Genomic DNA, 56671 nt, shown 5'->3' on the forward strand with positions numbered 1-56671 from the left:
AAGGACGGCGACAAGGCCGACTGGTATTTCGCGAATGCATGCCAGCAAGGCATGCACTGGAAGTGGGCGTCGGCCGAACCGGCCGTGGACCGCTGGGGCAACCTGCAGTAACGGCGCGCTGCGCAGCGCAGCGCGCGCGGATGCCGGGCCTCGCGGCCCGGCGCATCGATCAGGACTCGACGTCCTCGAGGCTGAAGATCTCGGTCTGGTCGTTGTACGAGAAGATCTCGCCGTAACGGCCCCAGTCGATCACCGCGTCGAGCGTTTCCTCGGCCGCGCCGTCCGACAGCGAATCCTCCAGCTCCTGCTCGAAGCGCACGCGCGGCGCGCGGTGCCCCGGGCGCTCGTTCAGCACCTTCTTGATCCGCGCGGCGAGCGGCACGTGCTTCAGCAGGTGATCCGCGAACATCAGCTTGCGCTCCTGCGTGCCGAACTCGGCGAACACGCGCCCCGGCGGCGTCAGGAACACGTCGCCTTCCCGCACGTCCGCGAAACCGAGGTACTGCAGCACTTCGGCGATCGGGAACAGGTCGTCGACCTCGAGGTGCAGCGTGCGCGCGATTTCCGGCATGTCCGCGCGGCCATGGTACGGCGCCATCGCGAGCGTCTCGATCAGGCCGGCCATCAGGTTGGTCGACACCTGCGGCAGCCAGCTGCCGAGTTCGAGCCCCTTCTTCGTCGCCTCGTTGGTCTGGCGCGCGGTCATCTTCGCGTAGATGTCGTCGACCAGCTTGCGGAACGCCGGGTCGAGCCGGTTGCGCGGGTGCTTGAACGGCACCTTGATCTCGGCGATCACGCGGCCCGGGTTCGACGACAGCACGAGGATCCGGTCGCACATGAATACGGCTTCCTCGATGTTGTGCGTGACGATCAGCACCGACTTGATCGGCATCCGGCCCTGCGTCCACAGGTCGAGCAGGTCGGTACGCAGCGTCTCGGCCGTCAGCACGTCGAGCGCCGAGAACGGCTCGTCCATCAGCAGGATCGTCGGGTCGACGACCAGCGCGCGCGCAAAGCCCACGCGCTGGCGCATGCCGCCCGACAGCTCGCGCGGGTAAGCGTTTTCGAAACCGTCGAGACCGATCAGGTCGATGGCCGCGAGCGCACGCTCGCGCCGCTCGCGTGCGCCGACGCCGAGCGCCTCGAGGCCGGCTTCCACGTTCTGCAGCACGGTGAGCCACGGGAACAGCGCGAAGGTCTGGAACACCATCGCGACGCCTTCGGCCGGGCCGCTCAGCGGCTTGCCGAGATAGCTCACTTCACCGCCGGTCGGCTCGATCAGGCCGGCGATGATCCGCAGCAGCGTGGATTTGCCCGAGCCGGAACGGCCGAGCAGCCCGACGATCTCGCCTTCGCGCAGCGACAGGTTCGCGTCGTCGAGCACGAGCAGCTCGCCTTGCGTCTTGTTGAAGCCGCGGCAGACGTGATCGACGCGCAGGATTTCCTCGCCGAGGCGCGGTGGCTGGGACGTCTGGATGGGGGCGTTTACAGCATTCGGATTGTGCATCGCGTTTCGCTCTCAATCGGTCTCAGTCGAGCCGCAGCTTCGCTTCGGCAAAGGCATACAGCGGGCGCCACAGCAGGCGGTTGAACAGGGTGACGAACAGGGACATCACGGCGATGCCCAGGATGATCTTCGGAAAATCGCCGGCGGCGGTCGTCTGTGCGATGTAGGCGCCGAGGCCGTGCGCCTCGATCTTGGTGTTGCCCCACTGCACGGCTTCCGACACGATGCTCGCGTTCCATGCGCCGCCCGATGCGGTGATCGCGCCGGTCACGTAGTACGGGAAGATGCCGGGCAGGATCGCCTGCCGCCACCACTGCCAGCCACGGATGCGGAAGTTCGTCGCCGCTTCGCGATAGTCGTTCGGGTAGGACGTTGCACCGGCGATCACGTTGAACAGGATATACCACTGCGTGCCGAGCACGATCAGCGGCGACAGCCAGATATCGGCGTTCAGGTGGAAGCGCGCGATCACGATCACGAACACCGGGAACAGCAGGTTGGCCGGGAACGCGGCAAGGAACTGCGCGAGCGGCTGCAGCTTCTCGGCCAGCCTCGGGCGCAGCCCGACCCACACGCCGATCGGCACCCAGATCACCGACGCGATCGCGATCAGCACGACCACGCGCAGCAGCGTGATGAGCCCGAGCACGAACACGTGGCCGACTTCGGCCATCGTCACGCCGGACGACACGAAGGTGACGACGCGCCACACGATATAGGCCGTGCCGATCAGCACGAGGATCGCCCACGCGATGTCGACGGTGCGCGACGCCTTCTTCTCGACACGCGGCAGCGCGAAGCGCATCGCGCCCGACAGCGGCAGGCGCAGCGGAATCCGCGCGGCCTTCGCGAAGAACCAGCCGGCCGGCACGAGCAGCTGATGGATCAGGCGCGTGCGGCGCACGAGGTCGAGCAGCCACGACTCCGGCGCGTTGCCCGAGCTCGTGTTCTCCATCCGGAATTTGTCGGCCCACGCGACGAGCGGGCGGAACAGGAACTGGTCGTACGCGAGGATCACGACCGTCATCGTGACGATCACCCAGCCGATCGCGCCGAGGTTCTTGTCCGAGATCGCCTGCGCGAGATACGCACCGATCCCCGGCAGCGTGATCGTCTGGTTGCCGACGGTGATGGCCTCCGACGCGACGACGAAGAACCAGCCGCCCGACATCGACATCATCATGTTCCAGATCAGGCCCGGCATCGAGAACGGCACCTCGAGCTTCCAGAAGCGCTGCCAGGACGTCAGATGGAAGCTCCGCGACACCTCGTCGAGATCGCGCGGCACCGTGCGCAGCGACTGGTAGAAGCTGAACGTCATGTTCCACGCCTGGCTCGTGAAGATCGCGAAGATCGCCGCGAGCTCGGCGCCGAGCACGCGGCTCGGGAACAGCGCGAGGAAGAACGTGACGGTGAACGAGATGAAGCCGAGCACCGGCACCGACTGCAGGATGTCGAGGATCGGGATCAGCACCATGCCCGCGCGGCGGCTCTTGGCCGCGAGCGTGCCGTAGACGAGCGTGAACACGAGCGACGCGACCATCGCGGCGAGCATCCGCAGCGTGGTGCGCAACGCGTATTCGGGCAGGTTCGACGGGTCGAGCGAGATCTTCTGCGTCTGCAGGACACCGATCGGCGCCATCGTTTCGTGGAAACCGACGATTGCCATCGCCAGCAGGCAGATGATCAGCGGAAACGCGATGAAGTCCCACCGGTTCGGCAAAACGCGCCATGCGGACGCGTTGGCGGTCCGGTTCGGATTGAAGAATCCGACGTCCATCAGGCGCCCTCCCCGGTAAGGCCGAACGAAGCCGGCAGTCGATGTTGATTCATGGCAAAGCGCACGGGCGCGGTAATTCGATTGACTGACGATCTCGCGCAGGCGCGATGCGCCGTGCGTGCAAGCTGCCTCCCGCGCGGTCCCGGTCGAGTCGGCCCGCGACGGCACGACACTACACCAACCTGTATTTCAGGTACAACCGTCCGGGGACGGCCAGCCGGCGCACGGATCGTGCCCGGCGCGCGGGCGGACGGCGGGTGCGCGGTAGGAGCAGCCCGGCCGCAGTCCTTCGGCCGGCATGCAGGCCCGAATTATGCCGTGATCCGGCCCGGCCGTGAACCCGCCAGCCGCACGCGGGCGCAAACCGTGTCGGGCGTCAGCAGCCGGAAACGGCGAAGCGGGTATGATCGGGGCTAGCCCCTTGGGGATCGATCGACGAGCGGGAGGAAGGGAATGGCAGGAAACTTGGTGATCGTCTGCCGCGATCAGGATGCCGACGCGTTCTACGAACTGATGCAGGAGTATGGATCGTTCCAGACGCGGCTGTCGTCGACTGCGTGGTACCTGAACATGAACGTCGTGCCGGAATCGCTGCAGGAGGAAATCCTGGAGCGCCTCGGCCGATATACGACCGTGTACATCTTCGAGGCCACCACCGTGACCTACAACACGATCGACAGCAACGCGGCCGAGACGCTCGGCACGCTGTTCGGCGAATGATGCCGCGCGGCGCCCGCCCGGCCGGGCAGGCGCCGCATGCAACCCTTACGCAGCCTGTGCGTGGGGTTCGTCCTTCGGCACGACCTCGAACGGGAACGTCATCGCGACGCGCAGGCCGCCTTCCGGGCGGTTGCCGATGTCGCACGCCCCGCCCAGCCTGAGCACGAGCCGCTCGACGATCGCGAGCCCGAGCCCGCTGTGGCCATTGCCGCCGCGGGCCGGGTCGAGCCGCACGAACGGCCGCGTGGCGGCCGCGAGGTCGCGCGGCGCAATCCCGCCGCCGCTGTCGCTGACCGACAGCACATAGCCGGTCGGCGTGCGCTCCGTCTCGATCAGCACGGGCGGCGCGCCGTACGCATGCGCGTTGTCCAGCAGGTTCGACAGGATCCGGTCGAGCGTCGCCGTCGGCAGCCGGAAGCCCGGATCGGCATCGAGCCGCGTCTGGACCGTCGGCGCGTTCGGCGCGACCGCACGATAGCTGCGCGCGATCCGCTCGCACGCCTGGTCGACCGGCACCGGCTCGCTGCGGTCGGACCCGCCGTGCGCAAACACCAGAAACTGGTCGACGATGTGCGACATCGAGTCGACGTCGCGCACGACGCCGTCGCGCAACCGCGCGTCGTCCATCATTTCCGCACGCAGCCGCATCCGCGCAAGCGGCGTGCGCAGGTCGTGCGCGACGCCCGCCAGCATCACCGCGCGGTCGCTCTCGGCCTGCGACACCTGTTCCACCATCTGGTTGAAACCATGCGTGAGCTGGCGCAGCTCGCGCGGGCCGCGCTCGCGCAGCGGCGGCACCGGCTGCCCGCGGCCGAAGCGCGCGACCGCGCGCGCCAGCGAGCGCAACGGCTGCTGCAGCTGCCACGCCGCGAACAGCGCGGCGATCACGCCGGCCGAGAAGATCGTGCCGAGCCACAGCAGCATCCGGTCCAGCGAGCGCGGCGGCCGCAGCGGCTGCACGGGCACCACGATCCAGTTGCGGTCGGCCGGCTCCTTGACCCACAGCACGGGCGGATGGCCGGGCGCGCCGATCTCGACGCGCGTGCCGGGCGGCATCCGCTCGCTCACGTCGTCGCGGAACCGCTTGAGCGCCGCCGGCAGGTTCGACACGTCGTTCTTCGGCACGTCGGCGCTGTCCGGCGTCACGAGCCGCACGCGGGACGGCAAAGGCTGGTCGGGCGTGCGCTCGACGTGCTGGCGCACCGCATCGACCAGGAACGCGGCCTCTTCGACCGCGTAACGCGTCTGCATCTGGTTGCGCTCGAGCCGCATCGCGAAAAACCACGCGAAGTGCGACAGGAGCAGCACACCGACGACGAGCAGCGCGAGCCGCCCGAACAGTGAATCAATGGGTTTGCGCATGGGCCTCGCCGTCGGGCACGAATACGTAGCCGCGCCCGCGCACCGTCTGGATGAAGCGTGGCGTCGACGGATCCGTTTCGAGGATGCGGCGCAGGCGCCACACCTGGACGTCGATGCCGCGGTCGGTGCCGTCGTACTCGGGCCCGTGCAGCAGCTCGAGCAGCCGCTCGCGCGTGAGCGTGCGCAGCGCATGGTTCACGAAGATCTTCAGCAGCGCGAATTCGCTGCTCGACAGCGTGGCCGGCTTGCCGTCGACCGACAGCGTGCGCGCCTGGAAGTCGAGCACGAAGCGGCCGAACGCAAACGGCTCGCGCTGTTCGGGCGCGGCTGCCGACGGGGTCGCGCGGCGGCGGCGCAGCACGGCCTGCACGCGCGCGAGCAACTCGCGCGGGTTGAACGGCTTGCCGAGGTAATCGTCCGCGCCGAGCTCGAGCCCGACGATCCGGTCGACGTCATCCGCCCGCGCGGTCAGCATGATCACGGGAATGTCGTCGCCGGCCGCGCGCAACTGGCGCAGCGCGGTCAGGCCGTCCACGCCCGGCATCATCAGGTCCAGCACGATCAGGTCGGGGCGCTCGCGCTCGAGGCGCTTCTCGAGCGTCGCCGCGTCGTGCAGCACGGACACTTCCATCCCCTGGCGCACGAGATAGTCGCGCAGCAGGTCTCGGAGTTCTTGGTCGTCGTCGACGATGAGGATCTGGGTAGTCATGGCTTGAAGTTTACCGCGCGAGGGCGGGGTCAAAGAACGAAACAAAGGGACGAAAGGGTTACTGCGGGTTACCGCGCAAGGGAACTGTAATGCACCGTAACCGGGCCACCTCCCCGCGTAACACCGACCGGGGCCTGCATCGCTAACCTCCGTCTTACCGGATGCGGTACGCGGCTTGCCAAATACCGCATCGCCGGACCCTTTGGATACAAGGAGTTTCTGAAATGTATAAGAAGACTTCCCGCGTGGCCATCGCGGCCGCCACTGTGCTCGCTCTCGCATTCGGCACCGCGCATGCCGCGCAGCCCAACGACATGCCGCCGCCGGGCGGCCCCGGCGCCCACCAGATGCACGGGCACGACGGCGGCCCGTTCGGCGTGATCATGAAGCTGCACGACCAGCTGAAGCTCAACGCGTCGCAGGAACAGCAATGGCAGACGGCCATCAACACGATGAAGCAGAACCGTGAAGCGATGCGCAAGAGCCACGAGCAGATGGGCGAACAGTTCAAGGCGCAGCAGAACCAGCCGATTCTCGACCTGAACGCGATGCACGCCGCACGCCAGCAGGCCGAGCAGCAGAACGCGCAACTGCGCGAGCAGACGTCCACCGCGTGGCTCGCGTTCTACAACGGGCTGAACGACCAGCAGAAGACCACGGTCAGCACGGCGCTCAAGCAGCAGTTCGCGAAGATGGAACAGCGTCACGAGAAGATGAAGGAACGCTGGGAGCAGCATCGCGCGGCCAAGGCCGCGTCGGCGCCGGCGCAGTAAGCCGGCGGGCCGCTCCCCGGAGCGGTGCCGAAGGGGACGCGGGCGGGTGCTCGCGTCCCTTTTTTTATTTCAGGCGACGTCGAACAGCAGCACCTCGGCCGCACGGCCGCGCGCGAACGCAACCGCGTCCACGCCGCCGATCCGCGCGCCGTCGCCGGCGGCCAGAGCGTAGCCATTGACCTCGACGTCGCCGCGCACCACATGCACATAGGCGCTGCGCCCGGCCGGCAGGTCGAACGCCGCCGCCTCGCCGCCGTCGATCAGCCCCGCGAAAATGCGTGCGTCAGCACGCATCGACAGCGCGCAGTCGCCGCCGTCCGGCGCCGCGACCAGCCGCAGCCGGCCGCGTTTCTCGTCGTCGGCGAAGCGCCGTTCCTCATAGCCGGGCCGCCCGCCCCGCTCGGCCGGCTGCAGCCAGATCTGCAGCAGATGCAGCGGCCGGTCGCGCGATGCATTGGTTTCGCTGTGCATGAGCCCCGTGCCGGCGCTCATCCGCTGGATGCCGCCGGCACGGACGATCGCGCCGCAGCCAAGGCTGTCGCGGTGCGCGAGCGTGCCGTCCAGCACATAGGTGACGATCTCCACGTCGCGGCGCGGCTGCATCCCGAAGCCGCGCGTCGGCGCGATCAGGTCCTCGCTCAGCACGTGCAGCGCGCCGACTGGCGGATGCGCATTCGCGGCGCGGCCGGCGGGCGCAAAGCTGTGACGCGACTCGAGCCAGCCGTGGCGCGTGTGGCAGCGGTCTTCGGCGCGGCGGATCTGGAACATGGGGCGGGCACTCCGGGAGGCGGGTTCTCTTTGCGGGTTTACCTCCACTGTAGGGGGGCGCCGATGGCGCCACAATCCGCCACCGGCGCACCGCATCGTTGCAATCACGCGCCCAATTACCGGAATACTCGTTGCGAATACCACGATTGCCGCAACAGCCGAATCGAAGAGTCGAAGAATCGATCGATCGCGCCGGATTGCCGTTTTCCGGGTATCGCGTTCGGGTAAAATACCGCCCTTTTGGCGATCGCCCTTTCGGCGGCCGCCATCGCCAGAGCGCCGATCGGCGAATTTTGGCCGTCTAGAATACGCCGCGGTGCCCGGTCCGACCGGCCGCGCGCGCCCCGGAAAGTCAGCAACAGAAGGATGGAAATGAAGAAGGCCGCCCTGTGCGCCGCCCTCGCCCTCGTGGCGGGCAGCGCCTTCGCGAAGGAGTGGAAGACCGTGCGGATCGGCGTCGATGCCAGCTACCCGCCGTTCGAGTCGACCGCACCGAGCGGCGAGATCGTCGGTTTCGACGTCGATCTCACCAAGGAGATCTGCAAGCGGATCAACGTGAAATGCGTGTGGGTGGCGCAGGATCTCGACGGAATCATCCCGGCGCTGAAGGCGAAGAAGTACGACGTCATCGTGTCGTCGCTGACCGTCACGGACAAGCGCCGCGAGCAGATCGACTTCTCCGACAAGGTGTACGACGCACCGGCGCGGATGATCGCGAAGACCGGCTCGCCGCTGCTGCCGACGGTCGCGTCGCTGAAGGGCAAGCGCGTCGGCGTCGAGCAGGGCTCGACGCAGGAAACCTACGCGAAGGCGTACTGGGAACCGCAGGGCGTGACGATCATTCCTTACCAGAACCAGGACCAGGTCTATGCCGATCTCGGCTCGGGCCGTCTCGACGCGACGCTGCAGGACGAGTTGCAGGCCGACTACGGCTTCCTGCGCACGCCGCGCGGCAAGGGTTTCGCGTTCGCCGGGCCGGAAGTGAAGGATCCGAAGACGATCGGCGACGGCACCGCGATCGGCGTGCGCAAGGACGATACGGACCTGAAGCTCAAGATCAACCAGGCGCTGGCCGACATGCACAAGGACGGCACGTACGACCGGCTGTCGCACAAGTATTTCTCGTTCAGCGTCTATTCGGCCCGCTGAGCGCCGACCTTGAGAAGCAACGGATGCGGGGGCGGCCCCGCGTCCGGGCAGTAAAAGCAGTCAACCACGCGCCGCCCGCCCCCTTGCCCGCCGCTCGCGCGACGGGCGGGCCCGGCATCGTTGCCGGGGCGGACGGTCATGATACGCACGGGGCGTTCCGCGCAGCTTGGCGGGCGCGTCTTTCGCGGCGCACCGCGTGCGCCGTCAAGGACCACATATGTTTCTACAAGGTTACGGCCCGCTGATCCTCGCAGGCACCTGGCAAACCGTCAAACTGGCGGTGCTTTCGCTTGCGCTGTCGTTCCTGCTGGGTCTGCTCGGCGCCGGTGCGAAGCTGTCGCGCAACCGCGTGACGCACGGCATCGGCACCGTCTACACGACGCTGATCCGCGGCGTACCCGACCTCGTGCTGATGCTGCTGCTGTTCTACAGCCTGCAGATCTGGCTGAACATGGCGACCGACGCACTCGGCTGGGACCAGATCGACATCGACCCGTTCCTCGCCGGCGTGCTCGTGCTCGGCTTCATCTACGGCGCGTACTTCACCGAGACGTTCCGCGGCGCGTTCCTGTCGGTACCGCGCGGCCAGCTCGAGGCCGGCAGTGCATACGGGATGACGAACTGGCAGGTGTTCACGCGGATCATGTTCCCGCAGATGATGCGCTTCGCGCTGCCGGGCATCGGCAACAACTGGCAGGTGCTCGTGAAGTCGACCGCACTCGTGTCGATCATCGGCCTGGCCGACGTCGTGAAAGCGTCGCAGGATGCCGGCAAGGGCACGCTGCGGTTCTTCTTCTTCACGCTGATCGCGGGAGCGGTCTACCTCGCCATCACGACGATCTCGAACTTCGTGCTGATGTGGCTCGAAAAGCGCTACTCGACCGGTGTCCGCAAGGCTGACCTATGATCGAACTCATCCAAGAATACTGGCGCAACTATCTCTTCACCGACGGCTACCGCATCACCGGCGTCGCGATCACGCTGTGGCTGCTCGTCGTGTCGATCGGCCTCGGCTTCTGCCTGTCGGTGCCGCTCGCGGTCGCGCGCGTGTCGAAGAGGAAGTGGCTGTCGAGCGCCGTGTGGCTCTACACGTACGTGTTCCGCGGCACGCCGCTCTACGTGCAACTGCTGCTCTGCTACACGGGCCTCTACAGCCTGCAGGTCGTGCGCGGCACGCCGCTGCTCGATGCGTTCTTCCGCGACGGGATGCACTGCACGCTGCTCGCGTTCACGCTGAACACCTGCGCGTACACCACCGAGATCTTCGCGGGCGCGATCAAGGCGACGTCGTACGGCGAGATCGAAGCTGCGCGCGCGTACGGGATGACGCCGTTCACGATGTATCGCCGCGTGATCCTGCCGTCGGCGCTGCGCCGCGCGCTGCCGCTGTACAGCAACGAGGTGATCCTGATGCTGCACGCGACGACGGTGGCCTTCACCGCGACCGTGCCGGACATCCTGAAGATCGCCCGCGACGTGAACTCGGCGACCTACATGTCGTTCCACGCGTTCGGCATCGCCGCCCTGCTCTACCTCGTGATCTCGTTCACGCTCGTGTGGCTGTTCCGCCAGGCCGAGCGCCGCTGGCTCGCGTATCTGCGCCCGCAAGGCAAGTAAGTTTTCGCAGGACTATTGATGAATTCCCAGACTCAAAAGCTTTTCGTCGACGATCTGCACAAGCGGTACGGCGACAACGAGGTGCTCAAGGGCGTGTCGCTGAAGGCGAACTCGGGCGACGTGATCAGCGTGATCGGCTCGTCCGGCTCCGGCAAGAGCACGATGCTGCGTTGTATCAACTTCCTCGAGCAGCCGAACGCCGGCCGCATCGTCGTCGACGGCGAGGAAGTGCACACGAAAGCCGACAAGACCGGCGCGCTGCGCGCGGCCGATCCGAAACAGCTTCAGCGTGTGCGCACCAAGCTCTCGATGGTGTTCCAGCACTTCAACCTCTGGTCGCACATGAACGTGCTCGAGAACGTGATGGAAGCGCCCGTGAACGTGCTCGGCATCCCGAAGAAGGAAGCCGAGGATCGCGCGCGCGAGTATCTCGAGAAAGTCGGCCTCGCACCGCGCGTCGAAAAGCAGTATCCGTCGCACCTGTCCGGCGGCCAGCAGCAGCGCGTGGCGATTGCGCGCGCGCTCGCGATGCATCCGGACGTGATGCTGTTCGACGAGCCGACGTCGGCACTCGACCCGGAACTCGTGGGCGAAGTGCTGAAGGTGATGCAGAAGCTCGCCGAGGAAGGCCGCACGATGATCGTCGTCACGCACGAGATGGGTTTCGCGCGCAACGTGTCGAACCACGTGATGTTCCTGCACCAGGGGCGCGTCGAGGAAGAAGGCGTGCCGGCCGAGGTGTTTGCCAACCCGAAGAGCGAACGCCTGCGCGGGTTCCTGTCGGGCAGCCTCAAGTAACGCACGACTTGCACGACGTGCGAACGGGCGCCCCGCGGCGCCCGTTTTGCGTTTACGCGGCGCTCACCGGCGCGCTGTCGGCGAACGCGCGCAACGCGTCGCCCGCGAGCCGGTAACGCACCCACTCGCTCTGCGGCGCGGCGCCAACGCTCTCGTAGAAACGGATCGCCGGCTCGTTCCAGTCGAGCACGCTCCATTCGAACCGCCCGCAACCCGATTCGACCGCGATCCGAGCAAGCGCTTTCAACAGCCGCAGCCCGGCCCCCGCGCCACGAAAGCGCGGCGACACGTACAGATCCTCGAGATACAGCCCCTGCCGGGCGAGCCAGGTCGAATACGAGAAGAAATACACGGCGAAGCCGGCCGGCTCGCCGTCGACCTCGCACACCAGCGCACGTGCCGGCGATCCCTCGCCGAACAGGCTGCGCTCGAGCGACGCGGGCGTCGCGACCACTTCATGCTCCGCCTTCTCGTAGACGGCCAGCTCGGTAATGAAACGCAGGATCAGCGGCACGTCGGCGACGGTGGCGGAACGGATGTCGATTTGCACGGGTTGAGCCCTCCTCCGGCCCGGATTCGAAACGGCAGGCGCCGCCGCGCAACCGCGCTGGCGCCCATCAGACCGTCATGCTACGTTCACGCAGTGCCTGCAGGAAGTGCAGTTTCTTCATCCGGACCTGAACATGATGCATCCCGACCTGCGCCGTCTCGACCTGAACCTGCTGCTCGTGTTCGACGCGCTGTACCGCCACCGGTCGGTCGCCGCGGCCGCGCACGAGCTCGCAATGAGCCCGTCCGCGCTGAGCCACGCGCTTGCGCGGCTGCGCGACGCGATCGGCGACGCGCTGTTCGTGCGGCTCGGCAACGAGATGCAGCCGACCGTGCGCGCCAACGATATCGCCACGTGGGCCGGCGACGCGCTCGACGCGATGTCGAAGGGGCTCGCCCGCGCGCGGCGTTTCGATCCCGCGCAAAGCGACCGCACGTTCGTGTTCGCCGCGACCGACTACACGGCGTTCGCCGTGCTGCCGGCGTTTGTTGCGCGCATTCAGCACGTCGCGCCGCGGCTGCGGATTCGCGTCGTCCATTCCGACCGGAAGATTTCCGTCGACGAGCTCGCGGCCGGCCGCATCGATTTCGCGCTCGGCTACCACGAGGAATCGGCAGCCGACGCGCCGGGGATCGAGGATTTCGACTGGTTCTCCGACGACTACGTCGTGATCGCGAGCGCCGCGCATCCGGACATCCGCCGACGACTGACGCTCGACCAGTACCTGGCGGCACGCCACGTGGTCGTCACGCCATGGAACGAGTCGCGCGGCGTCGTCGACTACGTGCTCGACCGGCTCGGCCTCGCGCGGCAGGTCGCCGTGCAGCTGCCGACCGTGCTCGCCGCGCCGTTCGTGATCGCGGAATCCGCACTCCTGATGACCGTACCGAACCGTGCCGCGCAGGCGCTGCGGTACGCGGCGCCGATCCGCATCTTCCCCGCGCCGTTCGAGATTCCGCGCTACACGGTGAAGGTCTACTCGCACGCGAAGCATGCGCGCACCGATGCGCACCGCTGGATTCGCGCGCAGTTGCTCGACGCACGGCCGGGCCCCGGCTGATACCCGGCGCGCGTTGCAGGACGGGCGTTGCAGGCCTTGGAAAGCGGCCGTAGCCGGCCGCCGATTCATTACGAATTACTTACCAATTTCGCATCTTTCGCGCTTACGCCCACGCTTTTGCAACGTCAATAGTGGCAATCCTTGACCCATGCTCGAAAAATTCGTGTCTCCCTTATGGGACAAGGGTTTTCCGGTAGTTGCGAACCCTAGGCGCACCGGTTGCGCACTGTGTTGCATGGCAATTTGGCGACAGGTGTTAGTCAAACAACGATTTCCGTCGCCACAAAATTGTATTTTTGCTAAATTAGTAACCAAAGTAGCAAAACGAAGTTCGTGAAATGTAGTTTAGCTTCACGACACTACAAGGAGACCCCGCAGGCCGACCCGGCTGTGCGCGGGACCGCTCAACGGCATTTCCGTCCGCTTGCCCGCGTGCTGCGCTTACCGGCCCTGCACGAGGTCTCCCTGGTTATCCCGCTTTTGCCCGGCGCTCGTCGCTCCGGGCATCTCGTGCAGTTCTGGGTTGACTTTTTGACAGGGTATGGAGGAGACGATGAAGAAAGCTTTGGTCGCGGCCGCGCTGATGGCTGCTGGGGTAGTGACGGCGCACGCGCAGAGCAGCGTCACGCTGTATGGCCGTCTGGATGCCGGCATCGAGTACTTGAACGGCCTGCAGAACGGCCACCAAGTGCGCGCGGAAAGCGGCGACTGGGGCACCAGCCTGTGGGGCTTGAAGGGTAGCGAAGATATCGGTGGCGGCAACAAGGTCCTGTTCCACCTCGAAGGTGCGTTCAACACGATGACGGGCGGCTTCAGCGGCTCGATCTGGGATCGTTTTGCGACGGTCGGTATCTCGAACGACCGCTACGGTACGCTGCTGTTGGGTCGTGAGCTCGCGATCGCCAACGGCGTGTGGGACTTCGACCCGTTCGGCCAGTCGGCCTGGTCGACCGCATCGCTCGTCCGCGGCCGCAACTGGAACAAGACCAGCAACAACGTGTCGTACCAGTCGCCGCAGTTCTACGGCCTCGACTTCTACGGCCAGTTCTCGTTCTCGAACTCGACCAGCTTCAACGGCAACACGACGGCCGGCCAACCGGGCCGCGCAATGGGCGGTCAGGTCACCTATACGAACTCGCTGTTCCAGTTGCGCGGCATCTACGACGAAACGCGCGACAGCAACGGCCGCTTCTCGGACGTGTTCAACTACTCGCGTGAATACTTCGCGGGCGTGAACGTGTTCCTGGGCCAGTTCAAGGTGCAGGCGGCCTACCAGGCATCGCGCGCGGACGGCAGCGGCGGCCCGGCAGTGAACGCCGGTGTCACCGGCACCCAGCAGGTCTGGGGCGGCGTGACGTGGCAAGCAACGCCGGCAGCGGCGCTGATCGCGGCCGCTTATCACGTGAACGCGAACCACGGTGGCGGCAACGCGAACATCTATACGGTCGGCGGTTCGTACAACATCTCGAAGCGCACGCTGTTCGATCTGCAGGTCGCGACGGTGCGCAACAGCAAGAACGCGAACTTCGGCCTGAACGCCAACGGCGCAGGTACGGCCGTGTCGACCGGCAACCCGAACCCGGGCGGCAGCCAGACCGGCGTCTACGCCGGCATCCAGCACCTGTTCTGATCGGGCGCTGCCGGACAACGATTCGACAACACTTTCCACGCTGCTGCGAGAGGCGCGTATCGGTGCGGTACCCAACCGGGTATCGCACCGTTTTTTATTGGCGGGCGGGCTTGGTACTCAGGGCCCGCTGCCGAATGCGGCGCTCAGACGGCCGCTTCGTTCTCTTCGCCGGTGCGGATGCGGATCACGCGCTCGACGTCCGACACGAAGATCTTGCCGTCGCCGATCTTGCCGGTGCGTGCCGCGCCGATCACCGCGTCGATCACCTGGTCGACCTGCGCTTCCGCGACAACGACCTCGATCTTCATCTTCGGCAGGAAGTCGACGACATACTCGGCGCCGCGATACAGCTCGGTATGCCCCTTCTGGCGGCCAAAGCCCTTCACTTCCGTCACGGTCAGGCCCGTGAGACCCACTTCGGCGAGCGCTTCGCGGACTTCGTCCAGCTTGAACGGCTTGATGATGGCGGTGATGCGTTTCATGGTGGTTGTCCCCCAATGCTCGTATGGATGAAAAATCGCGATCCCGATTGTAAGCCTGCGAGCCGCGTACGGCTCGACACGGCTCAATCGAGACGCTCGGTAAAACGTGACGTGATCGGGTAGCGCCAGTCGCGCCCGAATGCGCGATGCGTGACGCGAATGCCGATCGGCGCCTGGCGGCGCTTGTATTCGTTGATCTTGATGAGTCGCGTCACGCGTTCGACGTCGGCTTGCGCATAACCGGCCGCGACGATCTCGGCGAGCGGCCGGTCTTCTTCCATGTACATCCGCATGATCGCGTCGAGCACGTCGTACGGCGGCAGGCTGTCCTGGTCGGTCTGGTTCTCGCGCAGCTCGGCCGACGGCGCGCGCGTCAGGATCCGCTCGGGAATCACGTCGCGCAGCGCGTAGTCGGCCGTTTCGTTGCGATAGCGGCAGAGCCGGTACACGAGCGTCTTCGCGATGTCCTTGATCACCGCGAAACCGCCGGCCATGTCGCCGTACAGCGTGCAGTAGCCGACCGCCATCTCGCTCTTGTTGCCGGTCGTCAGCACGATCGAACCGAACTTGTTCGACAGCGCCATCAGCAGCGTGCCGCGGATGCGCGCCTGGATATTCTCCTCGGTCGCGTCTTCCGCACGGCCCGCGAACTCGCCCGCGAGCGACGCGCGGAACGCGTCGAACATCGGCGCGATCGCGATCTCGTCGTAGCGCACGCCGACGCGCCGCGCCATCTCCGCCGCGTCGGTGGTCGAGATGTCGGCCGTGAAGCGCGACGGCATCATCACCGCGCGCACGCGCTCGGGCCCGAGCGCATCGCACGCGACGGCCAGCACCAGCGCCGAATCGACGCCGCCCGACAGCCCGATCAGCACGCCGGGAAAACCGTTCTTGCCGATGTAGTCGCGCACGCCCGTGACGAGCGCGCGGTACACCTGCGCATCCGTCGACAGCTCGCGCGCGATCGCGCCGGGCAGCGGCCGCGCGCCGTCGAACTCGACGATCGCGTGCCCTTCGTCGAACTGCGGCATCTTCGCGACGAGCGCGCCCTGCGCGTCGAGCACGAACGAGCCGCCGTCGAACACGAGCTCGTCCTGGCCGCCGACGAGGTTCACGTACACCATCGGCAGCCCGGTCTCGCGGATCCGCGCGCGCAGGATGTCGAAGCGCACCGCTTCCTTGTTCATGTGATACGGCGAGCCGTTCGGGATCAGCAGCACCTGCGCGCCGGCCGCCTTCGCGATCTGCGCGGCCGATGCATGCCACGCGTCCTCGCAGATGATCACGCCGTATTTCACGCCGTTCAGCTCGAACACGAGCGGCTCGGCGTCCGTCGCGAAATAGCGCTTCTCGTCGAACACCTCGGCGTTGGGCAGATCCTGCTTGCGGTAGGTGCCGGCGATCTCGCCGCCGACGATCAGCGACACAGCGTTGAAGGTGTCGGTGGGCGGCACGCCGCGCTCGATCGGGCGGTTTGCATTACCATCGACGGCTGGCGCGCGCGAAGCGTCGCCCGGCGGATCGCCGCCCGCGCCGCGCAACGGATGGCCGACCAGCACCGCGAGCCCGTCGAACGCCTTCAGCGCATCGGCGAGCGCGTCGAGCGCGGCGGCCGCCGCCGCGTAGAACGCGGGCCGCAGCAGCAGGTCTTCCGGCGGATAGCCGGACAGCGCGAGTTCCGGCGCGACCATCAGCTGCGCACCATCGTTGTGCGCGGCGCGCGCGGCCGCGACGATCCGTGCGACGTTGCCGGCGAAATCGCCGACGGTGACGTTGATCTGGGCGAGAGCGAGTCGGGTCTTCATGACGGGATCGGCGCAGCCCGGCGGCGCGCCCTGAACGGCTGACGAAATCGTCCCGGGCGCGGGCCACGGCGGCACGCGTCCGGCAACATCCAACGTACGGATTCACGCTTGAAACACGAACGCATCGATTATCGCACGGGCATCCTGTCGTCCCCCGCGGAGGTGCCGGCCGACGAATGGAACGCGCTGCTTGCGCGCGACGCGCAGCCGACGCCGTTCCTGCGCCACGAATTCCTCGACGCGCTGCACGTCGCGCGCTGCGCGGTCGACGACACCGGCTGGTCGCCGCACTTCGTCACGCTGACCGACGCACGCACGGGCCGCCTCGCGGCCGCCGCGCCCGTCTACGCGAAGCAGCATTCGTACGGCGAATACGTGTTCGACTGGGCGTGGGCCGACGCGTACCAGCGCAACGACCTGCCCTACTACCCGAAGCTGCTGTGCGCGGTGCCGTTCACGCCCGTGCAGGGCACGCGCCTGCTCGCGGCCGACGACGACGCGCGCCGCCGGCTCGCGGCCACGCTGCTCGCGTTCGCCGAGCAGAGCGACGTGTCGTCGCTGCACGTGCTGTTCCCCACCGGCGACGAAGCGCGGCTCCTCGAATCGATGGGGATGATGCTGCGCGAAGGCGTGCAGTTCCACTGGATCAACGACGGTTACCGCCACTTCGACGATTTCCTCGCCACGCTCGAGCAGAAGAAGCGCAAGAACATCCGTGCGGAACGGCGCAAGGTGCACGACGCGGGCGTGACGTTCCGGCGGCTCACCGGCGACCGGATCAGCGACGCCGACTGGCGCTTCTTCTCGCGCTGCTACCGGCAGACCTACCGCGAACACTTTTCGAGCCCGTACCTGAACCTCGACTTCTTCCGCGCGATCGGCGCGTCGATGCCCGAGAACCTGCTGCTCGTGATCGCGGAAGCCGACGGAAAGCCGATCGCGAGCGCGCTCGCCGTCTACCGGCGCGGCGAGCACGGCGGCGGCACGCTGTACGGCCGCTACTGGGGGGCGATCGAGCACGTGCCGTGCCTGCATTTCGAAACGGCCTACTACCAGTTGCTCGAATTCTGCATCGAAGCCGGGCTCGACACGTTCGAAGGCGGCGCGCAGGGCGAACACAAGCTCGCGCGCGGGTTCCTGCCGACCGTCACGCACTCCGCGCACTGGCTCGCGCACCCGGCGTTCTCGGACGCGGTCGCGCGCTTTCTCGAACGCGAGACCGAGCATATCCACGCGTACGTCGACGAATTGCGCGAACACGATCCGTTCCGGCGCGGCACCGAGTAGTGGCCGACGCCGCGCCGCTTCCGCGATGGACACGGCGCCGGTGGCGTTGACGCACGCGTTTTCTGAGACACTGGCGGCTTCGCATCCCGCCGCCCTGCCATGTCCTGGTTTCTGTATCTGATCGAATGCGCCGACGACAGCGTCTACACGGGCATCACGACCGACGTTGCCGCGCGCTTCGACGAGCACGCCGCCGGCAAGGGCGCGCGCTACACGCGCTCGCGCAAGCCGCGCGCGGTGCTCGCATCGTTTCCGCTGCCCGACCGGTCGAGCGCGTCGCGCGCCGAATACTGGGTGAAGCGGCTCACGCCCGTGCAGAAGCGTGAGCTGGCGGCCGGGTTGCGTACGCTGGAATCGGTGCTGCCGGTCGTGGTGACGCTCGACGAGAGCGGCGAAGCAGCGGGTTTGCAGGCGGGCACGCGTGGGCGGAAGAAGGCGAAAGCAAAGGCTGAAAACGTCGACAACGCGACGAAGACGGCGGAAACGGAAAAGGCGGCCGGGAAGAGCGCGAAGACCGGCAACGCCAAGAAAGCCGCCAAAACCGCAAAGACCCCGAAGACCGCGAAAACCAAACAAGCCACCAAAGCGCCCAAGGCGGCCAAAGCCGCGCCGGTCGCGAAACGCGCAAAGACCGACGGCGATGCGGTCGCGAAAAAGACCGCGTCGCGCAGCACGCCGGCAAAAAAAGACAAGCCGTCCGCACCTCCTTCGACGAAAAAGAAAGCACCGGCCGTTGCCGGAAAGCCCGTCGCGAACGGGCGCGACAACGACGCTTCCGCACCGGCCCGCCGTCGTCCGTCGGCCAGGAAAGCCGACGAAGCCACCGCGGTCTCCGCTGCTCCTCGCCGCGCCAAGCGCACGCAGGGTGCAACGGACAAGCCAACCACTATCGCCCCGCCCGCTTCCACTTCCGCGCGCAAGAAAACCGCGCGCGCAAAACAAAACCGCGCGGCCTCCTGAGGAGACACGCGCGGTTTGCGTTTCGCACGAACCGGCCGTCGGGCCGGCACGCTGCTTACTTCTTGTAGTTCGCGGCGCCGTCGGTGATTTCCTTGTGCGCGGCTTCGATGCCGGCCCAGCCTTCGACCTTCACCCACTTGCCCTTCTCGAGCGCCTTGTATTGCTCGAAGAAGTGCTTGATCTGGTCCTTCAGGTACTCGGGCACGTCGTCGATCGACTTCAGGTTCGCCGTCATCGGGCAGACCTTGTCGTGCGGCACCGCGACCAGCTTCGCGTCGACGCCCGACTCGTCGGTCATCTGCAGCATGCCCAGCACGCGCGAACGCACGATCGAGCCGGCCAGCAGCGGGAACGGCGTGATCACCAGCACGTCGACCGGATCGCCGTCGCCCGACAGCGTCTGCGGGATGTAGCCGTAGTTCACCGGATAGCGCATGCCCGTGCCGATGAAGCGGTCGACGACGAGGAGACCCAGCTCCTTGTCCGCCTCATACTTCACCGGATCGCTTTGGGCGGGAATCTCGATGATCACGTTGAAATCTTGCGGCAGGTCCTTGCCGGCCGGAACATGATTGAAGCTCATGAGCGCTCTCTGTAGGTCGATGGGAATTCGGGACAGGGCGCCGCGACCGATGCAGCGCCGCGGGCGTCCCCCAAGGGAATGCGCCATTATAGCCAATCGACCGGTGGCATCCGGGTGACGATCGGCGCGATAATCGGTTCCGGATGTCCAGCCGTCGAACGACAGGCGGCGTTGCATGACGACAGGAGCAGGCATGGAAGAAGCTAAGCACTTCATCGCAGGCGAATGGACGTTGCCCGCGCAACTGGAAACGATCGCGGTCGTCGATCCGTCCGACGGCCAGCCGTTCGCGACGATCGCGCGCGGCACCGCGCCCGACATCGAGCGCGCGGTCGCCGCGGCCCGCGACGCATTCGCGGGCGCATGGGGCGCCGCGAGTGCCGCCGAGCGCGGCCGCGTGCTGATGCGGCTGTCGGCGCGCGTGACCGATTCGCTGGAGGAACTCGCCGCGATCGAGGCGCGCGACACCGGCAAGCCACTGAAGCAGGCGCGCGCCGACGCGGCCGCGCTCGCGCGCTACTTCGAGTTCTACGCGGGCGCGGCCGACAAGCTGCACGGCGAAACCCTTCCCTATCAGGCCGGCTACACGGTGCTGACGGTGCGCGAACCACACGGCGTCACCGGCCACATCGTGCCGTGGAACTACCCGATGCAGATCTTCGGGCGCAGCGTCGGCGCGGCGCTCGCGGCCGGCAACGCGTGCGTCGTCAAGCCGGCCGAGGATGCGTGCCTGTCGGTGCTGCGCGTCGCCGAGCTGGCCGCCGAGGCCGGGCTGCCGGCCGGCGCGCTCAACATCGTCACCGGCTACGGCCATGAAGCCGGTGCCGCGCTCGCGCGCCATCCGGGCATCGACCACATCTCGTTTACGGGCTCGCCGGCCACCGGCAAGCTGGTCACGCAGATGGCAGCCGAGAACCACGTGCCCGTCACGCTCGAACTCGGCGGCAAGTCGCCGCAGATCGTGTTCGCCGATGCCGATCTCGAAGCGGCGCTGCCGGTGCTCGTATCGGCGATCGTGCAGAACGGCGGGCAGACCTGCTCGGCCGGCAGCCGCGTGCTGATCGAGCGCGCGGTCTACGAGCCGCTCGTCGAACGGCTCGCCACCGCGTTCAACGGGCTGCGCGTCGGCCCGAGCCGCGCCGATCTCGACTGCGGCCCGCTGATCAACGCGAAACAGCAGCAGCGCGTGTGGGATTTCCTGTCCGACGCGCAGCACGACGGCATTCCGATGGCCGCGCACGGGCAGGTCGTCGCCGACGCGCCCGAAAGCGGCTTCTACCAGGCACCCGCGCTGTTGCGCGACGTGCCGCCGTCGCACCGGCTCGCGCAGGAGGAAGTGTTCGGCCCCGTGCTCGCCGCGATGCGTTTCGTCGACGAAGACGAAGCCGTCGAACTCGCGAACGGCACGCCGTACGGCCTCGTCGCGGGCATCTGGACGCGCGACGGCGCACGTCAGATGCGTCTCGCGCGACGCCTGCGCGCGGGCCAGGTGTTCATCAACAACTACGGCGCGGGCGGCGGCGTCGAACTGCCGTTCGGCGGCGTCGGCCACTCGGGCCATGGCCGCGAGAAAGGCTTCGAGGCGCTGTACGGTTTCACCGCGCTGAAGACGATCGCGATCCGGCACGGCTGAACGCGCGGCACGCGAACGCGGCCGGCAGCAGCCGGCCGAATCGCGAAACGAAACACGACGACTCTCATCACCAGCACAGGAGACACACCATGCGGTTGAGCGGCAAGACGGCCATCGTCACGGGCGGCGGCTCGGGTTTCGGCGAAGGCATCGCGAAGACCTACGCGCGCGAAGGCGCGAACGTCGTCGTCAACGACCTGAACGGCGCGGCGGCCGAGCGCGTCGCGAGCGAGATCGCGCTCGCCGGTGGCAAGGCGATCGCGGTGGCCGGCGACGTGTCGAAGGACGACGACTGGCGCGCGCTGCTGCAGGCCGCGCTCGACGATTTCCATTCGGTGCAGATCGTCGTGAACAACGCGGGCACCACGCACCGCAACAAGCCGGTGCTCGACGTCACGGAAGCCGAATTCGACCGCGTGTACGCCGTCAACATGAAGAGCCTGTTCTGGTGCGTGCAGACCTTCGTTCCGTACTTCCGCGAACAGGGCGGCGGCGTGTTCGTGAACGTCGCGTCGACGGCCGGCGTGCGGCCGCGCCCGGGCCTCGTCTGGTACAACAGCACGAAGGGCGCGATGATCACCGCGAGCAAGTCGCTCGCGGCCGAGCTCGGCGCCGACCGCATCCGCGTGAACTGCATCAATCCCGTGCTCGGAGAAACGGCGCTGATGACCGAGTTCATGGGCTGCGAGGACACGCCCGACAACCGCCGCCGCTTCCTCGCGACGATCCCGCTCGGCCGCTTCTCGACGCCACAGGACATCGCCAACGCAGCGCTTTACCTGGCATCCGACGAGGCCGAATTCATCACGGGCGTCTGCCTTGAAGTCGACGGCGGACGCTGCATCTAGCTACACCGGGCTGTTCGCGCGCCGCGCCGGGATTCACCGGTCGGCACCCCGTCCACGCATTACTTCGCACGAAACCGGATCGGGCGCCGATGCGCCGGCTCCGGCCAACCACAAATAGACAGGAGACAACATGGCAACATCGACGCAGTCGCTGCCGGGTTCGTCCGGCGCATTCGAGGAAGCAACCTACCGCAAGGTGTCGTGGCGGCTCACGCCGCTCCTGCTGCTGTGCTACGTGGTCGCGTATCTCGACCGCGTGAACGTCGGGTTCGCGAAGCTGCAGATGGCGAGCGACCTGAACCTGAGCGACACCGTCTACGGGCTCGGTGCCGGGATCTTCTTCTTCGGCTACTTCCTGTTCGAGGTGCCGAGCAACATCATCCTGCACAAGGTCGGCGCGCGCCTGTGGATCGCGCGGATCATGGCGACGTGGGGCGTGATCTCGATCCTGACGATGTTCGTCACGACGCCCACGATGTTCTATGTGATGCGCTTCCTGCTCGGCGTCGCCGAAGCCGGCTTCTTCCCCGGCGTGATCCTCTACCTCACGTACTGGTATCCCGCGCACCGGCGCGGCCGGATGACGACCTTCTTCATGACGGCCGTCGCGCTGTCCGGCGTGATCGGCGGGCCGCTCTCGGGCTTCATCCTGAAGGCGTTCGACGGTATCAGCGGGTGGCACGGCTGGCAATGGCTGTTCCTGCTCGAAGGCATCCCGTCGGTGCTGGTCGGCGTCGTCGTGTTCCTCAAGCTCGACGACCGGATCGCGAAGGCGAACTGGCTGACCGACGAGGAAAAGGCGCTGCTTGCGCGCAACGTCGACGCGGAAGAAGCGACGAAGCAGGACCTGCCGCTCGGCGCCGTGCTGGCCAGCCCGCGCGTGTTGCTGATGGCGCTCATCTACTTCTCGTTCGTGATGGGGCTCTACGGCGTCGGCTTCTGGCTGCCGACCATCATCAAGGCGACGGGCGTCACCGACACGGTCGCGATCGGCCTGCTGTCGGCGATTCCGTATGCGGCCGCGGTGGTCGCGATGATCCTGATCGCGCGCAGCGCGGACAAGCACCGCGAACGCCGCTGGCACCTCGCGATTCCCGCCGCGATCGGCGCGGTCGGGCTCGTGCTGTCGGTGATCTGGGCGCATCAGACCGCGCTCGCGATGCTCGGCCTCACGCTTGCGACGATCGGCATCCTGACCACGCTGCCGCTGTTCTGGAGCCTGCCGACCGCGTTCCTCGGCGGCGCGGCCGCCGCGGCCGGCATCGCGATGATCAACTCGATCGGCAACCTCGCGGGCTTCCTGAGCCCCTACCTGATGGGCTGGCTCAAGCAGGCGACGGGCGCCAACGACGCGGGCATGTATATGCTCGCGGGATTCCTCGTGCTCGGCGGGCTGCTCGCGCTGTCGGTGCCGAAGCAGCTCGTGGACAAGTGACGCACCGCACCTAATGATCATCTCGACGGAGCCAACAGGCATGCACCACCGAATCATCGAAGCAGCCGGCACCCGCGTGCTGGTCCGGGACACGTCCGCCCAGGTCTTGCAGCGGGAAAGCGATGCGCTGGACCTCGTCGCGCTCGCGCACGAACATGAAGTCGACTGGATCGCGGTCCCCGCCGACGCGCTGCACGACGATTTCTACCGGCTCGAAAGCGGGCTCGCGGGCGCGATGCTGCAGAAATTCGTCAACTACGGGTTGCGACTCGGCGTGATCGGCGACATCGACCGCTGGGTCGCACGCAGCGAAGCGTTCCGTGCCCTCGTGCGCGAATCCAATCGCGGGCGGTCGGTGTGGTTCGTCGCGTCCGAAGACGACCTGCTGCGCAAGCTCGACGCGTAGCGATACTGCACGCCGCGTATCGCATCCATCGCCCGATGCCGGCCGATCGCCGGCAGCAGGATAAAAAAAGCCCCGAAGGCCAGATGGCGTTCGGGGCTTTTTCGCGGAGCGGCAAGCAGCCGCGCCACGCGCGTCAGACCACGGTGATCGCGAGCGCGCTTTCGCGGTAGTGCTTCGCGGCCTTGTCGGTTTCGCCGAGATGCTCGAACAGACGCGCGAGCGCGCGGTGCGCACGCACCTTCAGCGCCTCGTTGTCGGCCAGCTTCAGCGCCGATTCGAGGAACGACTGCGCCTTGCCCCACAATTGCTGCTGCTGGCAGAGGCGGCCGAGCGCGAACAGCAGGTCGGCATCTTCCGGGTGATCCTTCTTCCACCCTTCGGCCTTCTGGATCAGCGGCAGCGCATCGGCGCCGGCCGTGTCCGGGTAACGACGCAGCAGGCGCGCATCCCAGTTGTGCGCGAGCGCTTCCTCGACGATGCGACGCGCTTCGTTGCGACGCTCGAGCGGCACCAGCAGGTCGGCCGCGAGATCGGCGAGACGCGGCGACTGGCGCTCGACCGGCGACAGCGACTGCCACACCTCGAGCAGCGCGTCCGGATCGTGCCGGCGTTCGCGAAGCAGGTTTTCCGCGGCCTGCTGGCGCAGCCGCACGGCCGCGGCCGGATGCAGCGCCTCACGTTTCTCCAGCGCCTTCGCGAGCTTCAGCACTTCGGCCCAGTTCTTCAACTGCTGCTGTGCGCGCAGCGCAACCTGCTGCGCATGGATGCGTTTGCCACCCGCCTGCAAGTCAGCCAGCGCGGCGAGCGCGCCATCAGCATCGCGTGCGTCCGCGCGCATGTCGGCCGCAGCGAGCAGCCGTGCATCCTGCCACTCGGGCGCGTCGACCTTCGACAGCCAGTCGTCGCGGCGCGTGTACTCGTGCATCCGGTGCGCGGCGGTAGCCGCGACGAGACTCGCCGCACCCAGGTTCGCGTCGACCGACAGCGCCTCACGCGCGGCCTTTTCCGCGCGCGAGAAACGGCCCGCATACAGGTTCGCGATCGCGTCGCGCAACGACGCCTGCGCCTTCTCGTTGCGCGAACGCGCACGATACGCGGCGACCCGCTGCGGCATGCGCCAGATGTTGCGCACGATGCGCAGCAGCGCATACACGACGATGAACAGCACGACGATGGCGATCACGAACAGGTTCAGCGACACGTCGACCCGATACGGCGGATAGACGAGCAGCACCTGCCCCGCGTCGAAATGCCCGACGGTGGCGAGCGCCGCGGCGATCGCGAACAGGACCGCGAGCCAGACGATTCCTCGAAGCGTCATCGTTACCCCCGGCTCTTGAACTGCTGAACGGCGTTCAGGCTCGTGTTCAGGTTCGGCACCGCGACCGTCAGCGATGCGCCGTCAACCTGCTTGAGCAGATCCTCGACGGTCTGCGTGTCCTTCGATGCCTGATCGAAATACTTCCCGAGCGACGCCTGCGCGGCGTGCAGGTCGGCCTTCATCGCGCTGTCGTTGCGCGCGAGCAGCGACAACCGCGCGGTGAGCAGGCGCAGCTTCACGTTCTCGCGCACGAAGTAGCCCTGATCGGGCGACGCGAGCATCGCGTCCGCGTTGTCGATCCGGCGCACCTGCACGAGGCCCTTCAGCTGCTGGCCGAGACCGGCCGAGAAGTCGTGCCACCACACCTTCCAGCGCGGCTCGCCGGCCACGGCCGACGCCGCGGCGTCGACCGGCGCGGCCTTCGGCGCCTCGTGCGGCACGATCGCCTCGCCGGACAGCGGCAGCGCGTCGATCTTGCCGATCGCGTCGTCGAGCTTGATCGCGAGGCCGGTGAGATCGGCCGCCGGCGCGGCCTTCAGCTTCTCGATGTCCAGCGCGAGCGCCTTGCGCACCGTGACGGCCTGCGCGCTCTGCGACGTCGCGAGACGCGCGTCGGCGTTCTGCAGCGCGATCAGCGCGAGTTGCGTGTTGCCCGTCAGTTGAAGCTGCTGGCTCGCGCTCGACAGCATCTGGTCGACTTCCTCGAGCATCCACGCATCGCGGTTGCGCGACAGGTCCTGGTATTGCTGCTGCAGCGCCTGCTGCGCGCTCTGCGCGTCGGCGAGCTTGCCGTCGAGCTGCGCGAGCTGCGTGTCGACCTGATGCGTGCTCGCGAGCGCCTGCTCGGTCTTCATGCGCGTTTCGGCCGTCTGCGCGTCGAGCGCCTTCTGGCGCGTGACGAACGAGCCGTCGAGCCGGTCGATCTTGCGGTTCAGCGCATAACCGCCGACACCCGCCGCGCAGCCGAGCACGACGACGACGAACCACAGCAGCGCGCTGCCGCCGCGGCGCGCGGGCGGTTCGGACGCCATGTACGGGGGTCGAGACGGCGGTGCGGATGCAGCGGCCGGCTGGGAAGCGACGCTTTTGGAATCGTTGGTATCTGTCATGCGTTTAGTCACCGGTGCGGCTGTCGCCGGTTGGACGGCCTCGGCGGCCATCGTTCGAAACGCGCGGACGATGCGCTCATCGCCCGCGCCGGTCAGCGTAATCCTATCAAAACCCAATGTACGCGCGGTCTGCTCGATGCGCGGGTGCGGCGTCACGAGCGGCGCATGCTTCAGCGCATCGATCTCGGCATCGTTCAAATGCGCCCGCGCGAGTTCGTGCAGGTTGCGCACGCCTTCCGAGCTCGTGACGAGCCACGCATGCGGTGCGCCGTCGAGCAGCGCATGCACGCGCTCCCATGCGCCGACGCGCGGCTCGGGCACGACGCGCCGGTACGCGGCAACCAGCGTGACGTCCGCGCCGGCCTCGCGCAGCCGGTCGGCGAGCCATTCGCGCCCGCCGTCGCCGCGCACGATCATCACGCGCTTGCCTGCCAGCGCCTGAGCGCCGCCGAATGCGGCCTCGATGCACGCGAACAGGCTTTCCGAATCGTAATGGGGCACGCCGCCGTCGGCCGGCGCCTGCGGCGCGATCACGCGATGCGCGGGCGCCGCGATGCCGTGACGCTCGAGCGCCGCGACGCTGCCGGGCCCGACCACGCCGACCGGCAGCGCGTTCGGCCAGATCGCGCCGTACTGCGCGAGCGCGCGGTCGATCGCGTTCGGCGACACGAAAATCACGAGCGCGTAGTCGGCAAGCGCCGCGAACGCGGCGTCGAGCGGCGCCGGATCGTCGACCGGCGCGATGTCGATCAGCGGGAATTCGAGCACGTCGCAACCGGCGTCGGCCAGTTGCGCGGCGAGCGTGTCCGACTGGCCGTCCGGGCGCGTCAGGACGGCGGTGAACGCGCGCGCGCCGCCCGCCATCAGGCGTCGCCCTTGCCGGCCGGCGAGCCGGCGGCGAGCAGTGCGCGGACGATGTCGAGCGCACCTTGCTCCTCGAGATCGTCGGACACGGCGCGGCCGAGCGCGAGCGCATCGGCGACGGTCACGACCGCACCGCACTCCTCGGCCGTCAGCACGCGCTTGCCGTCGGTCGTCGACACGCGGCCCGTCAGGTACAGTTCGCCCGCTCGCCACACCGCGTGCGCGGCGAGCGGCACCTCGCAGCTGCCGCCGAGCGCGCGCGACACCATCCGCTCGGCCTCGACCGCGAGCGCGGTCTGCCGGTCGTGCAGCGGCGCGAGCCAGCCGGCGACGTCGTCGCGGTGCGCCGCGATCTCGATGCCGAGCGCGCCCTGGCCGGCCGCTGGCGGGCTCGCCTCGACGTCGAGCAGCGCGCGGATCCGCGCTTCGAGGCCGAGGCGCTTCAGGCCGGCGGCCGCGAGGATGATCGCCGCGTAGTCGCCGCGGTCGAGTTTCGAGAGGCGTGTGTCGAGGTTGCCGCGCAGCGGCAGCACGTCGAGGTGCGGATAGCGCGCGCGCAGCATCGCCTCGCGGCGCAGGCTCGACGTGCCGACGACCGCGCCGGCCGGCAGCGCGTCGAGCGACGCGTAGTCGTTCGACACGAACGCGTCGCGCGGATCCTCGCGCTCCATGATCGCGGCAAGCGAGAAGCCGTCGGGCAGCGCCATCGGCACGTCCTTCAGCGAATGCACGGCGAGATCGGCGCGGCCGTCGGCCAGCGCGCTCTCCAGTTCCTTCACGAACAGGCCCTTGCCGCCGACCTTCGACAGCGTGCGATCGAGAATCTGATCGCCCCGGGTCGTCATCCCGAGGATTTTCACGTCACAAGCTGGATATAATTTGCGCAGCGCATCACGCACATGTTCGGCTTGCCACATCGCCAGGCGGCTCTCGCGCGAAGCAATCGTCAACGTCGCGGGCGGCTGTGCCTGTTGCGGCCCGGCCGCAAGGGTCTCGGAATTCATTGCTGGAACATCGAAGGACGGGATTGAAGATCGAACAATGGTAGCACGCACGCCCCGGCCCGCCCGGGCCCGGAGCCTGCGCCCGACCGGCCCCTGCGCGGGTCGCGGCGCCGATGTGCGGATGTGCCGCACGTAGCTGGTTGCTTGACCGCAGTTCCCGCAGTTTTCGCAGTTCCTTTTGACTCGAGCTTTCCCAAGGAAACCCATCGTGAAGTCTTCCGGATCGGCGCGTACGGCGCGCCGCAATGCTGCCCAGTCCTCCTCCGACGCCCCGACGGGCACTGTCGCCACCGCCGCGAACGGCCGTGCGAAAACGGCAACGAAACCGAAAGACCCGATACGTCAGACAAAACGCGCGCCGAAAACCGCCGGCCCCGCTGCCCGCACGGCCGGCGCGCCGAAGTCCGGCACGCGCACGCGTGAAGACAAGGACGGCCCGCTGTTCGAGGACATCCGCTTCCTCGGCCGCCTGCTCGGCGACGTCGTGCGCGAGCAGGAAGGCGACACCGTGTTCGACGTCGTCGAGACGATCCGCCAGACCGCGGTCAAGTTCCGCCGCGAGGACGACAGCGAAGCCGCGCAGACGCTCGAGAAGAAACTGCGCAAGCTGACGCCGGAGCAGACGGTGAGCGTCGTGCGCGCGTTCAGCTATTTCTCGCATCTCGCGAACATCGCGGAAGACCGCCACCACAACCGCCGCCGCCGCATCCACGCGCTGGCCGGCTCCGCGCCGCAGCCCGGCACCGTCGCGTACGCGCTCGAACAGCTGAAGACCACCGGCAACGCGTCGAAACGCCTGCTGCAGCGCTTCTTCGACGATGCGCTGATCGTGCCGGTGCTGACCGCACACCCGACCGAAGTGCAGCGCAAGAGCATCCTCGACGCGCAGCACGACATCGCGCGCCTGCTCGCCGAACGCGACCAGGAGCTGACCGCGCGCGAGCGCCAGTACAACGAATCGATGCTGCGCGCGCGCGTGACCGCACTGTGGCAGACCCGCATGCTGCGCGACGCGCGCCTGACGGTCGGTGACGAGATCGAGAACGCGCTGTCGTACTACCGCGCGACCTTCCTCGACGAGCTGCCGGCGCTGTACGGCGACATCGAGGCCGCGCTCGCCGAGCACGGCCTGTCCGCGCGCGTACCCGCGTTCTTCCAGATGGGCAGCTGGATCGGCGGCGATCGCGACGGCAACCCGAACGTGACCGCGCCGACGCTCGACGAGGCGATCAACCGCCAGGCCGCGGTGATCCTCGAACACTATCTGGAACAGGTGCACAAGCTGGGCGCCGAGCTGTCGGTGTCGAACCTGCTCGTCGGCGCGAACGACGCCGTGAAGGCGCTCGCGGCGGCGTCGCCCGACCAGTCGCCGCACCGCGTCGACGAACCGTATCGCCGCGCGCTGATCGGCATCTACACGCGGCTCGCCGCGAGCGCGCGTGTGCGCGTCGGCGAAGGCACGGTGCCCGTGCGCAGCGCGGGCCGCGGCGCGCCGCCCGTGCGCGCGATCCCGTATGCGGATTCCGAAGCGTTCGTCGCCGACCTGAAGGTGCTGACCGCATCGCTCGACGAACACCACGGCACGTCGCTCGCCGCGCCGCGCCTCGCGCCGCTCGTGCGCGCGGCCGAAGTGTTCGGCTTCCATCTCGCGAGCATCGACCTGCGCCAGAGCTCCGACATCCATGAAGCCGTGGTCGCCGAGCTGTTCGCGCGCGCGGGCGTCGAGGCCGACTACGCGGCGCTCGCCGAGGAAGAGAAGCTGCGCGTGCTGCTCGCCGCGCTCGCCGATCCGCGCCCGCTGCGCTCGCCGTACATCGAATACTCGGCGCTCGCGCAGAGCGAGCTCGGCGTGTTCGAGAAGGCGCGCGACGTGCGCGCGCAATTCGGCGCCCGCGCCGTGCGCAACTACATCATTTCGCATACGGAAACCGTCAGCGACCTCGTCGAGGTGCTGCTGCTGCAGAAGGAGACGGGGCTGCTCGAAGGCACGCTCGGCGTGCCCGGCAGCCATGCGAAGAACAGCCTGATGGTGATCCCGCTGTTCGAGACGATCCCCGACCTGCGCGACGCGTCGCGCATCATGCGCGAATACTTCGCGCTGCCGGGCATCGATGCGCTGATCGCGCACCAGGGCGCCGAGCAGGAGGTGATGCTCGGCTACTCGGACAGCAACAAGGACGGCGGTTTCCTCACGTCGAACTGGGAGCTGTATCGTGCGGAACTCGCGCTCGTCGACCTGTTCCGCGACCGCAAGATCACGCTGCGGCTGTTCCACGGCCGCGGCGGCACGGTCGGCCGCGGCGGCGGCCCGACCTACCAGGCGATCCTGTCGCAACCGCCGGGCACCGTGAACGGCCAGATCCGCCTGACCGAACAGGGTGAGGTGATCGCGAGCAAGTTCGCGAACCCGGAGATCGGCCGGCGCAACCTCGAGACGGTCGTCGCCGCGACGCTCGAGGCATCGCTGCTGCCGCAATCGAACGCCCCCGCGCAACTGCCCGCGTTCGAAGCCGCGATGCAGACGCTGTCCGACTCGGCGATGGCCGCGTACCGCGCGCTCGTCTACGAAACGCCGGGCTTCACCGACTACTTCTTCTCGTCGACGCCGATCACCGAGATCGCCGAGCTGAACATCGGCAGCCGCCCGGCCTCGCGCAAGCTGCAGGATCCGAAGCAGCGCAAGATCGAGGATCTGCGCGCGATTCCGTGGGGCTTCTCGTGGGGCCAGTGCCGGCTGCTGCTGACGGGCTGGTACGGCTTCGGCAGCGCGGTGAGCGCGTATCTCGACGGCGCGCCGGACGACGCCGAGCGCACCAAGCGCGTCGCGCTGCTGAAGAAGATGAACAAGACCTGGCCGTTCTTCGCGAACCTGCTGTCGAACATGGACATGGTGCTCGCGAAGACCGATCTCGCGGTCGCGTCGCGCTACGCGCAACTCGTCGCCGACCGCAAGCTGCGCAAGCACGTGTTCGAGCGCATCGTCGCGGAATGGGAGCGCACGTCGCAGGCCCTGGCGGAAATCACGGGACACGAAGGCCGTCTCGCGACCAACCCGCTGCTCGCGCGCTCGATCACGAACCGCTTCCCGTATCTCGATCCGCTGAATCACCTGCAGGTCGAGCTGATCAAGCGTCACCGCGCGGGCGACACGAACGCGCGGCTGCGCCGCGGGATTCACCTGACGATCAACGGGATCGCGGCCGGCCTGCGCAACACGGGCTGATCCGCATCCGGCGCGGGCCCGTTCCGCGCCGGCCGGCATCGCGAAAGCCGCGATACGCCACCGTGCCCACGGTGCGTATCGCGGCTTTTTTCATCGGACGGCGAAAAGCGCCGGCGAGCCGCGCCGCGCGGTCAGCGCGCGTCGATCAGGAGCGCGTCGTGCTCGAACGAACCGTCGGGCTGCACCGCGTAATAACCGCGCACCTCGTCGGGCGCATGCGCCCACAGCGCGCGAATGCCGGCGACGCTGTCGGCCGGCGTGCGGATGCGCGCGACCCATGTATCGAAATCGATCGGCAACCGCCAGCGGCTGTGCACCTGTGCGTCGAAGCCCGCGTCGCGGAACATCCCGAGCCACTCGTCGGCGCGGTAATCGCGCACGTGCGATGCGTCGCGCAGTACTTCCGCGGCCTGCAGGTACGTGTCGAGCAACGGATGATCGTTGCCCGCGATGTCGATCATCAGCACGCGGCCGCCCGGTTTCAGCACGCGGCGCACCTCGACGAGCGCCGCGCGCATGTCGTGCCAGTGGTGCGCGCTCATCCGGCTCACGACCCAGTCGAACGTCGCGGTGTCGAACGGCAGCCGTTCGGCCGGGCCCTGCTGCGTGCGGATGTTCGCGAGCCCGCGCTCGCGCGCGGCCGCGTCGACGGTCGCGAGCATCGGCGCGGCGAGATCGTATGCGACCACGTCGCGCACGTGCGGCGCGACCGCGAAGCTCGCGTGACCGGCACCGCAGCCGAGATCGAGCACCGCGGCGTCGGGCGTCGCGCGCACCGCGTCGGCGAGCGTCTGCAGGTCGGCACCCGTCGCGTGGACCGTGCTCGTCAGATAGGCGGCGGCCGTCGTGCCGAATGCGTCGGCGACCTGGTCGTGGTGTTTCATCGTTCGCTCCTTTGCGCAGTGGAACGGAGTTGACGCTTTGGTGCGCCGCTCCAGCCCCATGCTCGCGTTTTGTGGGACGCCCGCTGCCTGTCAGCGCGCGAGCCGCTACAATAGGCCTGCGTTTGTACCAGTACAAGTTAAGCAGTTATTCTGGTATTCGATACACCTGTCTGACTATTGCCGCGTCCTCGCTTCTACTTCGCCGTTTCCGCATGAACCACCCGTCCTCCGCCCCCGTCCCGCCGCTCGACGCCACGCCCGCCCGCGCGCTCGGCGAATTCATCCGTGCCCATCGCGAGCGGCTGTCGCCGCAGGCCGTCGGCCTGCCGCCCGGCCCGCGCCGCCGCACGCCGGGGCTGCGGCGCGAGGAAGTCGCGCAACTGTGCGGCGTCAGCCCGACCTGGTACACGTGGATCGAACAGGGCCGCCCCGTGTCGGCGTCGGCCGACGCGCTCGCGCGGATCGCCGTCGCGCTGCAACTGTCGAAGGCCGAGCGCGCGTACCTGTTCGAGCTGGCCGCGCAGCGCGACCCGGCCGAGCCGGACGTCGCGGGCGGCGACCTGCCGCCGACGCTCGCCGCGACCGTCGCGGCGATCGCGACGCCCGCGTACGTGCTCGACCGCCAATGGAACGCGCTCGCGTGGAACGCGCCGGCCGCCGCGCTGTTTTCCGGCTGGCTCGACGGCGAGCACGACCGCAACCTGCTGCGCTTCACGTTCATGTCGCCGGCCGCGCGCACGCTGATCGTCGACTGGGAAACCCGCGCGCGGCGGCTCGCGGCCGAATTCCGCGCCGATTCGATCCGTCACCTGGCCGATGCGCCGACGCGCGCGCTGATCGACGCGCTGACCGCCGGCAGCGACGCGTTCGCGCAATACTGGGCGTCGCAGGACGTGTTCGAGCGCGAAGGCGGCCTGCGCGAATTCGACCATCCGGCCGACGGCCGCCTCGTGTACCAGCAGATCACGCTGAAGCCCGCGCACCGCGAGGACTTGAAGCTGGTCGTGCTCGTGCGCGACTGAGCGGGCCGGGCCACGCCGGCAACGCCCGGCGGGCCGCCGCGAACGGCTGCGCGCGTCAGCGGGCAGGCCTGCGAATGTTAGAATCGCGGGATTCCCTCGGCGGCGCACGCCGCCCAACTCCCCTTCGAAGAATCGCCATGACGTCCCAACTGCACAAAAAGGGCGAGGCCTGGTCGGCCCGCTTCTCGGAACCGATGTCGGAGCTGGTCAAGCGCTACACGTCGTCGGTGTTTTTCGACAAGCGCCTTGCGCTCGTCGACATCGCCGGCTCGCTCGCGCACGCGAACATGCTCGCCGCGCAGAAGATCATCAGCGCCGACGACCTGGCGGCGATCGAACGCGGGATGGCGCAGATCAAGGGCGAGATCGAGCGCGGCGAATTCGAATGGCAGCTCGACCTCGAAGACGTCCACCTGAACATCGAGGCGCGCCTGACCGCGCTGATCGGCGATGCCGGCAAGCGCCTGCACACGGGCCGCTCGCGCAACGACCAGGTCGCGACCGACATCCGCCTGTGGCTGCGCGGCGAGATCGACCGCATCGGCGGCCTGCTGAACGACCTGCGCGGCGCGCTGCTCGACCTCGCGGAACAGAATGCCGACACGATCATGCCGGGCTTCACGCACCTGCAGGTCGCGCAACCCGTCACGTTCGGCCACCACCTGCTCGCGTACGTCGAGATGTTCTCGCGCGACGCGGAGCGCATGCGCGACTGCCGCACCCGCGTGAACCGCCTGCCGCTCGGCGCGGCCGCGCTCGCGGGCACGAGCTACCCGATCGACCGTCATGCGGTCGCGAAGACGCTCGGCTTCGACGGCATCTGCGCGAACTCGCTCGACGCGGTATCCGATCGCGACTTCGCGATCGAATTCACCGCGGCATCCGCGCTCGTGATGACGCACGTATCGCGTTTCTCCGAAGAACTCGTGCTGTGGATGAGCCCGCGCGTCGGCTTCATCGACATCGCCGACCGCTTCTGCACCGGCAGCTCGATCATGCCGCAGAAGAAGAACCCGGACGTGCCCGAGCTCGCACGCGGCAAGACGGGCCGCGTGAACGGCCACCTGATGGCGCTCCTCACGCTGATGAAGGGCCAGCCGCTCGCGTACAACAAGGACAACCAGGAAGACAAGGAACCGCTGTTCGACACGGTCGACACGGTCGCCGACACGCTGCGGATCTTCGCCGAAATGGTCGCGGGCATCACCGTGAAGCCGGACGCGATGCGCGCGGCCGCGCTGCAGGGCTTCTCGACCGCCACCGACCTCGCCGACTACCTCGTGAAGCGCGGCCTGCCGTTCCGCGACGCGCACGAAGCCGTCGCGCACGCGGTGAAGATCTGTGACGACCGCGGCATCGACTTGGCCGACCTGACGCTCGACGAGATGAAGCAGGAACTGCCGAACGTCGCGCACCTGATTGGCGACGACGTGTTCGGCTACCTGACGCTCGAGGGTTCGGTCGCCAGCCGCAACCACCCGGGCGGCACCGCACCCGACCAGGTGCGCGCGGCGGTCAAGGCGGCCCGCGCCGCGCTCGGCCAGTAAGCCCGCTGTTCCGGACGGACGCCTTCGGCGTCCGTTTTTCATTCGGGCGGCCATCGCGCCGCCCCTCGCCTTCCCTGCTTCCCGGATGCCGCCGATGACCTTTTCCGCCGCGCTCTTCGACATGGACGGCCTGCTCGTCGATTCCGAGCGGACCATCATGAACACGTGGATCGACGTGTCGAATGCGCACGGTGTCGTGCTCACCACCACCGACTACCTGCAGATCGTCGGCCGCTCGTTCGCCGAAGGCCAGGTCATCCTCGCGCGGCTGATCGGCAACCCCGATACGTTCGACGCAGTGCGCACCCGCGTGCGCGAACAGCTCGCGGCGCCCGAACCGCATCCGAAGTTTCCGCTGAAGCCCGGCGCGGTCGCGCTACTCGAAACGCTGGCACAGGCGGGCATTCCGTGCGCGGTCGCGTCATCGTCCGCGTGCGACGTGATCCGTACGCGGCTCGACGCGGTCGGCGTGCTGCCGTTCTTTCGCGCGATCGCGGGCGGCGACGAAGTCACGCGCGGCAAGCCCGACCCGGCCGTCTACCGGCTCGCGGCCGAACGCCTCGGCGTGCCGGCACACGCTTGCGTCGCGTTCGAAGACAGCGACTTCGGCGCGCAATCGGCCGCCGGCGCCGGCGCGTCGGTCGTCACCGTGCCCGACCTGAAGGCACCGACGCCCGAAATCGTCGCGCTGAGCCTGCACGTGCTCGCCTCGCTCGACGATGCGGTCGCGCTCGTGCCGTCGTGGTTCGGCCGGCACGGCACGCAACAGCCTGCGTAGGCCGCACGCCACCAAGCCAAATGCAAACGGGCACCCGAGGGTGCCCGTTTTGTTGTGTCGCCCAACGACCGGCGTCGCGATGGCGCTTATTTGTTGCCGGCCGTCTCCGACAGCCGCTTCATCGTCGCGATGCGCGCGCCGATCAGGTCGACGCGCCCGTCCTCGCCGACGAGCGGCGCGGTCGCATCGCGGAACGCGATCCACGCGCGCTGCGCGCGCACGAGCGTCGCGGCCGAATGCGCGGGCATCTTGCGGCGCAGCTTCTGGTAATAGCGGTTCAGGTCGAACAGCGCGTGTTCGCACGCGGCATCCTGTTCGCACGGCCGCACGCGGCGCACGGCCGGGTCGCGCGGCGCGTTCGCCGGCTTGCCGTTCGGCTTGGCCGCGCTCTGGGGCGCGTCCTGAACCGCGCTCGCACCGCCCTGCACGCCGCTCGTGGCCGCGACCGGTACGGCGGCGGGCGGCGGCGCGTAGCGATCGGCTGCGCCGCGCAGCGCAAGCGCGCGGTCGCGCACGGGCTGCAACTGCAAGTCGGCGCTCGACATCGCGTACGCGGTGCCGCGCGTCGTGTCGTACACGGCCTTCAGCAGATGTACTTCGTCCTTGCGCCACGTGAGCCAATGACGCTGGCTGTCCTGCCAGCCGCGCTTCGCGTCGACCGGCGCATCCTTCAACAGGCGCTGGTAGGCGCCGTCCATCACTGCCTGCCACTGCTGCTGCGCTTCGCCCATGCACTGGATCTGGCCGGCCGTCGACGAACGGTCGCGCCGCGCGAGGCATTGCCGCATCGCGACGTCGATCGGGTCGGCCGCGGCGACTTCCGCATGCGCGACACCCGGCCCCACCGACCCTGCCGCCCAGACGACAAGCGCGGCCAGCGCCGCGCGCATCGCCCGGAATCGTCCGTGCGTCGCCATCAGTCGCGCACGCAGTCGACGAAGTACTCGACGCGGCCGTTCACCTCTTCCGCGACGAGGCCGTGGATGTCGGTGTGGAAGCCCGGGAAACGCTCGTTGAAGTCGCGCGCGAACCGCAGGTAGTTCACGATCGTCTTGTTGAAGCGCTCGCCCGGAATCAGCAGCGGGATGCCCGGCGGGTACGGCGTGAGCAGGATGCTCGTCACGCGGCCTTCGAGCTCGTCGAGCGGCACGCGGTCGATCTTGCGGTGCGCGAGCTTCGCGAACGCGTCCGACGGCTTCATCGCCGGTTCCATGTCCGACAGGTACATCTCCGTCGTCAAGCGCGCGATGTCGTTCGCGCGGTACACGTCGTGGATCTGCGTGCACAGGTCGCGCAGGCCGACCCGCTCGTAGCGCGGATGCTGCGCGACGAATTCCGGCAGCACGCGCCACAGCGGCTGGTTGTTGTCGTAGTCGTCCTTGAACTGCTGCAGCTCGGTCACCATCGAGTTCCAGCGGCCCTTCGTGATGCCAATCGTGAACATGATGAAGAACGAGTACAGGCCGGTCTTCTCGACGATGATCCCGTGCTCGGCCAGGTACTTCGTGACGATCGCGGCCGGAATGCCCGTCTCGCCGAACTCGCCGTCGACGTCGAGCCCCGGCGTGATGATCGTCGCCTTGATCGGGTCGAGCATGTTGAAGCCTTCCGCGAGCGGGCCGAAGCCGTGCCAGTGGTCGTTCGGCTTCAGCATCCAGTCTTCGCGCGACCCGATGCCCTCTTCCGACAGGTTGTCCGGGCCCCACACGCTGAAGAACCAGTCGTCGCCGTATTCGGCGTCGACCTTGCGCATCGCGCGACGGAAATCGATCGCCTCGGCGATCGATTCCTCGACGAGCGCGGTGCCGCCCGGCGGCTCCATCATCGCGGCCGCGACGTCGCACGACGCGATGATCGCGTACTGCGGGCTCGTCGACGTGTGCATCAGGTACGCCTCGTTGAAGCGGTGCTTGTCGAACGTGCGGTTCTCCGAATCCTGCACGACGATCTGCGACGCCTGCGAGATGCCGGCGAGCAGCTTGTGCGTCGAGTGCGTCGCGAACACGAGCGCGCCCGTGCGCGGACGGCCGTCGCCGATCGCGTGCATGTCGCGGTAGAAGTCGTGGAACGTCGCATGCGGCAGCCACGCTTCGTCGAAGTGCAGCGTATCCAGCAGGTCGCCGAGCAGGTCCTTGATCATCTCGACGTTGTAGACGACGCCGTCGTACGTGCTCTGCGTGATCGTCAGGATCCGCGGCTTCATGTCCGGGTTCTCGCGCAGCGCCTCGCGCGCGAACGGGTTCGCCTCGATCTTCTTGCGGATGTTTTCCGGCTTGAATTCGTCGCGCGGGATCGGCCCGATGATGCCGAAATGGTTGCGCGTCGGCGTGAGGAACACCGGAATCGCGCCCGTCATCGTGATCGCATGCAGGATCGACTTGTGGCAGTTGCGGTCGACCAGCACGATGTCGCCCGGCGCGACTGTCGCGTGCCAGACGATCTTGTTCGACGTCGACGTGCCGTTGGTCACGAAGAACAGGTGGTCGGCGCTGAAGATGCGCGCCGCATTGCGCTCGGACGCGGCAACCGGGCCCGTGTGGTCGAGCAGCTGGCCGAGTTCGTCCACCGCGTTGCAGACGTCCGCGCGCAGCATGTTCTCGCCGAAGAACTGGTGGAACATCTGGCCGAGCGGGTTCTTCAGGAACGCGACGCCGCCCGAGTGGCCCGGGCAGTGCCACGAGTACGAGCCTTCGTCCGCGTACTTGACGAGTTCCTTGAAGAACGGCGGCGCGAGCGAGTCGAGATAGACCTTCGCCTCGCGGATGATGTGGCGCGCGACGAACTCCGGCGTGTCCTCGAACATGTGGATGAAGCCGTGCAGCTCACGCAGGATGTCGTTCGGCAGATGGCGCGACGTGCGCGTCTCGCCGTACAGGAAGATCGGGATGTCCGCGTTGCGGCGGCGCACTTCGGTGACGAACGCGCGCAGCTCGATGATCGCGGTCGCGAGCTCCGGCAGTTCGCCGTCCGGGCCGGTCTCGCCGAGCATGAGTTCGTCGTCGTCGATCGACAGGATGAAACACGACGCGCGGCTCGACTGCTGCGCGAACGACGTCAGATCGCCGTAGCTCGTGAGGCCGAGGACTTCGACGCCCTCCTTCTCGATCGCTTCGGCCAACGCCCGGATGCCGGAGCCCGAGATGTTCTCGGAGCGGAAATCTTCGTCGATGATGACGACGGGAAAACGAAACTTCATGGGCGATTCTCCAAAAAGAACGACCGCGGCGCGTCACGCGCAGCGGTCACCCGGAAACTGGTGAGACGTTATGCAACCAGATCAGGTTTTCGGCAGCGTGACACCGCGCTGACCCTGATACTTGCCGCCGCGATCGGCATACGACACGTCGCACACTTCGTCGCTCTCGAAGAAGAGCACCTGGGCGACGCCTTCGTTCGCGTAGATCTTCGCGGGCAACGGCGTGGTATTCGAGAATTCCAGCGTGACGTAGCCTTCCCACTCGGGTTCGAACGGCGTCACGTTGACGATGATCCCGCAGCGCGCATAGGTCGACTTGCCGAGGCAGACGGTCAGCACGGTGCGCGGGATGCGGAAATATTCGACGGTGCGGGCCAGCGCGAACGAGTTCGGCGGGATGATGCACACGTCGCCCTTGAAATCGACAAACGAACCCTCGTCGAAGTTCTTCGGATCGACGATCGTCGAGTTGATGTTCGTGAAGATCTTGAATTCGTCCGCGCAGCGGATGTCGTAGCCGTAGCTCGACGTGCCGTAGCTGACGATCCGGCGGCCGTCCGCGGACTCGCGAACCTGATCGGGCATGAACGGCTCGATCATCTTGTGCTCTTCGGCCATGCGCCGAATCCATTTGTCGGACTTGATACTCATATCGGGGCGCCAGGAAACGCTGCGTGACGGGAAACGAAGGCCGCCGGTTCAGGTCGGCGGCCGGGAAAGGCGGACATTTTACGCGATCATCGCGCGGCGCACGCGGCGGCCGTCAACGGATCACGCCGCAAGCGAGCGCGGGCCCCGCGCCATGCTGCGGAAACGCGGGATCGCTCGAGTCGCGGTGCACCAGCGCCGCGCGGTTCATCGCCGAGCGCACGCCATCGAGGGCCAGATCGGGAGCGACGATGAAGCCGGCCGCGACGCCGTTCGCGTCCGCATGGATGTTGCCGAGATCGCCGGCGACGCGGGCACCCGCGCGCAGGCGGTCGGCGGCCGGCGCGAACACCGGGCCGGCGCTCGAGCCGTCGCCCGCGTTGCAATCGCCGCGCTCATGCACCTGCAGCGCGTGATCGCTGTTCGGCGGCAGGCCGACCAGGTTGTAGGTGACCTGGACACCGTCCGGACGCTCGACGAACGTCACCGCGCCGCGCGCCTGCGAGCCGACCGTCGGCTGCAGTTGTGCGTCGGCCCGTTTTTCGTGCGACGAGGAAAAGGAGGTACAGCCGGCCAGCAGGCCCAGCGCGGCGGCGGCCAGCAGCGCGCGCCGCGCGCGGCCGGCGCGCACGCCGTGATGTCGTTGTTTCATTCGATCCTCATGCCGGCTGACGGCCGTTTGATACGACGGCCGCGCCGGGCGGGTAAAGGGACCCGGGCAAAGTCGCCATGATACCGCGCCTCGCGGCGCCGTAAACAGCCTGAGGCCCCGCCCCGCAAGGGTTTTACGTATTTTGAACAACGATCGTCGGGAACTTCGACGTCATGTCGCGCGCGCGCTCGGCAATCGCCAGCGCGACCCCGCGCGCGATGTCGCGGTAACGACGTGCCAGCGCGCCGTCCGGCTCGGCCGCGACCGTCGGCGTGCCGCTGTCGGCCCGCTCGCGAATCGCGATGTCGAGCGGCAGGCTGCCGAGCACGGTCACATCGTAGTCCTTCGCCATCCGCTCGGCCCCGCCGGCGCCGAAGATGTGCTCCTCGTGGCCGCAGTTCGAGCAGATGTGGATGCTCATGTTCTCGACGATGCCGAGGATCGGAATCCCGACCTTCTCGAACATCTTCAAGCCCTTCTTCGCGTCGAGCAGCGCGATGTCCTGCGGCGTCGTGACGATCACCGCGCCGGTGACGGGCACGCGCTGCGCGAGCGTGAGCTGGATGTCGCCCGTGCCGGGCGGCATGTCGACGATCAGGTAGTCGAGCTCGTGCCAGTTGGTCTGGCGCAGCAGCTGCTCGAGCGCGGAGGTCGCCATCGGGCCGCGCCACACCATCGGGTTGTCTTCCTCGATCAGGAAGCCGATCGAGTTCGCCTGCAGCCCGTGGCCGACGAGCGGGTTCATCGACTGGTTGTCGGGCGACTCGGGGCGCTGGCCGTGAATGCCGAGCATCGTCGGCAGCGACGGGCCGTAGATGTCGGCGTCGAGGATGCCGACCGACGCGCCTTCCGCGGCGAGCGCGAGCGCGAGGTTCACGGCCGTCGTGCTCTTGCCGACGCCGCCCTTGCCCGACGCGACCGCGACGATGTTCTTCACGTTCGGCAGCAGCTTCACGCCGCGCTGCACCGTGTGCGCAACGATCTCCTGCGACACGGCGACGCGTGCGTCGCGCACGCCGGGCACGGCCTGAAGCGCCGCGACGATGCGCGCGCGCACGTCGTCGTGCTGGCTGCGCGCCGGGTAGCCGAGCACCACGTCGAGCGCCACGACGTCGCCGTCGATCGCGACGTTGCGCACGCCCTTGCTCGCCGCATACGGGCGGCCGGTATTGGGGTCGACGACTGCCGCCAGCGCGGCGTCGACTTGTGCCCGGTCAATGCTCATCGAAACTCCATGAAAACGTTTTTCTCGCGCGCAAACGTCAAAAAATATCAAATTACGCTGCGAAAATCGGGAAAAGTGAAAGAATCTGTTGCACGCCATTGCGCGAACGCGCGACCCGGCGCAATCTTCGCCTGCGGCATGCTATGGGGCCAAATCGGCCACTAACCGCCTATATTGTAGAGGCTGACGCGTCACGCTGTCCGAACAGCCACGCTGACGGACAGGGCAAGCGGCCGCCTCGGCGGCTGCCGCGAGCGCTGGCCGGCCCGCCTTTTCCGGGCGGCCCGCGCGGGGAGCCGTAACTGTTGTTGTCGTTGTCGACTCGTTCAACCAAGAGAGGAATCCAAGATGAACATGAAAATCGCGACTCGCCTGTCCGTCTTCGCTCTGGCCGGTGCAGTGCTGGCCGGCTGCGCATCGCCGCAAGGCACCAACACGGCCGTCGGTACCGGCACGGGTGCGGCGCTGGGCGCAGGCATCGGCGCGCTGGCGGGCGGCGGCAAGGGCGCGGCGATCGGCGCGGGCGTCGGCGCACTGGTCGGCGGCGTGACGGGCTACAACTGGCAAGCGATCAAGAACAAGCTCGCGCCGTCGGCAGCCCAGACGGGCACGCAGGTGACCGAGCAGCCGGACGGCTCGCTGAAGCTGAACGTGCCGAGCGCGGTGACGTTCGCGACGAACCAGTACGCGATCACGCCGGCCTTCACGCCGCTGCTGAACGACCTGGCGACGACGCTGAACCAGAACCCGCAAGTGACGGCATCGATCGTCGGCTACACGGACAGCACGGGCTCGGCACAGCTGAACCAGACGCTGTCGCAGAACCGCGCGCAAAGCGTCGTGAACGCACTCGCGCAGCGCGGCGTCAACGGCGGCCGTCTGTCGGCGCAAGGCATGGGCGCATCGAACCCGATCGCGGACAACGCGACCGAAGCCGGCCGCGCACAGAACCGCCGCGTCGAAATCTACCTGCGCGCAGCGCAGGCGCAGTAAGCGCACGGCGAGGAGAACGCGCGGGCACGCCGGCCGCGCAGCCCCGCCGGACAAGGCGTCCGCCGGGGCCGGTAACGAATCGAAAAAAATTTCGAACTTCCGTCGCAGCCCGTGGTCAGTATTTACGGTACGCGGCTGGTGTTGCCGGCGCGTCACCATTCTCCTCTTGTCGTTGTTGCTCCGGGGCCGTATCCGCCCCGGTTTTTTTTGCCCGCGAAATTCGTGTTGCATCGCAACACAACACCGTCGGGCATGCCGTTCGAGCGGCCCCATCCCTTCCGGCGCCCGGTCGCGGCGCCTGCCGGCCTCGCTGGCCCGCGCCCCTGCTAGAATCGCACTTTCCCGTCGTTTTTCCGCTGTTCCTCTACAGACCCTATGTCCGCATCCGACCTCACTTCCGTGCAGGCTGCGGCGCCGCAAGGCAGCCGCCAGATCCTCGTTACGTCCGCACTGCCCTATGCCAACGGGCAGATCCACATCGGCCACCTGGTCGAGTACATCCAGACCGACATCTGGGTGCGGGCGCTGCGAATGCACGGCCATGAGGTCTACTACATCGGCGCCGACGATACGCACGGCACGCCGATCATGCTGCGCGCGGAGAAGGAAGGCCTGACGCCGAAGCAGCTGATCGACCGCGTGTGGACCGAGCACAAGCGCGACTTCGACAGCTTCGGCGTGTCGTTCGACAACTTCTACTCGACCGATTCGGACGAGAACCGCGTGCTGAGCGAGAAGATCTACCTCGCGTTGCAGGAAGCCGGCCTGATCGCCGAACGCGAAATCGAGCAGGCGTACGACCCGGTCAAGGAAATGTTCCTGCCGGATCGCTTCATCAAGGGCGAGTGCCCGAAGTGCCACGCGAAGGACCAGTACGGCGACAACTGCGAAGTGTGCGGCTCGACCTACCTGCCGACCGAACTGCTGAACCCGTATTCGGTCGTGTCGGGCGCGACGCCGGTGCGCAAGAAGTCGAAGCACTACTTCTTCCGCCTGTCCGACCCGCGCTGCGAGTCGTTCCTGCGCGAATGGGTCAGCGGCCTCGCGCAGCCCGAAGCGACCAACAAGATGCGCGAATGGCTCGGCGACGCCGGCGAGGCCAAGCTCGCCGACTGGGACATCTCGCGTGACGCACCGTATTTCGGCTTCGAGATCCCGGGCGCGCCCGGCAAGTATTTCTACGTGTGGCTCGACGCGCCGGTCGGTTACTACGCGAGCTTCAAGAACCTGTGCGACCGCAACGGCATCGACTTCGATGCATGGATCCGCCCGGGCTCGAAGACCGAGCAGTATCACTTCATCGGCAAGGACATTCTCTACTTCCACACGCTGTTCTGGCCTGCGATGCTCGAGTTCTCGGGCCACCGCACGCCGACCAACGTGTTCGCGCACGGCTTCCTGACGGTCGACGGCGCGAAGATGTCGAAGTCGCGCGGCACGTTCATCACCGCGCAGAGCTACATCGACACGGGCCTGAACCCCGAATGGCTGCGCTACTACTTCGCGGCGAAGCTGAACGCGACGATGGAAGATCTCGACCTGAACCTCGACGACTTCCAGGCGCGCGTGAACAGCGACCTCGTCGGCAAGTACGTGAACATCGCGAGCCGCGCGGCGGGCTTCCTGATCAAGCGCTTCGAAGGCCGCGTGCAGGACAGCGCGATGAACCATCCGCTCGTCGCGAAGCTGCGCGATGCCATTCCGCAGATCGCCGCGAACTATGAAGCGCGCGAATACGGCCGCGCGCTGCGCCACACGATGGAGCTCGCGGACGAAGTGAATGCGTACGTCGACGGCGCGAAGCCGTGGGATCTCGCGAAGGATCCGGCCAATGCGGTCGCGCTGCACGAAACCTGCAGCGTGAGCCTCGAGGCGTTCCGCCTGCTGTCGCTCGCGCTGAAGCCGGTGATGCCGCGCGTCGCCGAATCCGTCGAGGCATTCTTCGGGATCGCGCCGCTCGTGTGGGCCGATGCGGCGAACCCGCTGTCTTCGGAACAGCCGATCAAGGCGTACCAGCACCTGATGACGCGCGTCGACGCGAAGCAGATCGAAGCGCTGCTCGCCGCGAACCGCGATTCGCTGCAGGCCGAGGCAACCGGTGCGGCCGCCGCAAGTGCGAACGCCGCAAAGGACGCGAAGAACGCCAAGGCGAACGCGAAGCCGGCCGTCGTGAACGGCGCCGACGACGCCCCCATCTCGATCGACGATTTCGCGAAGATCGACCTGCGCATCGCGAAGATCGTCGCGTGCCAGGCCGTCGAAGGCTCGGACAAGCTGCTGCAGCTCACGCTCGACGTCGGCGAGGAAAAGACCCGCAACGTGTTCTCGGGCATCAAGTCCGCGTACCAGCCCGAGCAGCTCGTCGGCAAGCTGACGGTGATGGTCGCGAACCTCGCGCCGCGCAAGATGAAGTTCGGCCTGTCGGAAGGGATGGTGCTCGCCGCGTCGGCCACCGACGAGAAGGCCGAGCCGGGCCTCTACATCCTCGAGCCGCACAGCGGCGCGAAGCCCGGCATGCGCGTGAAGTAACGCGAACGCACCGCCGCCTGCGCAAAGCCCCGCACGATGCGTGCGGGGCTTTTTTATGCGCGCGGCCTCACGCACATCGTCACGGCTTCAGGCCCGTGACGAGACTGTGATCGCCGAAACTCGGCACGGTCTCGATCGAAACGAAACCCGCATCCGCGAGCAGCGCTTCGAGTTCACGCGCCGAGTACTGCTCGCCCTGCGTCCACCCGAGCATCATCAGGCTGTATGCGGGCGCGGCGAGCGGGCCGCTCTTGTCGTCGCGATAGAGCACTTCGTGCAGCACGATGCGCCCGCCCGGCGGCATGGCGTCGAAACTCTTGCGCGCGAGAAACGCATTACGCTCGGCCGGCCAGTCGTGAAAGATGTTCGAATAGAAATGCAGGTCGGCGTCGGGAAACGGATCGCGCCACATGTCGCCCGCATGCAGCGCGACACGCCCCTGCCACTGCGGCCCGCCAACGAACTGCGCGGCCAGTTCGCACCCCGTCGGCAGATCGAACAGCGTCGCGCGCAACGCGGGCCACGCGGCCAGCGCGCCCTTGATGTGCGCACCGGAGCCGCCGCCGATGTCGAGCATGTGCCGATGCGCGCCGAGATCGATGCGCGTCGGCCACACCGGCGCATGCGATGCGCTCAGGCTCTCCATCGCGCGCATGAAGCGCATGCCGAGTTCGGTCTGCTGCTCATGGGAGCGGAAGATGTCCGCGTCGCCATACGCGCGCGGCGCGTCGCGCCGCAACGCGGCCTCGAGCCCCGCCACCGAGAACGTATCGGCGTTGTCGTACATCAGATCCCAGAACGCGCCGAAGTACGTCGGACTCCGTTCGAGCAGCAGGTCCTCGCCCAGCGACGTCAGCGCATAACGATCGGCTTCGCGCCGAGCGAAGCCCAGCGCGACCGCGAGATTCGCCAGCGCCTCGGTCGGCCGGCGCGCGAGCCCGAGCGCGTCGCCGAGTGCCGCAACGGTCGCCGGCCCGTCACCGAGACGACGAAAAAGGCCGAGCCGATGCGCGATCAGCATCGCGGGCCCGACGAACAGACCGCGCGCGATATCGTACGCGGCGCGGTCGTCGTGACGCGGCGACACGGCGCTCATGACATGCTCCGCACGGCCTGCACGGCATCGGGCCTGACGGCGGCCACATCGATCTGCCGCGCGGCTTCGTACGTCCACGCGGTGAAGGCGCGAAACACGCGATCGACGAGCGCGATGCAGCGCGTGCGGCGGTCGCTGTCCAGCGCGATCGATACGAGTTCCGCGTGCTCGCCGTTCTGCAGATGGCCCGACTCGAGCGCGAAATGAAACGCACCGAGGTAACGCAGCTCGCGTCCCGTCTGCGCGCGTACCTGCCCGGCCACGCGCGTCGTGAGCGCGAACAGCACGTTGCCGGTCTCCTCGATCGCTTCGACGACGGCAAGACGCTCGATACCGTCCGCGTCGGCGACGATCGCGCACAGCTCGTACATGAGCAAACGGCTGCGACAGGTTCGCTCGCTCCACAGCATGCGCAGCGCATCGGTCGTCGTTGTCACGTCGTTCCAGCCGAGCGTCTCTACATCCTCGAGAAACCACGGCCAGTGATGGTCGTCCTCGCGCGTATGCGCGTTCACGCGCGCCTGGTGCGCATCGGCCGGCGGTTCCACGCGCAGCACGTAGCGATTCAGGTCACCGAACGCCATCACGAAGAACGCAAAGCCGCGCATGAATTCGAGCCGCACGAGCGGCGGCAGGCGATCGTTTCGCAACCGGTCGAACAACGGAAGATTCTCGTAGTCGCGCCTGTTCCGCCTCACGTGGGCCAGTACCGCTTCCATCGGCGTGCTCCTGCGTGACGCCATCGACGCAGGCGTGACGCAACGGGCGGAGGCTGCCGCGCCCGCCGATCGTATCGCCCCGTGCCCATCGCGTATCGTTGACGAAATCGAAACTCCAGCCCGCATTGCGTCGCGAACCGGCTCCGCGCAGGTCGCGCGAACGAGATCAATCTAGAAGGAATTGATCGAATGTCAAGAAAACCCGTGCAAACCGCACGCAGCTGAAACAATCGGCGCGGGAACGGCATGGGCGCCGCCCGCGCCCGCCGTCACCGTTGCCCGAACCAGCGGTCGAAGCGCCGCGTGTAGTTCAGGTCGACGCCCTGGAACGTGCCGCCGTACGCGGACACCGACCAGAAACGCGACAGGTTGATCGTCGCCTTGAACGCGTTGCTCGCCGACTGCAGGCCCTGCTCGAAGCCGAGCACGAAACGCTCGTTGATCGCCTTCGACACCAGCACGACCTGCGGATCGGTCAGGCCGACTTCGCTGCGGCCGATCGATACTTCGTCGAGACCGAAGGTCTGCGCGACGCGCTTGCCGGTCACGCTGCCGAGCAGCCCGAGCGCCGCCGTCATCGCACCCTGCTGGCCGACGTTGTTGCCCTGGTCGGTGCCGTGCCCGAACAGCAGCCACGACAGCTTTTCGTTGTCCGTGACGTTCGGCTCGGACACCAGCTTGACCGTCAGCGACTGGATCGTGCCCGTCACCTGCACGCCGGCCTCGACCTCCTGGTTGCGCCGCATCGCGAGGATGTTGATGCCCGGGTTCGACACCGGCCCGTTGAACGTGAAGAAGCCGTTCTCGATCGCGAGCTTGCGGCCGAACGACGTGTACGTCGATCCTTCGGTCACGCGTACATTGCCGACCGCGCGCAGCGGCACGCCCGGCGCGCTCATCACGGTGATCGTGCCGCGCAACCCGAGATCCGCGCCATGGCCCTTGAAGCGGAAGTCGTTGCCGAGGCCGATGTCGATGTTCGCGCGCGGCGCGAGCGACGGCGCCGGCTTGTCCGCGGCCGCCTGCGGCTTCGCGACCGCGGTGCCCGTCGGCGTGTCGCCGCGCACCGTGCCGTCCGGCTGCACGATCACGACATCGTCGGACAGGCGCGGCGCAGAGTCCTCCGGCAGGTCGAACAGCGCGCGATCGACGACGAACTTGCCGTCGATCGACAGCGCGCCGCGCGGCCCGTCGTTCGCGACCGTCGCCTTGCCCGACAGCGACAGCTTGCGATCCGGCGCCGCGAACAGTTCGAGCTTGTCCGCGACGATGCTCGCGGTCAGGTCGGGCGCCTCGCCGTCGAGGCGCACGCGGCCGAGCACGCGCAGCGTGCCGTCGCCGCCGTGGAACTCGACCTGCTGGAATTCGACGAGGTTCTCCGCGAGCTTCACGCGCACGATGCCGTCCTTCAGCTGGACGCCCTGGTCGACGAGCGTCGCGGACAGGTCGTCGCCCGTCAGCATCCCCGACAGGTTCGGCTTCGCAGGCGTGCCGGCGACCGTCAGCTTCAGCGCCGCGCGCCCGCCGAGCAGGTAGCTCGGCCCGAACAGGTTGCCAGTCGTCTTCAGCGCCGGGATGTCGGCGTCGACGCGACCCGCCAGCGGACCATCGTCGACGACGCCGAACACGCCGTCGCGCAGCGCGAACGGCACCGTGACATTGGCATCGAGCGTGCCGATCCGGTTCGCCTTCGCGAGCGCCGTCACGTTGAGCCGGTTGCCGGGCGCGAAGCTCGCGCGCGCGGACAGGTCGGTCAGCCCGAGCGACGCGATGCCGCGCCCGCTCTCGATCGTCACGTCGCCGCCGCGGCGCTTCACCTGCACGTAGCCCGTCGCGTTCGCGCCGAGCGAGAAATCCCAGTCGGCGTCGAGCACGACGTCGGTCCGCAGCGGCGGCCGCTGGCCCGTCAGCTCCTGGCGAACCTCGAGGAAACGCGCGACCGACGCGCCGCTCACGGAACCCGCCGAGCGCATCTGGCCGTGATCGAACACGAACGATTTCAGGTCGATCGCCGCGCCTTCGAGCGTGAGCCGCGTCGCGCCGAGCATCACGCGGCCGGCGCCGGCCGACACGGTGAGCGGCGCCTGCAGCGCGATGGCCGGCGTGCCGCGGTTCGCGAGACGCGTGACGGTGCCGTCCCAGCGCATGCCGTCGCGATTCTCCACCACGCCGCCGTTCGCCGCGAGCGTCAGGTCGATCACGCGCCCACCGGCCATCCCGAGCGCCGATGCGTCGAGCGTATGTTTCGCACGCGTGCCGTCGAGGTTCGCGCGCAGCGATTTCAGCTTCAGCGAGCCGAGCGCGATGTCGGTTGCGTCGGCCGTGAACACGAGCGCGCCGTGCGCACCGTCGCGAATATCCGCGCGGCCCTGCGCGGCGCCGATCCGGTTCGATCCGACGACGACGTGCTCGGCCTTGTAGGTGCCCGTCACGTTCGGATGCGCGAAGCTGCCGGTCAGGTCGCCCTGCGCCTGCACGAGCCCTTCCACGCCGAAGCCGAGCCGGTCGAGTTGCGGCGCGTCGACGACGAAGCGCAGCCGGTCGCCGGGCGCGCCGAAGCTGCCGCGCAGGTCGACGTGGTTGCCCGCGATCGACAGGTTCGCGTTGCTCGGCAGGATCCGCGAGCCGGCGAGCTGCACGACACCGGCACCGGTCAGCGGCACACCGTCGTACAGGCTGTCGCCGAGCTTGAAGGTCGCCTTCGTCGACACCTGCGGCGCAAACGCGCCCGATGCCGTCAGCGTGCCCGACACGCGCGTCTCGCCGCGCGTGGCCGGCGCCTTGGCCGCCTTGCCGCCGGCCTTCGGCGCGCTCATCGCGGCGAGCAGCAGCGGATCGAATGCGGTCAGCGTCGCCTTCGCGTCGTAGCTCGAATGCGCGTCGTGGCGGAACACGCCCGTCAGGTCGATACGGCCCTTGCCCGCGGTCACGCGCGCGTCGGTCAGCACGGTCTGCTGCGGCGTCAGCGCGACCTTCGCGCGCGCGCCGAGCGCGAGCTTCGGGTCGTTCAGGTTGAAATCGACGGTCGTCACGTCACTCGCGAGCGTCACGCCGAGCGGACCGCCCAGGCGCATCGGCCGCAGCTCGGCGACGAATGCGTTCAGGTCGAGGTTCGCGGTCTTCAGGTCGAAGCGACCCTTGCCACCCGTCAGCGTGCCGCTGCCGGTCACGCTGCCGTCGCGGATCAGTTTCAGCGCGAGATCGTCGATCCGCTGCGCGTGCGCGTCGAGATGCACGGTCGCGCGCGCGTCGATCACCGGCAGCAGATGATCGCCGAGCGTGCCGGGCTTCGCGTTGACGATCGACACCGGGCCCGTCACCGCGAACCCCTTCGCGGGTGCGGTGCCGGCCGGTGCCGTGACGGGCGCGAGTTCCGCGCGCACCGCGAGATCGGCGCCCGGCGCGCCGGGCGCGAGCGCCTGCGGGTTCACGTGATCGAATGCGAGCGACGCGCGCGTGAGCGGCACCGTGCCGAACGGCGCGGCCTCGACGTGCGCGCGCCCGTTCAGCTTCATCCCGCTCGCATCGACGTCGGCGACGAGCGCCTCGAGCGAGCCCGATACGCGGGCCCGCGCATCGACCGGCTCGTCGGACAGCTTGCCCGCGTAGGTCGCTTCACCGGTCAGCGCGAACGGCTTCACGCCGTCGAGCTTCGCGCGGGCGGTCAGCGCGCCGAACGGCGTATCGACGCCGTCGAGCACGAGTTCATGGTGACGGCCGTCGCTGCGGCCGTTCAGCGCGAGGTGGTCGAGCTGCGTCGTCGAACCGCCGTCGTGGATCGCGAGGTGATCGACACGCAGGTCATCGATCCGCAACTGCAGCGGCAGGCTCAGGTCCTGCGGCGTCGTGCTCGGCGTCGACGGCCCCGGCGCGATCCGCACGTCGATCGTGCCGGCACGCAGATAGGCGATCGACAGCCGCCACGGCGCGCGGGTCAGTGCCCAGCGGCCGTCGATCCGGTCGATGCGGATTTCGGTGCCGGTGCCGTCGGGGCTCGTCCACGCGAACCCGCGCAACCGCACGCCGGTCGCAAGCGAGCCGCCTTCGAGCGTGCCCGCGAGCCGCGCACCGAGCACGCGCTCGGCCGCTTGCCACGCGAGCCGCGTGCCGCGCTCGGTCGTCACCGCGGCCAGCACGAGCCCGGCCGCCAGCACGACGAGCAGCACGACCGTCGCGAGCGTCCACGCGACGACGCGCACGGCGCGCCCGCGGCGCGGCGCACGCGGCGGCGTGTCGGGCGCGCCGTCGGGCGAGTCCGGATCGTGAGGCGGCGGCGTGTCGTTCGGGTCCTTCGTCATGCGGTTGGTCGTCGATGAAGCGGTACGGTCAGAAAGCGATGCCGAGCGTCAGGTACGGGCGCACGCTATGGTTGCGCAACCCGTATGCGATGTCGACGTTGATCGGGCCGACGGGGCTGCGCCAGCGCGCGCCGATGCCGACGCCCGGGTAGAACACCTTCTCGCCCCACGCATCGGTCGCGGTGCCGATGTCGAAGAACGTCGCGGCGCCCCAGTCGCGGTTGAACCAGTGCTGGTATTCGGCGGTGCCCGTCACCAGGTACTTGGTCGGCAGCACGGAGCCGTCGACGCTGTTGCCGATGCTCTGGTAACCGTAGCCGCGCACCGAGTTCGAGCCGCCCGCGCGAAACAGCAGCGACGCCGGCACGCCGGACGAGCTGCCGCTCGTGAACACGCCGCCGAGCTCCGCGCGGAACACGAACAGGTCGCGCTTGCCGATCGGCAGGTATTGCTGGCCGCGCGCGTAACCGCGGATGAAGGTCTGGTCGGTCAGCGCGCCCTTGACCGCGAAGCCGGCCTCCGCGTGGATCAGGTTGCCCGAACGCGGAAACAGCGGATCGTCGACGTTGCGGCGCGTCCACGCCCATTGCGGCACGAGCGCGTGGCTCGTGGTCGGCCCCGCGCCGTTCTGGTCGAGCCGGTCCTGGTAGAACATCAGCGAATACGAATAGTCGATGAACTGCCCGGTGCGCGTGCGCTGCGCGCCGACCCGCGCGCTGTAGATGCGCGTGTCCGACACATTGGTATTCGTATAGGACGCGAGCACGCTGTTGGTCCAGCCCTTCTCGCCCGGCGGCATCGACAGCTGGACCTGACCGTATTGCTGGATCTGGTCGAGCCGGCCCGACACGGTCAGCGGCCACGCGGCGCCGAACGTGTCGAGATACGTATAGGAGCCCTGCACATGCGGCCCGGTATCGGTTGCGAAGCCGACACCGCCGCGGATGTTGTTGTACGGGAACTCGCTGACCTTCACGTGCACGGGCGTGAGCGCGGGCTTCGCCGTATCGTCGCCGACGTCGATCGCGACGCTCGCGTAGTACGGCGTGTTCTGCAACTGCCGCTGCAGTTCGGTGATCCGCTGCACGTCGTAGATCTCGCCTTCCGACAGCGGATTGACGTTCGTGACGATCTTCTCCGGATAACGGCGCACGCCGTCGACGTCGACCTTGCCGATCGTAAACGTCGGGCCGCTGTCGAACGTGACCGCGAGCGTCGCACGCTGCGTGCGCGGGTCGATGCGCGCCTCGGACGACGCGATCTTCGCGCCGAGATAACGACGCGACTGCAGTTGCTTGAGCGCCGCGCCCTTCGCGCCGTCCCAGTCGGACTGCGTGAACGGGTCGCCGGGCTTCATCGAGAACGCGAAACGGGTCGCGGCCTCCTGCTTCGGATCCTCGGTGTCGATGGGCCCCTTGAACGTCAGGTCGACCGTCGACACGACGGTCTGCGGCCCCGGATCGACCGCGATGCGCACGTCGCGCTTGCCGTTGCGCGTGCGCACGTCGGTGCGCACGACCGGCGAGAAATAACCGGCCGTCGCGGTCAGGTCGCGCACCTGTTGCGGCGTGGCGGTCACGAGGAAGTCGAACTGGTCGTCGCTGATGTCGTCGCGCTTCGCGAAGCGCGCGATATCGAGATGCGACTTGAGCAGCTTGCGGACCGAACGCGGCGCGTCGATGTCGACGTCGTACTTCGCGAGGGCCGGCAGCGCGAAAAACGCGGCGACGCAACCCGCGAAGGTTACCCGCGCGACGCGGGCCGCGGCGCCGGCGCGGTTGCGTTCCGTGCGCGTGCCCGTGTCATGTGCCGTGTGTGCTTGCTGGTTCGACTGCCCCGCCAAATATGACCTCGCCCTCGGTTGTCACGGTTTCGTGGAAACCCCGTATTTGACCACAGGGCAGCAGCCATGCCCGCACGGGCGCTGCTTTGACGCTTACGCGCAACGGCGCGCGCACGGCCCGCCCGCGCACCGCAAGCGCCGGCCCGCGGATTCGACGCGCGATTGGCGCCGGCTGTTCCCCGCGATGCGGTAAAATCCCGCCATTGCGAATCCGGCGCATCGTGCGCCGCCTGAAACGGAAAATCCAGCCATGCCGTACCAGTCCGACGTCACGCAGTTCCTGAACCAGCTCAAGCAGCAGAAGCCGACGCTCGAGGAAGAGCAGCGCCAGGGCCGTTCCCTGCTGTGGGACAAGCAGCCGATCGACCTCGAAGAGCGCGCCGACCAGCAGGAATCGGGCGTGAAGCAAACGTCGTACGTCTACTACCAGAACTTCTGACGACGTGAGCGCCGCCGACGAGGCCAGCGCCGCCCGGCAGGACGACGCGGTCGCCGCGCCCGCGGGCGCCGATTCGACGCCCGACACGGTCGACGGCGTCGCGGCGTTCGCTCGCCTGTACGGCGAGCCGCTCTTCAAGCTGCCGCAGGATCTCTACATCCCGCCCGATGCGCTCGAGATCTTCCTCGAGACGTTCGAAGGCCCGCTCGACCTGCTGCTCTACCTGATCCGCAAGCAGAACTTCAACGTGCTCGACATCCCGATGGCGCAGGTCACCGCGCAATATCTGGGTTATGTCGACCAGATCCGCACGACGAACCTCGAGCTGGCGGCCGAGTACCTGCTGATGGCCGCGATGCTGATCGAGATCAAGTCGCGGATGCTGCTGCCGGTCAAGAAGGCCGACAGCGGCGAGGAAGCCGAGGATCCGCGCGCCGAACTCGTGCGCCGCCTGCTCGAATACGAGCAGATGAAGCTCGCCGCGCAGCGTCTCGACCAGTTGCCGCAGCTCGGCCGCGATTTCCTGCGCGCCGAGGTCTACATCGAGCAGAGCGTCACGCCGCGCTTCCCCGACGTGAATTCGGACGACCTGCGCGGCGCGTGGGCCGACGTGCTCAAGCGCGCGAAGCTCGTCCAGCACCACAAGATCTCCCGCGAGGAGCTGTCGGTGCGCGAACACATGAGCCTGATCCTGCGCCGGCTGCAGAATGCGCGCTTCATGGAGTTCGCCGACCTGTTCGACACGTCGCGCGGCGTGCCGGTCGTCGTCGTGAATTTCATCGCGATGCTCGAACTCGCGCGCGAATCGCTCCTCGAGATCACCCAGGCCGAGCCGTTCGCGCCGATCTACGTGCGCCTCGCGTACCTGCCCGCGTAAGGCCCGCACCCACCCTTCCCGTTTTCCCGATGCATGCCGACGCCCGCCGCTTCGCGGCGGCGGGTGGCCGTGCGCCCGGTTCCGGCACGCCCGATTAAAAAGTGAACGATCGTACTTTTTTCGATGCGTTTGGCGGCCAAATCCTCTACAATCCGCCGACGCCCGATGCGCCGCCCGCGCGCCGGCGTTCTCCGCTTCGACCCCGACGCCGCTGCCGCGGCGCCAACGCGCGCATGCGCGAGGAACCCGCTACCCGATCATGAAAGTCATCAGCTCGATCCAGGAACTGCGCGACCAGCTGCGCGGACAGAACCGCACGGCGTTCGTGCCGACGATGGGCAACCTGCACGAAGGGCACCTGTCGCTGATGCGCCTCGCGCGCCAGCACGGCGACCCGGTCGTGGCGAGCATCTTCGTCAACCGGCTGCAATTCGGCCCGAACGAGGATTTCGACAAGTATCCGCGCACGCTCCAGGACGATATCGAGAAGCTGCAGAAGGAAAACGTCTACGTGCTGTTCGCGCCGACCGAGCGCGACATGTACCCGGAACCGCAGGAATACCGCGTGCTGCCGCCGGACGATCTCGGCGGGATCCTCGAAGGTGAATTCCGGCCCGGCTTCTTCACCGGCGTGTGCACGGTCGTGTCGAAACTGATGGCCTGCGTGCAGCCGCGCGTCGCCGTGTTCGGCAAGAAGGACTACCAGCAGCTGATGATCGTGCGCCGCATGTGCCAGCAGCTCGCGCTGCCGGTCGACATCATCGCCGCCGAAACCGTGCGCGACGAGGATGGCCTCGCGCTGTCGTCGCGCAACCGCTACCTGTCGGCCGACGAGCGCCAGGAGGCGCCCGAGCTCGCGAAGACGCTGCAGCGCATGCGCGAAAGCCTGCTCGCGGGCGAGCGCGACCTCGGCAAGCTCGAACAACAGGCACGCACGCACCTGGCCGATCGCGGCTGGGCGCCCGACTACCTGTCGATCCGCCGCCGCGCGAACCTGATCGCGCCAAGCGCCGCCGAACTCGAAGCCGGCGAACCGCTCGTCGTGGTCGCGGCCGCGAAGCTGGGCGCGACGCGCCTCATCGACAACCTCGAAATCTGACGGGCCGCCCGCCCGCGCCTCTCACGACGCATCACGGAGACACCATGCAGCGCCACATGCTCAAATCGAAGATCCACCGCGCGGCAGTCACGCACTGCGAGCTGCACTACGAAGGTTCGTGCGCGATCGACGAAGACCTGCTCGAAGCATCGAACATCGTCGAAAACGAACGGATCGACATCTGGAACATCAACAACGGCGAGCGCTTCTCGACGTACGCGATCAAGGGCGAGCGCGGCAGCGGGATGATCTCGCTGAACGGCTCGGCCGCGCGCCGCGCGCAGCTCGGCGACCTCGTGATCATCGCGGCGTTCGCGATGGTCGACGAAGCCGAACTGCAGGCCGGCTGGAAGCCGAAGCTCGTGTTCATCGACGACGGCAACAAGATCAAGGGCCACCGCGATCACGTGCCGACGCAGAACTGGACGTAACGCGATGGGCCGCCCGCGTGCCATGGCGCGCGGGCGGGAGCGGCTGCGCCGCTTGCAGTCGAAGGGCCTGATCCCGTGTCGCACAGGATCAGGCCCTTTCTCATTGGGTCGCACCGTCCCGACGGCCGCGCGTTCAGGAAGCCTTGGCGGCCTTGGTAGCCTTCTCGGCCTTCGGCGCACGGCGTTCCGCCCATTCGACGATCGGCCGCCACTGTTCGAGATCCTTGTCGACGCGGCTCTTCGCGACGTCCCACAGCGTGAGGCCGTGCGCGGCGATCTGCACGTAGTTCTGCGTGTCGCGCACGTAGCCGAGCACCGGCAGGCCGAGCCCTTCGACGAACCGGTGCAGCTGGTCGGACGAGCGCGTGCGCGCATCGACCCGCATCCCGACGATCCCGACCTCGACGCTGCCCTTGCGCACGGCCTTCTCTTCGGCCAGGCGCTCCAGAAACTGCTGGGTCGCGAGAATATCGAACATCGACGGCTGCAGCGGCACGATCACCTTGTCAGCCAGTTGCAGCGCGACGTTGAGCCGGTTGCCGTGCAGGCCGGCCGGCGTGTCGATCACCGCATATTCGAGGCCGCGCGGCGGCTTCGACGGTGCGTCCGGATCGAGGTCCCACGCCTCGATCGCCGGCAAGCCGGCCGGCCGCAGGTCGAGCCACGCATGCGCGGACTGCTGCCGGTCCAGATCGGCGAGCGCGACCCACGCGCCCTGCGCCGCGAAATAGCCGGCAAGATTGGTGGACAGCGTGCTCTTCCCCACGCCGCCCTTCGGATTCGCCACCACGATCACCGTCATGAATTCCCCCGAAAAAGCCACGCGGCGCCCGCCGCATGGCAGGCGCCGCTCGATTGCGGATACAGGGAGCGATGATATCGGCAAACAGGGGGTCACCGGAACGGGTTGCGCCGCAGCGCGCCGCTTACGCGCGCCGAGCCGCGGCTTCTTGCGCACCGATCGCGAACGCGCCGCCGCCCAGCAGCGCCTGCACGGCAAGCGTGACGGCCC

50 protein-coding genes (2 of these 50 cut by a window edge) are annotated in these 56671 nt (G+C 67.9%); 26 read left to right on the top strand and 24 right to left on the bottom strand.

The window, feature by feature from the left end; all coding sequences use genetic code 11:
• On the top strand, window positions 1-111 hold the end of the coding sequence (locus ACN22W_RS13375) for a hypothetical protein (protein ID WP_129512697.1). It extends 384 nt beyond the left edge of the window; only the last 111 of its 495 coding nucleotides appear in the window; its start codon lies beyond the left edge, outside the window; its stop codon occupies window positions 109-111.
• Between the two features lie 58 nt (window positions 112-169).
• Here the strand turns inward: ACN22W_RS13375 and ACN22W_RS13380 are convergent, their stop codons facing one another.
• Both ACN22W_RS13380 and ACN22W_RS13385 read right to left on the bottom strand, forming a co-directional pair.
• On the bottom strand, window positions 170-1507 hold the full coding sequence (locus ACN22W_RS13380; protein ID WP_048249194.1) for an AAA-associated domain-containing protein: 1338 nt from the start codon (window positions 1505-1507) through the stop codon (window positions 170-172).
• Between the two features lie 22 nt (window positions 1508-1529).
• Window positions 1530-3287: an ABC transporter permease gene (locus ACN22W_RS13385; protein WP_129512698.1), complete on the bottom strand. Its 1758-nt coding sequence runs from the start codon at window positions 3285-3287 to the stop codon at window positions 1530-1532.
• A gap of 453 nt (window positions 3288-3740) precedes the next feature.
• Here ACN22W_RS13385 and ACN22W_RS13390 point away from each other — a divergent pair, with 453 nt between their 5' ends.
• A complete protein-coding gene (locus ACN22W_RS13390) occupies window positions 3741-4007 on the top strand; it encodes a hypothetical protein (RefSeq protein ID WP_011545926.1) in 267 nt (88 codons plus the stop codon).
• Between the two features lie 45 nt (window positions 4008-4052).
• On the opposite strand, the gene ACN22W_RS13395 is transcribed toward ACN22W_RS13390, so the two are convergent.
• Window positions 4053-5369 (bottom strand): ATP-binding protein, encoded by a 1317-nt coding sequence (locus tag ACN22W_RS13395; RefSeq protein ID WP_412023224.1) that lies wholly within the window; start codon window positions 5367-5369, stop codon window positions 4053-4055.
• Window positions 5353-6078 (bottom strand): response regulator, encoded by a 726-nt coding sequence (locus tag ACN22W_RS13400; RefSeq protein WP_009693256.1) that lies wholly within the window; start codon window positions 6076-6078, stop codon window positions 5353-5355. The genes ACN22W_RS13395 and ACN22W_RS13400 overlap by 17 nt, the downstream gene beginning before the upstream one ends.
• Window positions 6079-6302: 224 nt before the next feature.
• Here ACN22W_RS13400 and ACN22W_RS13405 point away from each other — a divergent pair, with 224 nt between their 5' ends.
• Window positions 6303-6851: a periplasmic heavy metal sensor gene (locus ACN22W_RS13405; RefSeq protein ID WP_193098832.1), complete on the top strand. Its 549-nt coding sequence runs from the start codon at window positions 6303-6305 to the stop codon at window positions 6849-6851.
• A gap of 69 nt (window positions 6852-6920) precedes the next feature.
• Here ACN22W_RS13405 and ACN22W_RS13410 read toward each other — a convergent pair whose 3' ends face one another.
• Window positions 6921-7619 carry a pirin family protein gene (locus ACN22W_RS13410; protein ID WP_419684827.1) on the bottom strand — a complete coding sequence of 233 codons (699 nt, stop codon included), beginning with the start codon at window positions 7617-7619 and terminating at the stop codon, window positions 6921-6923.
• A gap of 372 nt (window positions 7620-7991) precedes the next feature.
• Here ACN22W_RS13410 and ACN22W_RS13415 point away from each other — a divergent pair, with 372 nt between their 5' ends.
• The 4 genes from ACN22W_RS13415 to ACN22W_RS13430 all read left to right on the top strand — a co-directional run bounded on the left by ACN22W_RS13415 (window position 7992) and on the right by ACN22W_RS13430 (window position 11183).
• Window positions 7992-8768, top strand: coding sequence for an ABC transporter substrate-binding protein (locus tag ACN22W_RS13415; protein ID WP_048249409.1), 777 nt, complete (start codon window positions 7992-7994; stop codon window positions 8766-8768).
• A gap of 217 nt (window positions 8769-8985) precedes the next feature.
• The gene (locus tag ACN22W_RS13420) at window positions 8986-9675 is read left to right on the top strand and encodes an ABC transporter permease (protein WP_129512701.1); all 690 of its coding nucleotides are present in this window, start codon (window positions 8986-8988) and stop codon (window positions 9673-9675) included.
• Window positions 9672-10385: an ABC transporter permease gene (locus ACN22W_RS13425; protein WP_129512702.1), complete on the top strand. Its 714-nt coding sequence runs from the start codon at window positions 9672-9674 to the stop codon at window positions 10383-10385. The genes ACN22W_RS13420 and ACN22W_RS13425 overlap by 4 nt, the downstream gene beginning before the upstream one ends.
• An 18-nt stretch (window positions 10386-10403) precedes the next feature.
• Window positions 10404-11183 carry an ABC transporter ATP-binding protein gene (locus tag ACN22W_RS13430; protein WP_419684829.1) on the top strand — a complete coding sequence of 260 codons (780 nt, stop codon included), beginning with the start codon at window positions 10404-10406 and terminating at the stop codon, window positions 11181-11183.
• Between the two features lie 52 nt (window positions 11184-11235).
• Here the strand turns inward: ACN22W_RS13430 and ACN22W_RS13435 are convergent, their stop codons facing one another.
• A complete protein-coding gene (locus ACN22W_RS13435) occupies window positions 11236-11733 on the bottom strand; it encodes an N-acetyltransferase family protein (RefSeq protein ID WP_419684831.1) in 498 nt (165 codons plus the stop codon).
• A 133-nt stretch (window positions 11734-11866) separates the two neighbouring features.
• On the opposite strand from ACN22W_RS13435, the gene ACN22W_RS13440 reads away from it, so the two are divergent.
• Together ACN22W_RS13440 and ACN22W_RS13445 are read left to right on the top strand one after the other, a co-directional pair.
• The gene (locus ACN22W_RS13440; protein WP_419684833.1) at window positions 11867-12793 is read left to right on the top strand and encodes a LysR family transcriptional regulator; all 927 of its coding nucleotides are present in this window, start codon (window positions 11867-11869) and stop codon (window positions 12791-12793) included.
• A gap of 553 nt (window positions 12794-13346) precedes the next feature.
• Window positions 13347-14423 carry a porin gene (locus ACN22W_RS13445; protein WP_419684836.1) on the top strand — a complete coding sequence of 359 codons (1077 nt, stop codon included), beginning with the start codon at window positions 13347-13349 and terminating at the stop codon, window positions 14421-14423.
• Between the two features lie 143 nt (window positions 14424-14566).
• On the opposite strand, the gene ACN22W_RS13450 is transcribed toward ACN22W_RS13445, so the two are convergent.
• Window positions 14567-14905 (bottom strand): P-II family nitrogen regulator, encoded by a 339-nt coding sequence (locus ACN22W_RS13450; RefSeq protein ID WP_006398637.1) that lies wholly within the window; start codon window positions 14903-14905, stop codon window positions 14567-14569.
• Between the two features lie 83 nt (window positions 14906-14988).
• A complete protein-coding gene (locus ACN22W_RS13455) occupies window positions 14989-16710 on the bottom strand; it encodes an NAD+ synthase (protein ID WP_419684847.1) in 1722 nt (573 codons plus the stop codon).
• A 108-nt stretch (window positions 16711-16818) separates the two neighbouring features.
• Here ACN22W_RS13455 and ACN22W_RS13460 point away from each other — a divergent pair, with 108 nt between their 5' ends.
• Window positions 16819-17997 carry a GNAT family N-acetyltransferase gene (locus tag ACN22W_RS13460; protein ID WP_419684849.1) on the top strand — a complete coding sequence of 393 codons (1179 nt, stop codon included), beginning with the start codon at window positions 16819-16821 and terminating at the stop codon, window positions 17995-17997.
• A 99-nt stretch (window positions 17998-18096) separates the two neighbouring features.
• Window positions 18097-18957, top strand: coding sequence for a GIY-YIG nuclease family protein (locus ACN22W_RS13465; protein WP_419684851.1), 861 nt, complete (start codon window positions 18097-18099; stop codon window positions 18955-18957).
• Between the two features lie 55 nt (window positions 18958-19012).
• Here the strand turns inward: ACN22W_RS13465 and ppa are convergent, their stop codons facing one another.
• Window positions 19013-19540 (bottom strand): inorganic diphosphatase, encoded by a 528-nt coding sequence (ppa, locus tag ACN22W_RS13470; protein ID WP_011352863.1) that lies wholly within the window; start codon window positions 19538-19540, stop codon window positions 19013-19015.
• 193 nt (window positions 19541-19733) lie between these two features.
• On the opposite strand from ppa, the gene ACN22W_RS13475 reads away from it, so the two are divergent.
• The 4 genes from ACN22W_RS13475 (at window position 19734) to ACN22W_RS13490 (ending at window position 23862) form a co-directional block, all read left to right on the top strand.
• Entirely contained in the window at window positions 19734-21173 is a 1440-nt protein-coding gene (locus tag ACN22W_RS13475; protein ID WP_412023217.1) for an aldehyde dehydrogenase family protein, read from the top strand.
• Between the two features lie 89 nt (window positions 21174-21262).
• Window positions 21263-22021, top strand: a complete 759-nt coding sequence (locus tag ACN22W_RS13480) for an SDR family oxidoreductase (protein ID WP_129512711.1) — start codon at window positions 21263-21265, stop codon at window positions 22019-22021.
• A 130-nt stretch (window positions 22022-22151) separates the two neighbouring features.
• On the top strand, window positions 22152-23456 hold the full coding sequence (locus ACN22W_RS13485; RefSeq protein WP_193098841.1) for an MFS transporter: 1305 nt from the start codon (window positions 22152-22154) through the stop codon (window positions 23454-23456).
• Window positions 23457-23496: 40 nt separating this feature from the next.
• Entirely contained in the window at window positions 23497-23862 is a 366-nt protein-coding gene (locus ACN22W_RS13490; RefSeq protein ID WP_343493635.1) for a DUF4180 domain-containing protein, read from the top strand.
• A gap of 133 nt (window positions 23863-23995) precedes the next feature.
• Here ACN22W_RS13490 and ACN22W_RS13495 read toward each other — a convergent pair whose 3' ends face one another.
• Genes ACN22W_RS13495 through hemC form a run of 3 tightly spaced genes read right to left on the bottom strand, consistent with a single transcriptional unit; the run spans window position 23996 to window position 28160 of the window.
• Window positions 23996-25183, bottom strand: a complete 1188-nt coding sequence (locus tag ACN22W_RS13495; protein WP_129512713.1) for a heme biosynthesis protein HemY — start codon at window positions 25181-25183, stop codon at window positions 23996-23998.
• Between the two features lie 2 nt (window positions 25184-25185).
• A complete protein-coding gene (gene hemDX / locus ACN22W_RS13500) occupies window positions 25186-27156 on the bottom strand; it encodes a fused uroporphyrinogen-III synthase HemD/membrane protein HemX (protein ID WP_419684855.1) in 1971 nt (656 codons plus the stop codon).
• On the bottom strand, window positions 27156-28160 hold the full coding sequence (hemC, locus tag ACN22W_RS13505) for a hydroxymethylbilane synthase (protein ID WP_129512715.1): 1005 nt from the start codon (window positions 28158-28160) through the stop codon (window positions 27156-27158). Before hemC ends, hemDX begins: the two co-directional genes overlap by 1 nt.
• A 208-nt stretch (window positions 28161-28368) precedes the next feature.
• Here hemC and ppc point away from each other — a divergent pair, with 208 nt between their 5' ends.
• The gene (gene ppc / locus ACN22W_RS13510) at window positions 28369-31383 is read left to right on the top strand and encodes a phosphoenolpyruvate carboxylase (RefSeq protein ID WP_419684857.1); all 3015 of its coding nucleotides are present in this window, start codon (window positions 28369-28371) and stop codon (window positions 31381-31383) included.
• Window positions 31384-31514: 131 nt separating this feature from the next.
• On the opposite strand, the gene ACN22W_RS13515 is transcribed toward ppc, so the two are convergent.
• A complete protein-coding gene (locus ACN22W_RS13515; protein ID WP_419684859.1) occupies window positions 31515-32267 on the bottom strand; it encodes a class I SAM-dependent methyltransferase in 753 nt (250 codons plus the stop codon).
• Window positions 32268-32479: 212 nt separating this feature from the next.
• On the opposite strand from ACN22W_RS13515, the gene ACN22W_RS13520 reads away from it, so the two are divergent.
• The 3 genes from ACN22W_RS13520 (at window position 32480) to ACN22W_RS13530 (ending at window position 35614) form a co-directional block, all read left to right on the top strand.
• Complete coding sequence (locus tag ACN22W_RS13520; RefSeq protein WP_129512718.1) at window positions 32480-33289, top strand: helix-turn-helix transcriptional regulator; 810 nt, start codon at window positions 32480-32482, stop codon at window positions 33287-33289.
• Between the two features lie 137 nt (window positions 33290-33426).
• Complete coding sequence (gene argH / locus ACN22W_RS13525) at window positions 33427-34836, top strand: argininosuccinate lyase (protein ID WP_047898756.1); 1410 nt, start codon at window positions 33427-33429, stop codon at window positions 34834-34836.
• Window positions 34837-34930: 94 nt separating this feature from the next.
• Window positions 34931-35614 carry an HAD family hydrolase gene (locus ACN22W_RS13530; RefSeq protein ID WP_419684863.1) on the top strand — a complete coding sequence of 228 codons (684 nt, stop codon included), beginning with the start codon at window positions 34931-34933 and terminating at the stop codon, window positions 35612-35614.
• 86 nt (window positions 35615-35700) lie between these two features.
• Here ACN22W_RS13530 and ACN22W_RS13535 read toward each other — a convergent pair whose 3' ends face one another.
• The 5 genes from ACN22W_RS13535 to apbC form a co-directional block, all read right to left on the bottom strand.
• Entirely contained in the window at window positions 35701-36531 is an 831-nt protein-coding gene (locus ACN22W_RS13535; protein ID WP_419684865.1) for a lysozyme inhibitor LprI family protein, read from the bottom strand.
• Window positions 36531-38810: an arginine/lysine/ornithine decarboxylase gene (locus ACN22W_RS13540; RefSeq protein ID WP_006497175.1), complete on the bottom strand. Its 2280-nt coding sequence runs from the start codon at window positions 38808-38810 to the stop codon at window positions 36531-36533. Before ACN22W_RS13540 ends, ACN22W_RS13535 begins: the two co-directional genes overlap by 1 nt.
• 81 nt (window positions 38811-38891) lie before the next feature.
• Window positions 38892-39461: a dCTP deaminase gene (gene dcd / locus ACN22W_RS13545; RefSeq protein WP_047898759.1), complete on the bottom strand. Its 570-nt coding sequence runs from the start codon at window positions 39459-39461 to the stop codon at window positions 38892-38894.
• 112 nt (window positions 39462-39573) lie between these two features.
• Window positions 39574-40110 (bottom strand): superoxide dismutase [Cu-Zn], encoded by a 537-nt coding sequence (sodC, locus tag ACN22W_RS13550; protein WP_129512721.1) that lies wholly within the window; start codon window positions 40108-40110, stop codon window positions 39574-39576.
• A 133-nt stretch (window positions 40111-40243) separates the two neighbouring features.
• Window positions 40244-41335 (bottom strand): iron-sulfur cluster carrier protein ApbC, encoded by a 1092-nt coding sequence (gene apbC, locus ACN22W_RS13555; protein WP_419684868.1) that lies wholly within the window; start codon window positions 41333-41335, stop codon window positions 40244-40246.
• Between the two features lie 9 nt (window positions 41336-41344).
• Between apbC and ACN22W_RS13560 the strand changes: the two genes are divergently transcribed.
• The 3 genes from ACN22W_RS13560 to metG all read left to right on the top strand — a co-directional run bounded on the left by ACN22W_RS13560 (window position 41345) and on the right by metG (window position 44857).
• On the top strand, window positions 41345-41500 hold the full coding sequence (locus tag ACN22W_RS13560) for a hypothetical protein (RefSeq protein WP_164991964.1): 156 nt from the start codon (window positions 41345-41347) through the stop codon (window positions 41498-41500).
• Window positions 41501-41683: 183 nt separating this feature from the next.
• On the top strand, window positions 41684-42328 hold the full coding sequence (locus ACN22W_RS13565; RefSeq protein ID WP_129512723.1) for an OmpA family protein: 645 nt from the start codon (window positions 41684-41686) through the stop codon (window positions 42326-42328).
• Between the two features lie 375 nt (window positions 42329-42703).
• Complete coding sequence (gene metG, locus ACN22W_RS13570; protein WP_419684872.1) at window positions 42704-44857, top strand: methionine--tRNA ligase; 2154 nt, start codon at window positions 42704-42706, stop codon at window positions 44855-44857.
• Window positions 44858-44936: 79 nt separating this feature from the next.
• Here the strand turns inward: metG and ACN22W_RS13575 are convergent, their stop codons facing one another.
• From ACN22W_RS13575 to ACN22W_RS13590, 4 genes are all read right to left on the bottom strand, one after another.
• Window positions 44937-45953, bottom strand: a complete 1017-nt coding sequence (locus ACN22W_RS13575) for a methyltransferase (protein WP_419684874.1) — start codon at window positions 45951-45953, stop codon at window positions 44937-44939.
• The gene (locus ACN22W_RS13580; RefSeq protein WP_419684876.1) at window positions 45950-46672 is read right to left on the bottom strand and encodes a hypothetical protein; all 723 of its coding nucleotides are present in this window, start codon (window positions 46670-46672) and stop codon (window positions 45950-45952) included. Before ACN22W_RS13580 ends, ACN22W_RS13575 begins: the two co-directional genes overlap by 4 nt.
• A 269-nt stretch (window positions 46673-46941) precedes the next feature.
• Window positions 46942-50970 carry a translocation/assembly module TamB domain-containing protein gene (locus ACN22W_RS13585; protein WP_419684878.1) on the bottom strand — a complete coding sequence of 1343 codons (4029 nt, stop codon included), beginning with the start codon at window positions 50968-50970 and terminating at the stop codon, window positions 46942-46944.
• A gap of 28 nt (window positions 50971-50998) precedes the next feature.
• A complete protein-coding gene (locus ACN22W_RS13590; RefSeq protein ID WP_419684881.1) occupies window positions 50999-52813 on the bottom strand; it encodes an autotransporter assembly complex protein TamA in 1815 nt (604 codons plus the stop codon).
• Between the two features lie 250 nt (window positions 52814-53063).
• On the opposite strand from ACN22W_RS13590, the gene ACN22W_RS13595 reads away from it, so the two are divergent.
• The 4 genes from ACN22W_RS13595 (at window position 53064) to panD (ending at window position 55659) form a co-directional block, all read left to right on the top strand.
• A complete protein-coding gene (locus ACN22W_RS13595; RefSeq protein ID WP_129512729.1) occupies window positions 53064-53252 on the top strand; it encodes a DUF3460 family protein in 189 nt (62 codons plus the stop codon).
• A gap of 4 nt (window positions 53253-53256) precedes the next feature.
• On the top strand, window positions 53257-54129 hold the full coding sequence (locus ACN22W_RS13600) for a segregation and condensation protein A (RefSeq protein ID WP_193098855.1): 873 nt from the start codon (window positions 53257-53259) through the stop codon (window positions 54127-54129).
• 259 nt (window positions 54130-54388) lie between these two features.
• Window positions 54389-55228, top strand: coding sequence for a pantoate--beta-alanine ligase (gene panC / locus ACN22W_RS13605; RefSeq protein ID WP_412023204.1), 840 nt, complete (start codon window positions 54389-54391; stop codon window positions 55226-55228).
• A gap of 44 nt (window positions 55229-55272) precedes the next feature.
• Entirely contained in the window at window positions 55273-55659 is a 387-nt protein-coding gene (panD, locus tag ACN22W_RS13610) for an aspartate 1-decarboxylase (RefSeq protein ID WP_031398432.1), read from the top strand.
• Window positions 55660-55792: 133 nt separating this feature from the next.
• Here panD and ACN22W_RS13615 read toward each other — a convergent pair whose 3' ends face one another.
• Window positions 55793-56461, bottom strand: a complete 669-nt coding sequence (locus tag ACN22W_RS13615; RefSeq protein WP_419684886.1) for a ParA family protein — start codon at window positions 56459-56461, stop codon at window positions 55793-55795.
• A 124-nt stretch (window positions 56462-56585) separates the two neighbouring features.
• Window positions 56586-56671: the 3' portion of a DoxX family protein gene (locus tag ACN22W_RS13620; protein WP_129512733.1), read on the bottom strand. The gene runs 328 nt beyond the window's last position; the window shows 86 of its 414 coding nt (coding positions 329-414); its start codon lies beyond the right edge, outside the window; the stop codon is at window positions 56586-56588.

This window comes from Burkholderia theae, from assembly GCF_048565265.1.
GTDB classification, from domain to species: Bacteria; Pseudomonadota; Gammaproteobacteria; order Burkholderiales; family Burkholderiaceae; genus Burkholderia; species Burkholderia theae.

Bases quoted from the DNA above. Each gene is read 5' to 3' on its own strand.
- ACN22W_RS13380 (WP_048249194.1), bottom strand. From the start codon at position 1,507: ATGCACAATCCGAATGCTGTAAACGCCCCCATCCAGACGTCCCAGCCA.
- ACN22W_RS13385 (WP_129512698.1), bottom strand. From the start codon at position 3,287: ATGGACGTCGGATTCTTCAATCCGAACCGGACCGCCAACGCGTCCGCA.
- ACN22W_RS13390 (WP_011545926.1), top strand. From the start codon at position 3,741: ATGGCAGGAAACTTGGTGATCGTCTGCCGCGATCAGGATGCCGACGCG.
- ACN22W_RS13395 (WP_412023224.1), bottom strand. From the start codon at position 5,369: ATGCGCAAACCCATTGATTCACTGTTCGGGCGGCTCGCGCTGCTCGTC.
- ACN22W_RS13400 (WP_009693256.1), bottom strand. From the start codon at position 6,078: ATGACTACCCAGATCCTCATCGTCGACGACGACCAAGAACTCCGAGAC.
- ACN22W_RS13405 (WP_193098832.1), top strand. From the start codon at position 6,303: ATGTATAAGAAGACTTCCCGCGTGGCCATCGCGGCCGCCACTGTGCTC.
- ACN22W_RS13410 (WP_419684827.1), bottom strand. From the start codon at position 7,619: ATGTTCCAGATCCGCCGCGCCGAAGACCGCTGCCACACGCGCCACGGC.
- ACN22W_RS13415 (WP_048249409.1), top strand. From the start codon at position 7,992: ATGAAGAAGGCCGCCCTGTGCGCCGCCCTCGCCCTCGTGGCGGGCAGC.
- ACN22W_RS13420 (WP_129512701.1), top strand. From the start codon at position 8,986: ATGTTTCTACAAGGTTACGGCCCGCTGATCCTCGCAGGCACCTGGCAA.
- ACN22W_RS13425 (WP_129512702.1), top strand. From the start codon at position 9,672: ATGATCGAACTCATCCAAGAATACTGGCGCAACTATCTCTTCACCGAC.
- ACN22W_RS13430 (WP_419684829.1), top strand. From the start codon at position 10,404: ATGAATTCCCAGACTCAAAAGCTTTTCGTCGACGATCTGCACAAGCGG.
- ACN22W_RS13440 (WP_419684833.1), top strand. From the start codon at position 11,867: ATGATGCATCCCGACCTGCGCCGTCTCGACCTGAACCTGCTGCTCGTG.
- ACN22W_RS13445 (WP_419684836.1), top strand. From the start codon at position 13,347: ATGAAGAAAGCTTTGGTCGCGGCCGCGCTGATGGCTGCTGGGGTAGTG.
- ACN22W_RS13450 (WP_006398637.1), bottom strand. From the start codon at position 14,905: ATGAAACGCATCACCGCCATCATCAAGCCGTTCAAGCTGGACGAAGTC.
- ACN22W_RS13455 (WP_419684847.1), bottom strand. From the start codon at position 16,710: ATGAAGACCCGACTCGCTCTCGCCCAGATCAACGTCACCGTCGGCGAT.
- ACN22W_RS13465 (WP_419684851.1), top strand. From the start codon at position 18,097: ATGTCCTGGTTTCTGTATCTGATCGAATGCGCCGACGACAGCGTCTAC.
- ppa (WP_011352863.1), bottom strand. From the start codon at position 19,540: ATGAGCTTCAATCATGTTCCGGCCGGCAAGGACCTGCCGCAAGATTTC.
- ACN22W_RS13475 (WP_412023217.1), top strand. From the start codon at position 19,734: ATGGAAGAAGCTAAGCACTTCATCGCAGGCGAATGGACGTTGCCCGCG.
- ACN22W_RS13480 (WP_129512711.1), top strand. From the start codon at position 21,263: ATGCGGTTGAGCGGCAAGACGGCCATCGTCACGGGCGGCGGCTCGGGT.
- ACN22W_RS13485 (WP_193098841.1), top strand. From the start codon at position 22,152: ATGGCAACATCGACGCAGTCGCTGCCGGGTTCGTCCGGCGCATTCGAG.
- ACN22W_RS13490 (WP_343493635.1), top strand. From the start codon at position 23,497: ATGCACCACCGAATCATCGAAGCAGCCGGCACCCGCGTGCTGGTCCGG.
- ACN22W_RS13495 (WP_129512713.1), bottom strand. From the start codon at position 25,183: ATGACGCTTCGAGGAATCGTCTGGCTCGCGGTCCTGTTCGCGATCGCC.
- hemDX (WP_419684855.1), bottom strand. From the start codon at position 27,156: ATGGCGGGCGGCGCGCGCGCGTTCACCGCCGTCCTGACGCGCCCGGAC.
- hemC (WP_129512715.1), bottom strand. From the start codon at position 28,160: ATGAATTCCGAGACCCTTGCGGCCGGGCCGCAACAGGCACAGCCGCCC.
- ACN22W_RS13515 (WP_419684859.1), bottom strand. From the start codon at position 32,267: ATGAAACACCACGACCAGGTCGCCGACGCATTCGGCACGACGGCCGCC.
- ACN22W_RS13520 (WP_129512718.1), top strand. From the start codon at position 32,480: ATGAACCACCCGTCCTCCGCCCCCGTCCCGCCGCTCGACGCCACGCCC.
- argH (WP_047898756.1), top strand. From the start codon at position 33,427: ATGACGTCCCAACTGCACAAAAAGGGCGAGGCCTGGTCGGCCCGCTTC.
- ACN22W_RS13530 (WP_419684863.1), top strand. From the start codon at position 34,931: ATGACCTTTTCCGCCGCGCTCTTCGACATGGACGGCCTGCTCGTCGAT.
- ACN22W_RS13535 (WP_419684865.1), bottom strand. From the start codon at position 36,531: ATGGCGACGCACGGACGATTCCGGGCGATGCGCGCGGCGCTGGCCGCG.
- ACN22W_RS13540 (WP_006497175.1), bottom strand. From the start codon at position 38,810: ATGAAGTTTCGTTTTCCCGTCGTCATCATCGACGAAGATTTCCGCTCC.
- dcd (WP_047898759.1), bottom strand. From the start codon at position 39,461: ATGAGTATCAAGTCCGACAAATGGATTCGGCGCATGGCCGAAGAGCAC.
- sodC (WP_129512721.1), bottom strand. From the start codon at position 40,110: ATGAAACAACGACATCACGGCGTGCGCGCCGGCCGCGCGCGGCGCGCG.
- apbC (WP_419684868.1), bottom strand. From the start codon at position 41,335: ATGAGCATTGACCGGGCACAAGTCGACGCCGCGCTGGCGGCAGTCGTC.
- ACN22W_RS13560 (WP_164991964.1), top strand. From the start codon at position 41,345: ATGAAAACGTTTTTCTCGCGCGCAAACGTCAAAAAATATCAAATTACG.
- ACN22W_RS13565 (WP_129512723.1), top strand. From the start codon at position 41,684: ATGAACATGAAAATCGCGACTCGCCTGTCCGTCTTCGCTCTGGCCGGT.
- metG (WP_419684872.1), top strand. From the start codon at position 42,704: ATGTCCGCATCCGACCTCACTTCCGTGCAGGCTGCGGCGCCGCAAGGC.
- ACN22W_RS13575 (WP_419684874.1), bottom strand. From the start codon at position 45,953: ATGAGCGCCGTGTCGCCGCGTCACGACGACCGCGCCGCGTACGATATC.
- ACN22W_RS13580 (WP_419684876.1), bottom strand. From the start codon at position 46,672: ATGGAAGCGGTACTGGCCCACGTGAGGCGGAACAGGCGCGACTACGAG.
- ACN22W_RS13585 (WP_419684878.1), bottom strand. From the start codon at position 50,970: ATGACGAAGGACCCGAACGACACGCCGCCGCCTCACGATCCGGACTCG.
- ACN22W_RS13595 (WP_129512729.1), top strand. From the start codon at position 53,064: ATGCCGTACCAGTCCGACGTCACGCAGTTCCTGAACCAGCTCAAGCAG.
- panC (WP_412023204.1), top strand. From the start codon at position 54,389: ATGAAAGTCATCAGCTCGATCCAGGAACTGCGCGACCAGCTGCGCGGA.
- panD (WP_031398432.1), top strand. From the start codon at position 55,273: ATGCAGCGCCACATGCTCAAATCGAAGATCCACCGCGCGGCAGTCACG.
- ACN22W_RS13615 (WP_419684886.1), bottom strand. From the start codon at position 56,461: ATGACGGTGATCGTGGTGGCGAATCCGAAGGGCGGCGTGGGGAAGAGC.